This window comes from Rubrilithobacter danxiaensis (genome assembly GCF_047272945.1).
Taxonomy (GTDB): domain Bacteria; phylum Bacteroidota; class Bacteroidia; order Sphingobacteriales; family Sphingobacteriaceae; genus Rubrolithibacter; species Rubrolithibacter danxiaensis.
In genome coordinates, this window is sequence record NZ_JBKOPS010000012.1 from 57,672 (window position 1) to 105,467 (window position 47,796).

Here is a 47,796-nt window from a genome sequence, read left to right on the forward strand (position 1 = left end):
CAAAAAAATAGCTTTTCCCTGTTTGTGTATTGTAAATACTGGTAATATAACCAAAATCAAATCCTTTGGCTACAAGTTTTTTTCTTGAGATCTTTGTTTTTCCGGTCGGATTGAATTCTTCCAGAATTCTGCGGTTACGCTTTAAAATAGCATTTATATTTTTTACAACCGTGTTGTTTTCATTGTAAAGCCGGTTGTTATAATTACTGCGGCATTGGTCGTCGCAAAACTTTTTATCTGCTCTGCCACGAAGTTGCCCGCCGCAGTCAAGACACAATCTTTCTGTTTCCATCTATGCTTATTTTACTTAAAGTTAATATTTATCCGATTATAAACGCTTAAAACGATTGTATTCGATAGTAAATGCTTATACTCCGGCTATGCTGTTAAATCCACATCAACTTTGTATTGTCGATCAATAAACGATCTCTTTTATTAAACTTTAAAAAACAAAAAACATGAGTACGTTAAAAAACACAGTACGTTTGGTAGGATTTCTGGGAAATGAGCCCGAATTAAAAACAGTAGGAGACAACAAAAAACTTGTTCGCCTCTCTATCGCCACAAATGATTCTTATAAAAATGATAAAGGCGAAAAAGTAGAGGAAACACAATGGCATAATCTTGTACTATGGGATCGGAATGCAACAGTGGCAGAAAAGTTTTTACACAAAGGAAGTGAAGTTACTATAGAAGGCAAACTTACCAACCGCAGCTATACCGATAAAGCCGGCATTAAAAAATATTTAACCGAAATTATTGTCAATGAAATTTTACTGATGGGTAAAAAATAAAAATTCAATTTAGCAGGAAAGTCGTTAATGGCTTTCCTGCTTAAAAATAAAGCAAGATTCATACAACTTCAGAATAACTTTCTGCGTAAAAGCTGCTATAATTACAATGAAGCAGTTATTACGAATCACCTACGACGAATCTGATTATACCTATCAGATATTGAATGAAATGCCTATTAACAATACAACTACTGAAATTCATATTTCCATGAAGGGAGAGCAGTACAGCCTTATCAGGGATGATAACCGTAAATGGATTTCAAAAGAAACGGACAACAAGCTTGATCCGGGTTTAATACAAGCGATAGGCAGAACGGTAGCGTTAAGATACCGCTTATAGCTGTAAAAGGTTTCAGGAAGAAAATCAGAAAGATTACTACTGTTCCTTGTAATCTATGCTGTCAATTAAAGTCCCGAAAATCTTTCCGTGAATAGGTTTTAGGAACAGCATGATCTCCTTCTTTAAATTTGAAGTTTACCGCCTTAATATTCTTTAATTCAGTTAAGGAAAATGTAGCTTCTGCGAGGTAGGACTCAGCCCCTGCCGAACCGGCCTGCTGAGTAAGAAATACGGCATTTGGAATAGCAACAAATATTGTGTCCTTGTTCCGTCCGATTTTTTCAAGTTTAATATCAGGATATTTAAGATTTAAGGCATCAATAATATCCTGATCTGTCAGGTTGCTCATATCGCTGGAAGCAACATGTTTTAACTCCAGTTTCTCCGTTTCGGGATTATATTCGGCTTTCCACGGCAGCACAAGTAATTTCTCTTTTGAAGGCGTTGCCTCTGAAATTTCATTTTTTGAACCTGTTTCGGTACGTTGTTTATTATCATTCTGACAGGCATACGCCAGAAACGAAACAAGTACAATACAATAAATCCTCTTATACATACTTAAGGCGTTGATACAGAAACCGGAAGAATCTTTCCGTTAAAAAACTTGTGCCCGGTTAAAGCAAAATCAGCGATATATTTTCCCATCTCGAAAGCCAGTACCGGCGATTGATAGCCTGGAAAAGCTTTTTCGAGCATTTCTGTCTGAGCTGAGCCCAGCGCCAGGCAATTAACTTTTATCTTTCGTTCACCAAGTTCCAGGGCAAGGCTTTCAGTTAGGGCATGCAATGCTGCCTTGCTTGCTGAGTAAGCCGATAAACCAGGAAATTTAACACTTCCCTGAAAACCACCCATGCTTCCAATATTTACTATATGGGAATTTTCGGCCATCAAGGGCAATAAATGCTGAATCATCTTTACATGGCCCAGCAAATTGCTCTGCAACATTTCGGCAAAATCAATTTGTGAAGTTTCTTCAAATGGCTTATTAACCAGAGCACCCGCATTATTGATAAGGACATCTACCGTTCCAAATGTTTTTTGAACGTATGGCACTAAACTCCCTTCATAATCGTCGTGTACTATATCAAATTTCGCTGGATACATTTTACCTTCCGGATTAAGACTTTGTGCTATATCGTACAAGCGCCGCAAATTCTTTTCAGACCGGGCGAGGGCAATTACTTCATTTCTGTTATCCTGAACTAACTCCAGAGCAGCTTCAAATCCAACCCCGCTGCTTGCCCCTGTTATTATAATCTTCATTGTAATTTCGAATTAATTAATAAAAGTCCAACTGTCGCCAAAAATCAAACTAATTCGGTAATAAAAAAATAATTAAAATTTGATACCATTTGTTTCATCAACCTTTTTAAGGAACAGATTATAAAAACCTTAGTTTTGCAAGAATTATATATGAAACGAGTATTAGTTACCGGCGGAGCCGGATTTATCGGCAGCAATCTGATAAAGAAGCTGTTAGAATTAACATCTTATTCTGTAGTTTGTATTGACAATTTTGATGGTTTTTATTCGAAAAAACAGAAAGAGCTGAACATACGGCCTTTTCTTAACAATAAAAACTTCGAACTGATAGAAGGAGATATCCGCAATGCAAATGATCTGGGAAAAGCTGAAGATATTACCGCAATTATCCATCTTGCGGCAAAAGCAGGTGTAAGGCCAAGCATTCAGGATCCGATATTGTATCAGGATGTAAATGTGTGCGGAACACAAAACTTACTCGAGTTCGCCAGGGAAAAGCATGTTAAACAATTTATTTTTGCTTCTTCAAGCAGTGTATACGGAGTTAATGAAAATGTTCCGTGGAATGAAGAAGAGAAATTGCTGCCTATAAGCCCGTACGCATCTACTAAACTTTCGTGCGAAATGATGGGACATGTTTATAGCCATCTTTACGGAATACGATTTTTAGCCTTACGCTTTTTCACTGTTTACGGCCCTTCTCAACGACCCGATTTAGCAATTCATAAATTCTTCAAATCTATTATAAATAATCAGCCGATTCCTGTTTTCGGCGATGGTTCAACAAGCAGGGATTATACTTTTGTGGAAGATACCGTAAAGGGAATAATTTCAGCTCTGGATTATGACGGTTCAGCATTTGAAATTATAAACCTGGGGAACCATAAAACCGTCACACTGAATCACCTTATTAACGCAATTGAAGAAATTTGCGGTAAAAAAGCAGTTATAAATCGACTGCCAGAACAACCCGGTGATGTTCCAAGAACTTACGCAGATATTTCAAAAGCCCAACGGCTATTAAATTACCAACCGGATACTACACTGGAATATGGATTAAAAAACTTTTTTGACTGGTACCAACAGCACGCGTTACAGATTAACTGATAAGCTCGTCAGTCTTTTCTTTTGCTTCTTCAGGCGTCGGTAACGGTTCAAACTCTTTTGAGCGATAAACAAACCAAATACCCGGCAAAGCTGCAATGGTTGATAAAAGTGAAAAAGTAATGGTTATAAAAACTGCCAGATTCTGATTCATGTTAAATACACCGGAAGCATGCGTCATCACATACTCGCGTATTCCAAATCCACCCACGCTTACCGGAATAATGGTGGCGATAGACGAAACAAGGAAACTAAATAAATACGGAGAAAATTTACCGCCAAAATCCTGCGATAAAAGAATAAACACAACTGCGAGCAACTGCAGCGATTGTGCCATACCTGCCTTTATATGTGCTTTAATAAAGCTTTTAGAATAATCGGCAAAAAACTTTTTTAATATCAGGTAATAGATAAGTGTCCCTGCAGCTAAAGCCCCTATCGGGAGTATGGGCGAAATATCTAGCTTTGGAATAAGGATAATGAGCGCCACACAGATAAAGCCAATTGCCCACAAACCGCTTACACGATCCAGGAAAAGTGCCAGGAATATTTTTTTTGTTGGATGCTGGAATTTTTTTCGGAGCAAATATATTTTATACCCATCACCTCCTATCCCGCCCGGCAGAAACACGTTATAGAACATCCCCAGGAGGTATAATCTGAAATTGAAATTAAAATTGAGCTTCAGCCCTATACTACTCAAAAAACTTAAAAGCCGCCACGACGAAACAACCTGCGACAAGAAATAAGTTAGCAATGCCAGCAGTATAAACAGCGGGTTACTTTTCAGGAAAAGGTTTTTTACATCGGAGAAATTAATTTTTAAGGAAACCAGGTACAGTAGAAAAACAGTAAACCCAATTTTTAAAATCAGCTTAAGAATGTCCCAGAGTTTCTTTTTGTTCATTAAAAATGCGTCTTACCTGATATGTTTTTCGATTAGTGCCTTCAAAATAAGTACGTACACTTATTTCTGCCAGAATTCCAATAGTAATTAACTGTATTCCCCCTAATAAAAGTATTAAGCCCAGAATAAGCAGCGGCTTGCCCCAGATGTCATGGCCTAAAATTTTCAGAAACAGCAGATATGCGTTTATTATTATTCCGAAGCCGAGTGAGATAAATCCAAGTGTTCCGAATAAATGCATCGGTTTTTGAATGTATTTCCTGAAAAAGACCATCGTAATAAGGTCTGCCATTACTTTAAATGTACGGTTCAATCCATATTTCGATTTACCAAATCTTCTGGCATGATGTTTAACATCTACCTGTGTAATATTGGCCCCCTGCAGCTTTGCCAGAACCGGGATAAAGCGATGCAATTCACCATAAATTCCCAGATCTTCAGCAATTTCACGTTTAAAAATTTTCAGGGTACAACCATAGTCTTTGATATAAACCCCGGTCATTCTCCGGATCAGTGCATTGGCTATTTTTGACGGAATTTTTCTCAAAAACATTCCGTCCTGCCGGTTCTTCCTGTTTCCGGCCACCACATCCCAATCTTCATCTTTTAATTTCGCAAGCATAAAAGGAATGTCGGAAGGATCATTCTGAAGATCGCCATCCAGCAAGGCTATGTATTTTCCTACTGCATGATCAATTCCGGCTGTCATTGCTGTACTCTGGCCGTAATTTTTCCTAAGCTCGACCAGTACAATCCGTTCATCAGCATGTGTCCGAATTTCTTTCTGCGTGCCGTCATTAGAGCCATCATCAACAAAAACAACTTCATAATCAATTCCAGATAACGCTTCTCTTATTGCCGTAATTAAAGGGGCAATATTTTCCCGCTCGTTCAGCACCGTTATCACTACAGAAAGCTCTCTCATTTTACTTCAAAAAGTTTAAGGTTGCTCTTATATGTTTTAAGCAAAACAGCTTTTGGATTTTGCAAATTTTCGCCAAATGTAAGATAATAACCCGGCTTAATATCCTCTTCAACAACTTTTACCTGGCTCATTCTGGTTCGTTCTATGTAAAAAATCAGGCGGTCGTAAAAAGGAATAGCAAGCACATCGGGATGATATTTATAAAAATAAAAATCTTTGCCCTGGCTGTCACTTCCCATTTCTATTGATATATTTTTATAATAACGATTATCATTATGGTTTAGCCGATATGGAAGAACAAAGAAGCTGAAAGCAAGCCTGGCAACTAAAAGTATGGCTATAAAAGCTACTATTTTCTGCGATTCCAGCTTATAAACAAGCCAGGTAAAAAAGGCCAGCAAAATAAATATACCCGTTACTTTATACAAAAGTGCAGGTACAAAAGCGTCGAGCCCGGCAAAGGGTACGGCCAGCACCGATAGTGTAAAAAGAATACTTATTACTAAAAGAAGTACCTCAAATATTTTGTTTACCCTGTGCAGTTTATCACGAAAAGTAAAAAAAGCGTAGGACCAAAGCGTAAATAAAAGCGGATATAACATAAGCAAATACCTGGGGCGTGTTTGAGGAGAAAGCCAGTATACTACGATATTTACCAGGAAAACAAGAGTAATATATTTAAGAAAGGGAGTCCGTTTAACGGCATGAACAAACCCGGAATTAAAGCAAAAGAGAATGAGCAAACTTGCAGGAAAAAGGTGGCCCGCATGTTCAATCGGGAATAAAAGGATGTATTTTAATGTTGGCCAGAAACCTACACGGACGGCAGTACGCTGGCTGCTTTGATCCCATATAGTAGAAAAATAGCCGGTTAAATCGGGATTGTACCGAGAGTAGTTAAGAAAGTAGGCCCCAATTATTACTAAACAAAGCAAACCGCAAAGTATGTGCTGCCAGCTAAACAGTTTCTTAAAATTTTTGGTATAAACAAGCAAAGTAAGTATGGTAAAGCCCTGAAAAACAATAGAAGGAAGACCTTTTGCCAAAAAAGTAAAAGCTGTAATAAGGTAAGAAACCAGAAAAAGAAGGAACCATTGTTTCCGTTCATAGAAGTAAAAAATACTCATGAATGACAGAAACGTAAGCCAGGAATAAAAAATATCAATATGGCCGAGCATGGAATCATAGAACAGCATTCTTCCGTTAACCATAAATAAAATTCCGCTAAGCGCTGCTATTCGCGTGTCTTTTAGAAAATACTTTACACTATAAAAAATAGTTATTGCAAAAAGGAATAGCGGAACAAGTGCCGGAAGCCGGGTTACAAACTCGGAAAAGTTATTGGTAAGCAGATAAAAGGAAGCTAATATCCAGTTATACAAGGGGGGCTTGTTATAATAATATTCTCCGGCGATAGTAGGAACGGCATAGTTTTTTGAGAGAATCATTTCCAATGCTACGTTTGCCCTTGTAGGTTCATCTGCGAACAATGGCAATAAACCCAAATTGAAGAAAAAGGCGGGCACTGCAAACAGCAGCAGGATGAAAAAAACTTTTTCTGGATTAGCCTCCAGCCAGGCTTCTAATTTCTGCATCAAAATAAATGCAAAGATAAAAAGCTTTACTGATCTGCTTTAGCATCTTTTTTTGAATAAGCCAGTAATCCGAAACTCATTATTAAACACGTAGAAAGAATCACTAAAAACATCAAGCCTGTTTCTACTCCTAAAATCCTGAATTGCTGCGGTAAATGATAGTATAAGAGAATACTTATTAAACCGCGGGGGCTAACAATAACTTCGGGGAAAAAATTTGACTTTGCAAAAAGTTTAAGACCTGCTATCCGGATAATATAAATAGCGACAATTATACAAATACCATACTGAAGAATTGAAATGCTGCGTAATTCTTCAATATGCATGGTAAAACCAAAAATAACAAAGAAGAAAGTACGTACAATAAATGCACTTTCTGCAGATAACTGAAAAAGCTGCACAAGGTCTTTCGACAACTGAGGATAAATAAAATACTTTTTAAAAAGCGGAATTTTGATTTCATCGGCATTATTAAGGAACAAACCGAATGCAAGTACAATTATAAGAGAGGACAAATGATATTGCTGCCCGAGTGAGTAAATAAGCACAAGGATAGCCAGTATTAGGAAAAACTTAATATGATGATGAATTCTCCCCATAATATAAAGCAGCAAAGCACATGATATAACTGCTATAACAGCTATGGAACCGATCTCGGCGCTTAGACTAACAAAAGATGAAAGATTTATATTTTGATTGGTGATAACAAAATTAAATAAGATAATACCCAGAATATCAGAAAAGGAAGATTCATAAATTACAAATTCCTTTTTTTCTTTACTTATTGCCGATGCTGAAGGAATTGCAATAGACGAACTAACAATACTAAAAGGAATTGCATTGGCAAAGCACAAATAGAGATCAGCTTTTGTAAGAAAGTGTAAGATAAAAGCAATCACAAAAGTATTGGTTAGCAAGATGATAAAGGCTGAAAATATAGCCCTTTTTATAATCTGGTTTTTTTCTCTGTGATACTTCAATTCCAGTGCGCCCTCAAACACAATCAATATCAATCCCACGGCACCCAAAGGCGGAAGAATGGTAATGAAATTGAATGTTGGCAAAGCAAAATAAGTAACCAGTTCGCGTAAGCCAATACCGGAAAACAATAAAAGCAATACAGACGGAAGTTTAGTTTTGCTGGCAATCAGATCAAAGAGATACGAGAATATTACAAGCCCGCTTAAAAGCATCAATATCTGGTAGGTAGTCATAATTTGATTTATTTAAACGTTGCTTTAATTCCTGCGTAATAATTTCGTGGGGCAGAAGGGTTGTAATACCTTTTGCCAAAAGCATTCAAATCATTTCCAAGACTGTACTTAATATCAAAAATATTATCCACACCGGCAAATAATTGAAATGCTCTTCCTTTAACTATTTTATCCCAACTTCCTTTAAGCTGAAATAAATTATATTGTTTTGAGAATTCGGTATTGGCATCGTTAAGCGGAATACCGGCAGTGAAATTATGTTGAATAAATAAAGAAAGATCAGCAGGTAAACGAATATCAAGGCTGTTTACCCAGACATGCTTTGGAACACCGGTAAGCCAGTTTCCGGAATAATCATCGGAAGCATTCTGGTAGTTTGAAAATTTAAAATGACTGTAGGTATAACCTGAATTGAGTTGAACGCCACGAAAAATGCCGGAAGTTTTTAAGGGAATTATCCAGGACATCAACTGAGTTTCTATCCCTGTTTGTTTTGTTCCGCCCGCATTTACAAAATACTCTGCATCGTTTGCATTAAGCCTGCGAACAATAGCATTAGTAAGATCGTATCTAAAAATAACACCGTCAAAATAAAACCGGCTGTTACTGCTTTTGTACCGGAATCCGGTTTCGTAATTCCAGCCGCTTTCGGGCTCAAGGCTGGTATTTATATTATTATCTGAAGACCGCACTTCCGCAATAGTGGGTGGAGAATATCCCCTGCTTGCAGATGCACGCCAGGAAAAATTAGTATTTATCGGGTAGGATAATCCAATCCTTGGCATTAGCTGTGCTTTAAATTTATTTTCTTCTAATGGTTCATTTAACATTAATGATCGGTACTTATAACCATAATAGTTTACACTTGCAGCTACTTCCAGTACCATTTTGTGTATTGTAGCAGAAAAATGATTAAAAAAGAAATACTGATCTGCTTTAAGCTGATCAGATGACTGTGTATTTCCTTTACGCCCCTGCAAATTATCATAATTTGTAATATCCGAAGCAGTGCGGCCTCCTTCTAATCCTATTTGCCATTGCAAATTTACATTCGACTGGTTTCTATTTTTAAGTTCAAAGTAAGTACGCAGGCCAAGTGTGCTTTCATTTCGTACCTCGTAATTGGTTATAAAAGGGTTCGAAAAATCAGTATTCGAACCATACAAGGCAATTACATGTCGAAAGGTTGGACTAAAGCGAAATTCATTTACTATACCTGCCAGGGATGTTCTGTTAAAAATACTCGCTTTCTGTTCAATTGCTCCGGGTGTATTTCCTGCACGGGGACGTGCCAGACGAGGATTTTGCTCCATCTGGGATGCGGTTAAACCTCCCGGAGTTTGATAATTCAAATCAGAAAATAAAAGCAGGGCACGTAATTCTCCTTTATCAGCATATTGCCATCGCTGGTACGCTTGCACAAAATTCCGTTTTAATGCTGAATTTTCCCTATACCCGTTTGATTGCTGCGAGGCCTGGTTAATATCGAGGCTGTAATTTTTCCATGCTTTATGAAATAAAGTTTTTTCATAATTATATCCATAAGAACCCGCCTGTAGAGTTGCTGAAACAAGAGTGCTATCTATCTTCCTGTCACTGGTACTTATTAAAATTACCCCTCCGGAATTTGCACCAAATACACTTGCCTCCGGCCCTTTAAGAATTTCCATCCGGCTCACACTTCCTGCGTCCAGCGCATTCAAATAGGTGTTTCCGCCAGCATCTGTAAGGGGAATTTCATCTATATACATTTTCACATTCCGTATCCCGAAAGGTGAACGAAGTAAGCTTCCTCGGATAGACAAACGGTAACTTCCCGGCGACCGTTCTTCCATCCGCACCCCCGGAACCGTATTTACAGCTGACACAAGCGACGATTCTGGCTGGTTTTGCAGTTGCCCGCTATTTATTATGCTGACAGAGGCCGGCAATTGCAAAACAGGTTGCTGAGAAAAATAAGCCTGTACAACAATTTCCTGTAAAGTATCGGCTTTTCTCTGTGCTATTACTGTATTTGCTATCAGGATCAGTATTAAAAAACAACTTACTTTTTTACTCATGTACTATTTTTAATGGAATACAATGAATTTGCCAGAATTAACAAAAAAGAACAGTATTCCCATTCATTTTAAAAAAAACAAACTCTGAGAGAGCTCAAGCGTTGCTAAGATATAAACCTTTAACAGTATGGCAATAACATTTCGACAACTCAGAGAAGAAAACCGACACAACCTTCCGCAAAATAGTACCGATTCTATTAATGTCAATTTACCGGAACGTATGGTTTCTGTTTTTGGAGGCACCCTGTTAGGACTTAACGCCATTAAAAATATGTTCGGCAGCCCACTGTTTGCATTGACTGAGGCAACAGTAGCGGGACTTCTTTTATACAGGGGAGTTACCGGCAATTGTCCGGTTTACCGGCGTTTAGGAAGAGATACTAATAAAGTGGAAGCGGTAAACATACGCCAAACAATTGTTGTAAATAAACCTCGTAATGAAGTTTACCAGTTCTGGAGGAAGTTAGAGAACCTTCCTGTGTTCATGAATCATTTAGAAGATGTTTATCAGACTGATTCCAAACATTCTCACTGGGTAGCACGAATACCGGGAAACATGGGAAAAATCAGCTGGAATGCAGAAATTGTTAAAGAAAAGGAAGACAATTTTATAGGATGGCGCTCCGTAAAAGGATCGGCGATAAACAATGCCGGAAAAGTAGAATTTACTGATTCACCTTCCGGCGGAACAGAAATTCAGGCGGTGATAAGTTACCATGCACCTGCCGGCGGTTTCGGCACAAGTGTAGCAAAGCTTATCAATCCTGTTTTTGAAAAAATAATTAGAGAAGATATCCTTAATTTCAAACATTATATTGAAGTAGGAGAAATTCCGGTTACGGCGCAATTCATGAACAGAATGGACTAAAACAAATTCTTCCAATATTTTGCCGCCTCAAAAGGAGTTTTTAATTGATCTTGTTATATATAATAAATAGCCGCTTTCACGGCTATTTATGGTTAAGGTACTTTTATCAGGAATGCTGGCCTGCATGAACACCTTCAGCAAATTCTTCACACATTTTTCTGTTGAAAGCGGGAAGATCGCCGGGATTTCTGCTGGTAACAAGCCCCTGGTCTACCACCACTTCCTGATCTACCCAATTTGCTCCTGCATTTATCAGGTCGGGTTTAATGGAAGGATAAGATGTCATTTTACGTCCTTCCACCACCCCTGCTGTTATTAAACTTTGAGGGCCGTGGCAGATAGCTGCAACAGGTTTTCCGGCATCAAAAAAAGACTTTATAAAATTAATAGCATCGGTATTTAACCGAAGCTGATCGGGATTAATTACGCCGCCGGGCAAAACCAACGCATCGTATTCCTCGGCTTTGGCTTCAGATACCTGCTTATCCACCGGAAGTTCAATAGACCATTGATGATCTTTCATTGCCTTCACTTTTTCTTTCTGAGGCGATACAATATGAACGGTGGCTCCTGCCTCTTCCAGCGCTTGTTTAGGGCTTGTTAACTCTACTTCTTCAAAGCCACTTTCAGTTAAAACAGCAATGTTACAATTACTAAGATTAGCCATAATACATAAAATTTAAAGGTAAATACTTAATAGAGGTGTATTATAAACTACATCAGCTCAAATTATTTGTTTAGTTTTTTTAAAGCTTCTTGCGCTGATCTTGCTCAAAATAATATCTTTGAAGAGAAACATAAGTATATGGTATTAAAAAAGCGCATTGCAATTTTCGCATCAGGTTCCGGATCGAACGCTCAAAAAATCATGGAACATTTTAAAAATAACAACGATGCTGAAGTAGCCATTGTATTAACAAATAATCCCGAAGCTTATGTACTTCAACGTGCCGATAACTTTGAGATTCCTTCACACGTTTTCGATAAGTTTGAATTTTACAAAACCGATAACGTTATTAATCTTTTAAAAGGTCTGCAAATAGATATCATAGTATTAGCCGGTTTTTTATGGCTTGTGCCCGAAAGTCTTTTAAAGGCTTTTCCTAATAAAATAATCAACATTCATCCCGCTCTTTTACCTAAATACGGAGGTAAAGGCATGTATGGCGACAACGTTCATAAAGCGATTTTAGAGAATAAGGAAGAAGAATCAGGGATAACCATTCATTTTGTGAATGAACATTTTGACGAAGGAGAGATAATTCACCAATCGCGATTTAGAATAGAAAAAGACGACGACCTCGAAATGATAAAATTTAAAGGCCAGCAGCTTGAGCACCATCATTTCCCAAGGGTGATTGAGCAGCTTTTAAAGAAAATGAAAAGCCTGTAAACTGCTTTTATCAAATTATTATCCTGGCATCCAACAACATTGTTAATGTATTGTTATTGATAAATTCTTTCTTCAGAATAAACCAATATAATACCTGTTGCCATGAATGTGAACAAGGCCAGAGTGAAGAGCATGCGCTTTTCGGAGGATTTTATTTATCACCTCAGCTGTTCGTTAGGCAGGATAACCCATTTGATAAAGCTTTTAAAAGGCCAAAAGCAATACATACAAGCCAAAAGTTATTTTCCTGAACATCCATTAAAAAGCAAAAAACAGATCTTTTTTGAGCAACTAAGGCATGTTTTAAAATACGGAGAGATAAACAACTTATATTTTATAAGCGGTTTTGACAGGAAAGGTAATCCGTATGCAAAAGATACAATTTCACATAGTAAGTTAAAATATATTCGGGATAAGCAGAATTTTGTTCCCAATTCGTGTGCCAGTCCGTATAATTTCATTTGCATCTTACGTGATAAATTTACTTTTGGCGCTTTTTGTAAAGGAATTGGCATCGAAACTCCGGATAATATTGCTTTAACAGATGGAATACACATTCAGTTAGTTGAGGATAAGATTACGCTTCCTATAGAAAAAATCAGTGAATTAATTATCGATGCTTTTTGTAAAGCAATTTCGGGCGAACAGGGAACAGGTACTTTTGCCTTAGAAATAAAAGACGCTAAAATTTACAAAAACGGCAGCGCAATTTCTTTAGGAGAATTAAAAGACTTATTAACAGGCAATAAATGGATTATACAGAAAAGGCTGGAGGATCAGCACGAAGCTCTAGGTTGTTTCCACGAACAATCCGTTAATACTATCCGGTTAATAACTGTTCACTCCGGCTCTTCAACGGAAGTTATCGGGGCTGCACTAAGAATGGGAACGGGTGGAAGCAGAGTAGATAACTGGAATGCCGGGGGTATATTCGTACAAATAGAAACAGAAACGGGAAAATTAAAAAAACATGCCTTTTTCAAACCCAAATATGGAACAAAAGTTGAGAAACATCCCGATTCAGATATTGTATTTGAAGGATATAAATTGCCTTTTTTTAAAGAAGCGGTTGATAAAGCAATGTACTTTCACAGCTTGTTATCTGGCATCTACTCCATTGGTTGGGATATTGCGATTACAGCAAAAGGTCCTGTCTTTATAGAAGGGAATGATAACTGGGATGTCAGCTTTCTTGAGGTTATCAGCAACGGCACAAAAAAGTGTATTGAAGTGCTTGAAAAAAAATCTTAATAGCATCAGCATCTTTAACAAAATCTTGTGTATAGTTAAAAACCTAATCCCAAAGAAAGTCCTGTTCTTAATCCAAATCCGTTTATTCCTCCGCTGATGTCTATATCCTCATCTCCTGATTCAGCTTTATATTTTCCGGAATTAAAACTCGGGCCAAAGAAAAGATCAAGTGTAAAATTGCTTTTAAAAACCCACTGACGGCCAATAAGGGCACCTCCTCCAAATGAAGAATAGGATCCTTTATTATCATTCTCCTTTAATTTATAATTTTGATAGCGAAGAAAAGGAGCAAGATAAACACCACTTAAAGCGTTCGCTTTCGGGAAATATCTGTATTCCGGCGTAAGTGCCAGTCCTGTAAACTTTGTATCATCCAGTTTCAAACCTGTATAAGCTACACCTAATTGTAACGAGCCGTTGTCAGCAACCTTTCGCTCATAAAATACAGATCCGACACGCAGCAAAGCGCTTAAGGGATTTATCTTAAATGTATTATTAACTTCCTGTGCGACTAGAGAACTACCTGCAAAAAAGACAAGCAAAGTGATAAGTAAAGGCTTTTTCATAATAACTTTTTCAACAGATACGAAAAAATCGATCGTTCTGTAACAGGTTTTTTAAGCAAACTGTATAAAAATTTATCAGCCTCAATTGTCTGATGTAAAAAGCAACTCTGCAAATTCAAAAATCAGGAATAAAAACATTAAAATACTACGCTGATACGCTTAGTAATCATTCAAAAAAACTATCTTTGCCGCTTCAATTTACCCTATAAATGAGTCATCCTGTTAAAATTAAAAACGCCTTAATTTCAGTCTATTACAAAGACAATTTAGAACCATTGATACACCAGTTAAATAAAAACGGTGTTACTATTTATTCAACCGGTGGAACGGAAAAATTTATCCGGGAGCTGGGAGTTGACGTAGTTGCGGTAGAAGACCTGACAGGTTATCCTTCTATTCTGGGAGGACGGGTAAAAACATTGCATCCAAAGGTTTTTGGAGGTATCTTATCAAGAAGAAACCTGAATGAAGATAAAGCACAGATAGAACAATATGAAATCCCCGAAATCGATCTTGTAATTGTTGACCTTTATCCTTTTGAGGAAACTGTTAGTTCGGGTGCATCAGAAGAAGATATTATTGAAAAAATTGATATCGGTGGAATTTCACTGATCCGGGCTGCTGCCAAAAATTTCAATGATGTTGTCATTATTGCTTCAAAAAATGACTATACTACCCTTCAAAACATTCTCGAAGAGAATAACGGCGAAACCACATTAGAACAACGCCGCGAATTCGCAAAAAAAGCGTTCAATACCTCATCTCACTACGATACCGCAATTTTCAATTATTTTAATAACGATGAGTCGTTACAGGTATTTAAACAAAGTGAACAACAGGTAAAAACGCTGCGTTATGGAGAAAACCCACATCAGAAAGGCTTTTTCTATGGCGATTTAGACCGTATGTTCACAAAACTTAACGGAAAAGAACTTTCGTATAATAACCTGGTAGATGTGGATGCCGCGGTTGCATTAATTGATGAATTTACTGAACCAACTTTTGTAATACTGAAACACACCAATGCCTGCGGCGTAGCTACCCGCTCCAATCTTCTTGAAGCCTGGAAAGATGCTTTAGCCTGCGATCCGGTTTCAGCTTTCGGAGGTGTTATAATTTGTAACGGAGAAGTTGACGGGGAAACAGCAAAAGAAATTAATAAACTATTTTTTGAAGTACTCATTGCGCCATCTTTTTCAGAAGAGGCAACTAAGATTCTTACCGAAAAGAAAAATCGTATCCTTTTAATCCGAAACAACGTAGAACTGCCAAAAAAACAGTTCAAAACACTCCTTAACGGAGTAATTGAACAAGATAAGGATCTAACTATTGAAGGCGAAGATTTGATGAATCCGGTTACCAACCGCAAACCGACAGCCGAAGAATTGAAAGATTTATTTTTTGCCAATAAAATTGTAAAACATACTAAATCAAATACAATTGTACTGGCAAAAGGCGGACAGCTTTTAGCAAGCGGCGTAGGACAAACATCGCGGGTGGATGCGCTGAAACAAGCCCTTGAAAAAGCAAAATCTTTCGGTTTTGATGTACGCGGATCGGTAATGGCTTCGGATGCATTTTTCCCTTTTCCAGATTGTGTAGAAATTGCCGCAGATGCAGGAATTTCTGTAGTATTGCAACCCGGCGGATCAATTAAAGATCAGTTATCTGTAGATATGGCAAATGAAAAAAATATTAGCATGGTAATGACCGGTGTACGTCATTTCAAACATTAATAATTAAATCTCATACAATATTTTCTATATTTTAGAATTAATAGAAAGAGATCAAAATAATATTAAATTTTTAACATCGCTTTAATGGGCTTATTTAACTGGTTTACACAGGAAATCGCAATAGATTTAGGCACTGCAAACACGCTTATCATTCACAATGACAAGGTAGTGGTTGACGAGCCTTCAATTGTAGCTTTTGACCGCACTACAAACAAAGTAATTGCTATTGGCAGGCAGGCTATGCAAATGGAGGGAAAAACTCACGAGAATATTCGTACAGTTCGCCCTTTAAAAGATGGTGTAATTGCAGATTTTAATGCGGCTGAACATATGATTCGCGGGATGATTAAAATGATCAATAACGGAAAGGGATGGTTCTTCCCTTCTTTACGTATGGTTATTTGTATTCCATCGGGTATTACAGAAGTTGAAAAACGTGCTGTGCGTGACTCTGCCGAAATTGCCGGAGCAAAAGAGGTTTACCTGATACACGAACCAATGGCCGCAGCGGTAGGTATTGGAATTGATGTAGAAGAACCAATGGGAAATATGATTATTGATATTGGTGGTGGAACTACAGAAATTGCCGTTATTGCGCTTTCAGGTATTGTTTGCGATCAGTCAATTCGTGTTGCTGGAGATAATTTCGATAGTGATATTGTTCAGTACATCCGTCGCCAGCATAATATTATGATTGGGGAACGTACTGCGGAAAAAATTAAAATAGAAGTGGGAGCAGCCCTTCCTGAGTTATCCGATCCGCCGGCAGATTTTGCTGTACAGGGACGTGACCTGATGACAGGTGTACCTAAACAAATTACTGTATCCTATACCGAAATAGCTCATTGCCTTGATAAATCGATCTCGAAAATAGAAGAAGCCATCTTGAAAGCATTAGAGATAACTCCGCCTGAACTATCTGCTGATATTTACCAAACTGGTATTTATCTTACTGGTGGCGGCGCACTTTTAAGAGGCCTTGATAAGCGGGTTGCGTCAAAAACCAAACTTCCTGTGCATGTAGCCGAGGATCCGTTACGTGCTGTTGTACGCGGTACCGGAATAGCTTTGAAAAATATCGGAAACTTTAAATTCTTAATGCAATAATTTAAGTTGTAAGTGATGGGTTTTAAGTTGTGTGTTTTTTAAACAATACCCCCAGTGACTAAAATTTAAAACTAAAAGCAACACGACTTAGAACTTACAACTTAAAACCTACAACTAAAAGCAATGCGTAACCTATGGATTTTCATAAGCAAGTATAACGCATTTTTCCTTTTTGCTATTTCTTTTGTAGGATCGCTGGTTATTGCCATTAAGAACAACTCTTTTCAAAGAGCGACGGTCATTAATTCCTCTAATGAAGTTGTTGGAGAAATTTACAGCCGGGTTAATCATTTCAAAGAGTACCTGAACCTTGTAAACGTTAACGATAGTTTGGCTGCAGAAAATGCAAGGCTCAGAAACAGCCTGAAAAGCTCGAAATTTGATGACAGCGTTGCACAGAATATTGTAAACGATACCCTAACAAAACAACAGTACACTTATATTGTATCAAGAGTTGTAAATAATTCGATCCATCAGAAAAATAATTACTTAACAATAAACCGCGGAAAACGTCATGGTGTAGAAAAAGGAATGGGTGTAATAAGCCCTTCGGGAGTTGTTGGTATTGTTTTACAGACCTCTGATAATTTTTCTACGGTTCAGTCTATCTTACATACAGATACCAGGATAAGCGCAAGTATTGAAGGCAGTAACGCTTTCGGCTCGTTAATTTGGGGCGAAGAAGACTTTGATCCGCAAACAGCTACCTTAAAAGATATTCCTAACCACGTAATTGTAAAAAAAGGACAAAAAGTAGTTACCTCCGGGTTTTCGTTATTCCCCCATGATATCCTTATCGGAAAAGTTGTAGATACAGGTGTAAAAGGCGGCGATAGTTTTTTAGATATAAAGGTACATCTTAGTACTGATTTTTCAACACTTCAGTATGTTTATGTAGTAAAAAACACTTTATCTCAGGAGCAGCAGCAATTAGAAACAGAAAGCAAAAAAGATGAGTAGAGTAATTCTGAATAACCTTATACGCTTCCTGGCTCTTATTTTTGTCCAGGTTTTCCTGTTAAAAAACATCGGCTATTATAACTTGGCTACTCCATTTTTATACATATTGTTCATCCTCTTACTACCATTCGACATCCCAAACTGGCTTTTATTCCTTCTTTCATTTATTGCAGGTATTACCGTTGATGCTTTTTATGATACGCCCGGCATTAACGCTGCTGCCTGCTCTGTTCTGGCTCTGGTACGCATTATATTTATTAATCTAACTGTGCAGCGGCAGGGTTTTGAAAATGAGCCTGAGCCACGTTTAGGTATAATGGGTTTCAGATGGTTCTTCTTTTATGCAATCTTTTTGACCATATTTCACCATATAACCCTGTTCCTTCTTGAAACATTCAGCTTCAATGATTTGAGATATACGCTAATCAGGATATTATTTAGCTCCCTGTTAACGTTAGTATTAATTCTCGTATCCGAGTTCATCTTTTTCCGTAAGAAAGAGCGTACATGAATAGTTTTTTTGCAAGAAGATTTGTTATCCAGGCGGTTTTTATTTCTGTTGCCATCATATTGCTTTTGCGGTTATTCTATATCCAGGTAATTGATAAAAGTTATTTTTTATCCGCAAATAACAACGTATTAAGAAAAGTAATCGTTTACCCTGCCAGAGGAGTTATCCTTGACCGTAAGGGGAAAATACTGGTTCAAAATGAACCTGTATATGATATTATGGTTATTCCGCATGAAGTAAAGCCATTTGATACCTTAGAGTTTTGCAAATTGGTTGGAATAGATAAGCCTGGATTTGATAAACGGTTTAAAAAGGCCAGAAATTATTCCCCCTATCGTGCATCTGTCTTTGAAAAACAGCTTTCTGCACGCATGTACGCCACTTTTCAGGAAAAGCTGTTTGAATATCCCGGATTTTTTGTTCAAAAACGTTCTGTGAGACGCTATCCCGACAGTACAGCAGCGCAGTTTCTCGGTTATATCGGCGAAGTTACAGATAAAGAAATTGAAGAGTCAGATGGGTTTTATCAACCCGGAGATTATATTGGCAGAAGCGGAGTTGAACGCTCGTATGAAGAATTACTCCGGGGGCAACGCGGGGTTCAAAATTTAATGGTTGATGCTTTTAATCGCCCTAAGGGACACTTTGCCAATGGAAAATACGATACACTGGCAGTAGCCGGAGATAAATTAATCTCTTCGCTTGACAAAGAACTGCAAAAATTGGGCGAGAAACTGATGCAAAATAAAATAGGCAGTATTGTTGCCATTGAACCTGGCTCCGGTGAAATACTTGCCTTTGTAAGCAGTCCTACATACGATCCGAATGAAATGGTAGGAAGAGAACGTGGGAACAATTATATTAAATATCTTAAACATCCTTACAAACCCTTATTGATACGTCCTATTCAGGCATATTACTCACCAGGTTCTTCTTTTAAACCCGTTGACGCATTAATTGCCCTGCAGGAGGGTATTATTACCCCATCCACCAGCTATTATTGCCCGGGATATTATATGGCAGGCAGCCATCGTGTCAAATGTGAACACGTAGATGGACCGACTGCGTTATCAAAGGGGATAGCCATGTCCTGCAACACCTATTTTTGTTATATTCTGAATGATCTTTTGAGGCTGCAAGGCTCAAAAAAAATTAAGCTGGCCTATGAGAACTGGAAAGAACATGCAAACAAATTCGGTTTCGGAGTAAAACTTGGCATCGACCTTCCCAACGAGAAAAAAGGCATTTTTCCAAGCAGTGAGTATTACGACAAAGTATATAATTCCAGGTGGAACTCAAACACCATTATTTCACTCGCTATCGGGCAGGGGGAATTAAATGCTACCCCTTTACAAATGGCAAACGTTGAATGTATAATAGCCAATAAAGGCTATTATTACAAGCCACACTTAATTAAGGCTATTGGAGATAAAAAAGTTATCAAAAAAGAATTTATTGTAAAAAATCATGTGGGTGTAGAGCCTAAATATTTCGAACCGGTTATAGACGGAATGCAACAGGTTGTAGATAACGGAACAGCAACAGCATCTAAAATACCCGGAGTTGTATTTTGCGGAAAAACGGGGACGGTTCAAAACTCACATGGTAAAAACCACTCTGTATTTGTTGGATTTGCACCGAGAGAGAACCCAAAGATAGCTATCGCAGTAATAGTAGAAAACGGCGGTTACGGCGCATCCTGGGCGGCGCCAATCGCTAGTTTTATGGTAGAAAAATATCTAAAAGATTCCATAACACGTCGTCCCTCTGGCATTGATGTTAATCGGTATATAAATGCCAATCTGTTACCGGCTTTACCGGGGCTAAAAAAAGAGAGCCAAGAAAAAACACCAGAAAAAAAGCAAAAACAGGATACAGTTAAAAAGGCCGTTAGCTTGCAGAAAGCGTATAATGGAACGGGTAAACAAAAGGAAAATAAATCATGAATAATCAAAGGGGGCTTTTCTTTAACGTTGACTGGTTTACAATTCTGCTTTATTTAAGCTTATGTATTATTGGCTGGTTTAATATTCATGCAGCAGTTTACGATCCTGAACATTCCAGTATTATTGATCTTAGCACCAATTATGGCAAGCAGTTCATTTATATTATATCTGCGTTAATACTAGGTACGATTATCCTTTTACTGGATGCCAAGTTTTTTAACACCTTTTCGCCTGTATTTTACGGAGTTTCGCTGGCTTTACTTGTTTTGGTATTAGTTATCGGACGAAATGTAGGAGGAAATCAGGCATGGATTGCCATTGGAAGCTTCAGACTGCAACCTTCGGAATTTGCAAAGTTTTCTACCTGCCTTTTACTTGCCCGTTACCTCAGTTCATCAACAATTAAATTCAGCGACCTGAAAACTCAGTTTTTTACGGGGATTATCCTATTGATACCGATGTTCCTGATCATGCGTCAGCCTGATGCAGGCTCGGCCCTTACCTTCACTTCGCTTGTTTTTACGCTATACAGGGAAGGACTTTCTGGATATGTGCTGGTTATTGAGGGAGTGTCTATTGTACTGTTTGTACTAACGTTACTATACAATAAGTTTTACGTAATAGCGGGTGTCGTGGTATTTGCAGCCTTTCTAATTTATAACTTCCGGAAAAACACCAAATTTACCCAGAAAATTATTGCAGGCCTCGTTTTATCTGTAGCCTTTATCTTCAGCGTTGATTTTGCTTATAATAATATACTCAAAGAGCATCAGAGAAACCGTATTGATGTTATTTTAGGAAAGATCAATGATCCTCGGGGTGAAGGATATAACCTGAACCAGTCAAAAATCGCAATTGGATCCGGACAGCTATGGGGCAAAGGATATTTACAAGGCACACAAACCAAGTACAACTTTGTACCAGAACAAAGTACCGATTTTATTTTTTGTACCATTGGAGAAGAATGGGGATTTGCAGGCTGTTTCGTTGTTATAACATTGTATGTTACGCTCCTTTTACGAATTATTCACCTTGCCGAGCGGCAACGATCCTCATTTTCCAGGATTTACGGCTATGGCGTAGCCTCCATTATTTTCTTCCACTTTTTTATAAATATCGGTATGACGATTGGATTAATACCCGTAATTGGAATACCGCTTCCATTGGTAAGTTACGGAGGATCTTCTTTATGGAGCTTTACCATCCTGATATTTATCCTGCTAAAACTGGATTCAAACAGAATGGGTTTTATTTAACAAAGCGGCGGTTTAAAATTTCATAAAACTTGTTTACCGTAGTTTGTTTGGCTGCCCAATTATTCTTTTCTGAATAGTTTGTCTTCAAAAATTTATCAGCCGCTTCCAACGTATCAAAGCGGTTTAACAATTCTATAGCTTCGCTGTATGCAAGGCTATATCCGTTAAATAAATCTTTAATAAACAAAAGCTTATCATTAAGGCTGATAGAGGATTTCAAATCAGCTGATGCAGGCTGCCGGTTAAAATAAGAACTACCGGTTGAAGCTTTTCTCTGAGCAGAGATTAAATCGTTGATTGTTTTTACAGGAGATTGTTGTTCTGAAAGGGTTGAATGAGAGTCAGGATTAATATCCGATAAGGATGTTTTTGGTTGTTCGTTATGAATAACAGGCGGTAATTCAAACACCTTTTGTTCTTCAACAGGTGTTTCTTCCTTAGCGTCTTCCATGGTTTGCCGAACATTCTCTTTACTCTCAAACGGCGTTTCCTCTATATGTTCATTTTCCGGGGTTGTTACAGCAGGAATTGCTTCATCGGTTATTTTCTCATCCTCTTGCGACGTTTCAACCACATTTACAACTGGAACTTCATTCTCTGGCAATTCTTCAATATCAGTTTCTGCTTCCTCTTTCAAAAAAGGTGTATCGTATTCTATTTCTGACGAAACGTCTTCCGTTGAATTGCTATTCTCTTCTTCCGGCTGGTTAAAAAATTCTGGTTCCGGAAGTTTTTCTTCCACAATTTCAGCAGGAGCTGCAAAAGGAATATGTAAGCCTTTTGACGGAATTTCTTCTGTGCTGTTTATCTTCTTTAATATCTGTAAGTGGTCTGCAAGAAAATTGGAGTTAGCAACAAAGAGCTCGAGCTCCAGCTCATTCAGACTATCGGGATTTGCAGAAAGATATTGATATTGCTCAGTTAATTCAGAAAGAATTCCGCCTATCTTACGTAAAATTTCTTTTTTATTCATACTACTGTACTTTGTGAATTGCAGCCTGAAACAGGTTAGCAAAAATACTATTAAATAACGAAATACAGGATAGAAGCTTATTTGAACATCGCTTTTAAAAGAGAACCGGTACAGCGGAAATGATTTTTACCTGAACAAACTTATCTTGGCAGATTTCTCTATTCCCATAAAACTGAGTTTGCAAATGTAAACTCCATCCTCTAAATCAGAAATTGAAAGCGGTAATGTGTGCTTTCCACTTGTATATCTTTTATTATCCGCAAGTAGCTTGATTCGCTGGCCTAATAAATTGTATAAAGAAATCGTTACCGGACCTTCCTGGGGCAATGAAATTTCAAGGTTAGGGCTTTCTGCGGCAATATTAACAGGATTGGGGTAAGATCTGATAACAATATCTTTACCTGCCGGCACTTTTGGTTCGGATTGTTGAAGAATGGCATACTTTTTTTGTGCCGCCGCTGCACTATTCTGAATATCATTTAAATTATCGCCGCCAATTAGAGCAAATGCCACAACAATAGAATCATTAGCGGGAACATTAAAAGGTCCTTCACCCATTACAAACATTACATCATATCCGTTCGGTGAATCTTCTCCCAGCCCACCTGATTTAATGCCGCTGGAAAGTGTTTTATATTTTTCAGAAATTGTAAAAATATCATCCGATACCGGATCTCCTTCAATACTATATGACAGCGGATAATAAAGCGGTGCAGATGTTTCCGAGAGTAATTTAACTCCCGTGTAAGCACTGTTCTTTCTTTTTGAATAAGTATATCCCATCCTGCTAACGGGATCGTATTTAGTAATATTATTATCACTTTCGTCTATATCCCAATCTGTAAAAAGTCCTGTATATAAGTTGTTAATCACCGCACTGCTTTCATTAATAATCTTGTACTCTACAATTACGTATTTGTCGTCAGGCACGTCCGAAAAAGCAACTACCCGATGTTTTACCCTTATATTAAACGGATTAGGACTTTTGCTATCATCAAATACAGATATTCCCTCGAAAGCTGCGGCACTGTTAGAAAGCCTGCGTGCCGCCTGCTGCTTTACAAAATGTTCGCTGGGAATGTTAGAATTAAAACGCGTATTGTTTGACACCCGAGTGGATGAATTTCCAATCATGAGTGATGCTTCAAAAAGCAGCGATTGATCTTTATATTGAAATCCGATTCCATTGGTTGCATCCGGTAAACTGTAACCTATCCTGCCGTTGCTGGTCATGGTTGTAGCAACTTCGTTCACTTTAACATTCAGATAGTCATGTGCGAGAATGAGTGTAAATGTTTCAAAGTCCTGGTAAGTATTTCCGTTCGCCGCGTAATTAAGTCGAAATACAACTTCGCTATTATCAGGTATGCCTTCCTTTATTCTGACCTGAAAAGGACCGAGATGCGTTTTTATCTCATCTGTTGCCAAATCTCCCACCGGAACCTGCTCTTGAACGATTGTGACGTTAGGATCATCGGTAGTTAAATTTACGAGAAGATTTTTCGCTGACGAGAGCGTATTTTTAAGATCAAAATAGATGTCGAAGACGGAACCCTCAGGAAGGTTTTCTTTTCCTTTGTCATCCACAACCAGATTCAGGTAACGTATTGAGGGCGGAGATTCTGTTAAAGCCCTGTAAACATTTAACCGGCCCCTCCCCAAACGTCCGGCAAAATTAGGATTCTGTGCATCTATATTGTCAGCTGTAACACGTAAACGCTCCCCCACCTGCTGCATTGTTAGTTCGGGAAAATATGATTTCACCAATGCTGCTGCACTTGAAACCACCGGTGTCGACATAGAAGTTCCAGTTAGCTGTTTATAGGTATTGTTAAACGCCGTGCTGCGAATATTGGTACCGGGTGCAGAAATAGAAACAAAAGAGCCATAATTTGAGGAGCTGCTTTTCACATCGTCATCTCTAACATTAGCAACAGCGATAACCCCGGGATAACCGGCAGGGTAATCGGGTTGAGCAGAACTGCTGTTTCCGGCAGCAGCTACAATCAGGCATCCTTTACTTATTGCATACTTAACGATATCAGCACCGTAATTACCGCCACTTGGTCCGCCCCAGGAACAATTAATAATCTGTGCGCCGTGATCAACTGCATATTTTATACCATCGTACCCGTAGTAAATAGAAGAAGCATCATTGTCTGCTCCTGTCTTAACAATTAATAATTTAGCATTAAATGAGATACTTGCTACTCCCACATTATTGTCGGTAATGGCTGAGGCTATTCCGCTGACATGAACGCCATGATCTGTAGAATCGCTCTTCACTCCCGGATCATTATCAGGTTCTGGGTTATTCCCAGACTTGCCCACAAGGTCCCAGCCTCTGTAGTTATCAACAAAACCGTCGTTGTCGTCATCCAGCCCATTTATCGGATCGGCGGTATTAATAAAAATATTTGAAGAAAGATCCTCATGATCTAAATCTGAACCGGAATCTACAATGCCTATAACAACAGCTGAAGAATTACGGGCAAGATCCCAGGCTTGTGGCGCCTTAACTTGTTGTAAATACGATTGCGAGGTTTTATATAGCGGGTCGTTGGGATCATAATTTGTATGAGAGATATACCGGGGTTCAGCGTATTCTACTGTTTCATCCTGTAATATTTCGTTTATTACATCTTCAATTTTAGCTTTAGCTGCAAATTTTACTTCAAAAATTCTGTTTAAGCCTGCAATATCCTTACTTGCGTCACTACGGTAGGTAGAAATAGCAGCTCTATGAGGAAACTTTTGTGCTATGGATTGTAACTTACCGAGTTTAAGTTTAAGATCGGGAAATTTTTCCGCCTGAACACTCTTTGTTCTGTCGCCCTGTTCCTGAGAACCCTCTTTAACCTTTATTATTAAAGAATTTGGTAAATAATCTTTTTGTGTTACTCCTGCAGGCAGATGAAATTTTCTGACTGCCCCCATTGGTTTTTCCTGAGAAAAACCCGTTAAAGCCTGCACAATAAAAACTGTAAAGAGTAGAAATTTAACCATTCAGGATCGTGAGACTTCAAAATTCGAGCATTGAAAGTTAATAAGAAATAATCTCTTTAAAAAATCAGTTGCTACGATATTTAAGCAAAAACAAGTTTAAAAAATTATTGTTAAAACATATTATTATAAACTATATGGGCCAGATTTTAACTATTAACTTAAACAAGTCCCACTACCAGTTCCAGGTACTAAAATTACAACAAACGGGACAGGTAATAGAATCGCAAATTCTTTTACAGGGAAGTACAGTTACTCTTTGTAAAGAAACAAACAAGGGCTGGATACAAAAAGATGATTCAGATCCGATTGTTAATGATTTAGTTAAAGCAATTGGAAATTCTATTTCACTGAGATATCGGGTTTAAGCCTGCAACTGCAGCTTTATGCTGCAGTTTCTTTTTCATCCACAGCAGCAGTCTTCATCAGGATTTCATTATATTTTTCGAGCAGTGCGATGTATTTATTCTTCCAGAAAGAAGCGCTGTTGGTTTCTTCTTTTTGCTGCATTGATTCAAGAAACCTGCTTAATTGTGCATATTTAGAGGATGTCAATTGCTCGGGAAAATCAATAGAGAAATCATACCCAATAGCAAAGCCTATCTTGCAAATAATATCAATACTTAACTTTTCCTGAGCAAACCAGTTATACAAAGACCGGCGGTTAACATCAACCTGCCGTGCTAACTCTGCTATACTAATTCCACTTCTTCGTACAGCTCTTTCTACTATTGCTCCTGAATGTTTCATACTAAGCGTTATTTTATTGCCTTTTAATAACAGGAGAACTATAAGAATGTTTTATAGAATTTGCGTATATAAAAAGAATCTTTCTCCTTTATTAAAAAACTTACTAAAAATAAAGCACTTAGCTTTTTATAACAGAGTGCCCACCAAACTCATTCCTCAAAGCTGCAACTACTTTTCCTGCAAAAGTATCTTCCTGCAAAGATCTGTATCGCATAATTACCGACAAGGCAATAACAGGTGTAGGAATTTGTTTTTCAAGAGCGGTTTCCAGTGTCCACTTTCCTTCGCCGGATGATTGCATAATTCCTTTAATAGAATTTAGTCCGGGATCTTTTACAAGGGCACGTTCAGTAAGTTCCATCAGCCAGCTTCGTACAACAGATCCCTGATTCCATAAACCCGCCACAGCTGCCAGGTTTAAATCAAATTCGCTTTGATTAAGCACTTCAAATCCTTCAGCAATTGCCTGCATCATCCCATATTCAATTCCATTATGTACCATCTTTACATAATGTCCGGCTCCCGAAGCACCGCAGTATAGATAACCCCCGGGAAGAGAGATATCTTTAAATATCGTTTCGCAATAGTCAAAAGCCGATTTTTCACCCCCAATCATTGCGCAAATTCCATTTAAAGCTCCTTCTGTACCTCCGCTTGTGCCACAATCTAAATATTTTATTCCTGCCTGTGCAAGATCAGCAGCTCTTCTGACAGTATCGTTATAATTCGAATTACCACCATCAATAATAATATCATCAGTTGATAACAGCTTTTTGAGGTCATTTAACGTACTGTCAATGATCTTTCCGGCAGGAATCATCAGCCATATTACCTTCATATTATTTAGTGCCTGAACTAACTCTACCAGCGAATTTACTGCTGCAATACCTTGCTGACTTATAGAATTCAGTGCTTCCTGGTTTACATCATATGCGACTACATCGTGATTATTACGTTTTAGGTTCAATGCCAGGTTATAACCCATTTTTCCTAAGCCAATTAGTCCTATTTTCATATTTTTTACATTATCAGATAGAATTCTGTTCCTGAACAATCTTAGACTTTAAATCATTTAGCTGATGCATATGTTGTTTTAGCGTCGGATAAATCGATTTGAAAATTCTAAAATATGTATTATATATTTCTGTATTAGCCAATGAGGGATAAATAACTGCACTGGAAGTTTTATTCGCTATATTATCCATTGGAATAAATATCCCCATGCTTTCCATACCCAGATAAGCGGCACCAATAGCAGAAGCATCAGCTGAATGTGCAATACGAATTTGTTTTCCGGTAACATCAGCAAGCATTTGAGTCCAAATACCAGAATTTACAAATCCGCCGCTTACGTACAATTCCGTTACGTTTTCTGACGATTTTTCCAGGCTTTCTAAAACATCTTTCAGAGAAAAACAAATCCCTTCCAGAACTGCCCTGGAAAAATGCGCTCTGCCGTGCTTTGAAGTTATACCTAAAAAAGTACCGCTGCTTCTTACATCCCAGATAGGGGCTCTCTCGCCTATTATATATGGGAGAAAAATCAAGCCCTCGCTTCCGGCAGAAACAGTCGCTGCCTCCTGAAAAAAGCTTTCATAATCTGTTGCTGAAAGGGCCTCTTCGTTTAAAATATTTTTTATATACCATTGTACAGCATTCCCACCGTTGTTAATTGCGCCGCCGCAAATAAATTTATTTTTCTTTAAGAGGTAATTAAATGTCATAGCCGAATAATTAAAAATCGGCTTATCGCTCGCAATTCTGACTGCCCCGCTCGTGCCAATGGTAACAGCCCCTTTTCCCGGTTCTGTAGCGAAGGAACCGAGATTTGCCAGACAGCCATCGCTGGCTCCAATAATAAAAGGAATGCCAGGCGTAAGTTCGGGTATAAAGCGGGTCACAAAATTCGTACCTCCGGCACTATAATCAGTATCAACCGGAACTGAAAGCTGACTTTCTGTAATTCCTGCAATTTCTAAAGCAAGTTTATTCCAGCTTAATTTTTCAATATCGAATAAACCCGTAGCAGTTGCAATAGAATAATCAACACAAAATTCATTAAATAATTTATACCAGATATATTCTTTAATTGAGATGAATTTGTGTGTTTGTTCAAAAAGTGTAGGATTGTGTTCTCTGATCCAGATTATTTTACAGAGTGGAGACATGGGATGCAAGGGTGTGCCGCTTGCTCTATATAAAGGCTCTCCATGTGCAGATTCTTTCAGCCGATCGGCAATATCTACACTTCGTCCATCTGCCCAGGTCATCATTTTTGCCAGGGCTTCTCCTTTTTCATTTACAGGAATCACGCTGTGCATTGCACTGCTAAAGCATACAGCCCGGGGTGCTTTTCCAGTTTTTGACAACAGATCTCTTATACAACTGGTTAACGCACCCCATATAGTTTCCGGATCCTGCTCGCTATAACCAGGATAAGGGCATTCTATTGAATAATGAATTTGAGAATCAGCAACAGGTTTTCCGTTTAAATCTACCGCCACGGCCTTTGTACTGCCGGAGCCAATATCAATTCCCAGGAAATAGTCTTGCATAATCAACTCTTAATAGCGGCAAGATAGAAATATGTTCTTTACTATGCTAAATAAGAGTAAGAATGATTAATTACTTTCTCACAAGTCAGCCAGAAAGCAGTATCCTATAAACTTAGCTTTTCAATAACTGTATCGCCTACTTTTTTACCTTCTTTAGAGCCTTCGTCCAGGCTAAATCTATAATGTATTCCACCATAAAAGCGACTAATTGATGCCTCGTTAGCGGCTTGAATAAAAGATTTAAAACTTCTCTTCATACCAATATATTTCTCGTCACTCGTGTCTTCAAACTCGAAATTATCTCCGAACATCTTAGTTAAAACAGTAGCTGCTGCACGAGTAATAGTACTATGGCCACTTGGATATTCGGGAAATGGAGGAGTTTGAAGTAAAGGCTGCCATTTTGAGTCTATTTTTTCATTAATTACGGTTATAGGCCTCACCGTACTGTATTTATATTTTAAATCCCAGCAGCAGATAAACGCGTCGTACATTGCTATTGCCGCAGCTGCATATGCCTGCGATGTTTTTGCCGGATCAGCTTTTGTTTTTTTGCAGGCAATTGCGGTTATACCCATCCAGTGCCCGCCTGGAGTAATTTTTTTATCTGCATACATCATATGGCCATGATGCTCAATAACAAAAGGATTATCATCCCAGAAACGAGCAATATCTTTTTGCTCTTTGGTAAGATTAGAAGTAACCTTGTAGAGTTCGGATATCTCTTTAAAATAGTCGCTTTGGGGATGAAGGCTGTATTTAACCGGATCGGGAAGATTTGAGGCTAAAGTGGCAGAATCAAGTAACAGTCCATCCATAGATCCCCAGCACCATTCTACTGCATCTAAATAATCAGGTGCTGTTGGCCGCCATTTCCCATCTTCGTGACTTCCTAAATACTTTTGTTTTCCTCTTGAGCTTTTATAATTATCTCTGTCTGCCCTTTCTAAAATTACATTTCCAATTGCTTCACCAAAAGCTACTGATCGCTGGTAAGTAGAATCATCCAAATTGGACTTAAAGCTTGAATACAGATTATCTTCATAATCCTTCAGAGAATCCAAAGAGAATACCACCTTATGAACAACAGTAAAGAAAGCTTTTGATGCCGCTAAAGTATAATTATAACTTTTCCCCTTTTCCGGTACCGGTAATGCTTTAAAACCTTTAAGTTTTGGTGCAAAAGACTCGTAACCAGGGTTGGCAAAGCGCATTGCTTCATAAGAAGCCAAAGAAGAATACGCGTAAATTCTGCTTGCAACAGGAGGTGAAAATGTATCGTATATTATTATCTCAGTTAACTGATCCTGGTTTTGATGCAATACTTCTGCATCATCAATTAGAGGTTTCTTTTGTTTGCATGAGCTTACTGTAAATAAAGTCGCGGTAAACAAGAAAAAATAAATCGCCCTTTTCATCATTCCATCAAAGCGTTAAATAATTAATATTCAGGTTCTAAACTCAATATCAAATATAGGATTTTTCTATTGGTATACAATTATTATGAAAGTTTATAATTCAGTGTTATTCCGCCTTATCTTTCCCAAAAAAGGCTTTATAATTATGAACTGGCGATCCTTTTTCAGAATATACAGCAATAAAATGAGTGCGAACAAGTACAGGCGTATGATCTTTTTGTTCGGCACCCTGAACCGTTAAAGTTTTTGAAGGACTTAAGGGCATATGACAGTCAATACAGTTTGTGGCAATAGAAGCGCCAAGAACAGGTGCCATTTTACAAAAATTTCCTTTTTTCTCCGAATGACAATTCATGCATTTTTGCGAAAAGACAATGAGGCTATTTCTTTCATTCATATGCGTATTATGACATGACGAGCAATTCATCGTACTCATTTTAAAACATTTACTGGCACTAAGAAGCTGATACTGATTTCCATGCACGTCGGGGGTATAATTAGTATCCATGGATTTACCAGAGCTCAGATAATCAGAGAGTGTATCACCAGGTAGGAATGTGAAAGGAGCTTTAAGACTCTTCCCAATCCCCGAATGGCATAAGGCACAGGCATCCAGTTTTCTTTGTCTTGGGAACCTTGCCGAATTAACAATATACCTGCCCACTTTTTCCTCAGGATTTTTCACATGAAACTCTACGTGCGCGGCAGCCGGACCATGGCATTTTTCGCAACCCACACCATAAATAATCTGGTCTTTGTTGTATTCTTCGGTTGTGTTAGGAATTTCTTTAAAAATTGTACTATGACACTCTAAACAACGTCCTCTAACCATTCGATTAAAAACAGGCCTGTCAGAAGGATAACCAGGACTATTTATCCAGATATTAGATGGTGTATAATAGGATACCGGGAGCTGAAACAAGTGATTTCCCTCCCAATATAAATAGCTTTGTCCTTTAGTTCCTGAGCCTATTACTATGTCAAATGGATATCCGAATTGCAATTTGTTATCAAAATAGGCCGATTGAAAAATCTTTCCGCCCTTATTTTCCATAACAATTTTAAAATGTTCATTAATCTTAAAAACATTTTTACCTGAATCTAAGCTTCCTTTTATAAATTTTCTTTGTGCCGGACGGGATGTAAGGAAATGTGCAGTTTTACTAAAAGAATCATAGATATCCTTATGACATTGCCTGCAAGTTTCAGATCCTATATATTCTCGCCCATTTATTCCGGTAATAACACTTATATTTTTTTCAGAACTTTGATTTATACATTGTGTCAGTATTAAAATAACGCTACTTATTATAAGCAGCATTTTAATTTTTCTATTTACTATTCTCACATTTAAGAAATAAAATAAAAAACGGCACCCTTTAATTCCACACTATTTCTGATAGACAATCTTTGAATTTCCCTGAGAATTTTTCAGTGATACAGACTTCACACTTTCATTAACAATTATAAACCGTCCTGATTGAGATAGGAATGAGTTACCCCATCCAAACTCCTGCTTTCGGATTTTTCCATTTTGAAGTTTTACAACGGCGCTTATATCCGAGGGTTGCAGATTTATTGTTTGGGCCATTTTTTTCAATTTCAAAATTTTCATCGGACCTCTGTTCTGGCTTGCCGCCAGAAGCATATTTCCTTCTTTATCCCGTAATTTTACTAATGCTTTTCCATCGCCGGGTATAAATATTCCACTTTGCAAAATAGACAGCGGTTTAAAACTTCCTTTACCATCTCCTTTCAAAAACAATCCATTTAAGGCATCGTATCTTCCTACAGAAACTTCTGTCCCAAAATCATTTCCATTTAATACAACATCCAGGTTCCCGTCGCCATCAAAATCTTCCGCTACCATACCGCATAGAACGGATGTTTGAGCCTGTTGCGGCAAAGGCACTATACTAAATTTACCATTGCCCTCATTTTTAATGAAACTTGAAAGAAGATAATTAGCACTAACTCTTAAAGCTCCTTCCCTTTGCTCCTTTGTTAACACTTCGTCCATTGTTGCAACAGCAAAGCTCTTATAATTCTGGAATCTGGTACGCATGCTGATAATCTGCTTCACCATATCATCTCTGGTATGGGCAGGGAACTCCTTCATATTACCTTCCTGATCAGGGAGATAGAGGGAAGGAATAGCATCGTAGCTACCATTATTATCAAAATCTTTAGCAGTAATAAAAACAGGATATTTTTCGGAAGCTTTGTAAAAAGTATTTTTTCCCTGATTACCTGCGATATAATCAATATCTCCGTCGTTGTCAAAATCACCAGAAACAATTGTATTCCACCATCCTATCTTATTGCTGATTCCTGATTTTTCAGTAACGTTTTTAAAAATTCCTTTATCATTTTTTAAGAAAGTAAGGGGCATCCATTCTCCTGCAAGTAATAAATCCTGCCAGCCATCATTATCAAAATCTGTAAAAACAGCGTCACATACCAGTCCAATACTTTTTAAATCCTTTGCTGCAGTAAGTGTTACGTCCGTAAATTTAACCTTCCCGTTTTTCGAATCATTTCGAAAAATAAAGCTTGAGACGGGTTTGGGATAATTCCATGGTTCCACTCTTCCTGACACAAATAAATCCAAGTCTCCGTCTTTATCAAAATCACTCGCCCTGACACAAAGCTTGCTGGTAAAGTTTTGAGGTAAAGCAGAAACATCTTTTGTAAAACTTCCTTTTCCATCGTTTAGATATAGCTTATCCTGGTACTCAGGCGAATTCGGAGCGCTTTCGTAGCCTCCGCTTGCAACATATAAATCCAGATCTCCATCTTTATCTGCATCGAATAATAAAAGCCCGTAATCCTTCGAAATGTTACCTGCGAGATTTGTATTTCCGGAAACAACAGGAGCAGTGAGTGATTTTTGAATGAATGCACCGTTCTTCTGCTGCAAAAAGATCTGAGCAGGATATCTGGAATTTCCACCACTAATCACATCATCTAACCCATTGTTATCTACATCTCCAACAGCCAGAGCCGGAGTATATTCTGAGAATTTATGCGGGAGAAGCTTCTGATAGTTAAAGTCAACGAAATCCACGTCCTGATGGCTGTAGTCGATTCCCACAGCATTTGTAATTTCTTTAAAAATTGCATTCGTAGCAAATTTCGTTCTATCTGAGTAGGTGAAAGGAAATTTTGCATCAGATTCCTTTACCAATAAAGTTTGATTAGGCTTAATATTCGTTAATATTTGCTTTTTACCAGCTGGCCAGATTATAACAGCTGAGTCTATAGCAGTAATTTCCCCTAAGCCAAAGTGGGCAATTTCCTGAACTGTGGAAAGGTATCCCCTGTATGGAGTATTTTCAAAGCTTTGAAGCTTACCTTTATCATAATAAATTTTAGCCGAGGCTCCCAGTCCGTTTGTGTTGGAGCTATTTCCTTGAAATTTAATTTGAATATAATTATTCCCTTTCTCATTTATCTTGTCTGAATTGTTCTTATATACAAATGCTTCATCGTTAATATTATTTATTACCATATCCAAATCGCCATCATTATCTAAATCAGCATATACTGCACCATTAGAAAAAGTCGGTTCTTTCAAACCCCACATATTCGTTTCATTTGCGAACTCAAGATTTCCTTTATTCTTAAATGCATAGTTGTGAAGCTTTACAACCGGTATTTGGTGCAATAGTTGCTCTTTGCTTGCTACGGAAAAAGATTCATCACGAAAAGCGATAAAATCATGATCAGTGACATCACGTGGATAACCGTTTGTAATAATAATATCCCTTAACCCATCGTTATCAAAATCGGCAACGAGTGGGGTCCAACTCCAGTCCGTTTCCGCAATACCCGCTAAGAAACTCACATCACTGAACACTGGAGCACCTACAGAATCATTTTGCCCTACTCGTGGGCCCTGGTTTATCTGCAATGTATTTCTAACATATTGGTACTGGTATCCGAAATAATCAAAATTCTGATAGGTTTGATAGCTGTTTGCGCTCATCATCATTTTCTTCCGGTAATTATCCTCCGGGTTCATATCCGCTTCAATAACGTCAGGAAGGCCGTCATTATTAATATCAATAATATCCTGCCCCATTGCATTTGCAGCAGTGTGTTTAAAGAACTTTCTGCTCTGGTCAGTAAAAGTTCCATTCTGATTATTGATATATAAGATATTATTAGATACAAAATCATTAGAAACATAAATATCTTTCCAGCCATCCTGGTTGATATCACTGATAGTAGCCCCATGACCGTAACCTTCAATTGTAATTCCTGCTTCTTTTGAAACGTCTGTAAAATATGGATGATTTAATGAGTCGTTTTTATCATTTCTATATAATTTACCTGTACTTTGAAAAGAACCGTCATTAATAATAGGCCTGAAACGATTTGGATTTTCAGATCGTAAAATTTCATTTACAACCAAATACATATCCAGGTCACCGTCATTATCATAGTCAAAAAATTGGGCCATCGTTGAATGGGAAGAATCATTTAACCCATATTCAGCCGCCTGCTCTTTGAACTGAGGTGTTCCCTGTTTGTCATTTCCCTGATTGACATATAGTAAATTCTCTCGCTTTTTGGGATCTTTCGAAAGCGTTGCACAAACATAGATGTCCAATTTTCCGTCGCTATTAATATCAACTACTGCAACTCCGCGACTCCATTTTCCGTTACCATCTACATTTGCCTTTTCAGTCACATCCTCAAATCTCAAATTTCCTTTATTAAGATATAACTTATTAGGCACCATATTACCCGTAAAGTACAGGTCTTGCAAACCATCCATATTAAAGTCCCCTACCCCAACACCGCCGCCGTTGTATATATTTACAATGCTTAAGGGATTTATAGAATCGGTTTCCACTATTTTATTATTAAAGGTAATTCCTGAACTGGAAGAGTTTACCCTTTCAAACAATTGGTTTTTTCCACAAGAAGCAAGAGTGAAAGTAATACCAAGAATAAAAAAAGATTTATACGAAAAAACATGCATAATAGTAATCGGGACTTAAACTCAAAAAAAAGAGGTAGAGATTAATCTCTACCTCAAATATACAAGTATATTTTATTTATAAAATTCTATAAGCCAGTATTTTGATTTTGCTTCAAAGTACCGTTGCTAATGTCAATCTGGCCTTGAGGAATAGGAAATACCTCATCTTGCCCTTGAGTGAATTTAGCTCCATCCAGAATTTGGTATTTTTTACCTTTCAGGCTATAACTTTTATTTTCGTGACTGATGTACTTATTAAGTACACCTGCCATGTAACCATTATTTGCATTAGTTGTCCAGTCGATTGAATACCGCTGAAGATCAAAGAAACGGTGGCCTTCCATAGCTAACTCTAGCCTTCTTTCGAAACGAACTGCTTCAACAGCATACGCTTTTCCTTTGGCAACAAAATTAGTATACATGCCAATTTTATAGTTAGCAGCTGGAGTAGTAGTGAATCCGTCCAGAGGTTTAGCATCATCCTTATAAGTATGAACCCAAGTTGCAGGATTTGCTGCTCTCGTTCTAACCATGTTTACGTAAGTCTGCGCCTGTCCAAGATTACCCGCATCAGCTTCACATTCTGCAGCCATTAACAGCACATCAGCAAACCGCAAGTAGTTGTAGTTATTACCTGTTGACTCATTTACAGCCCAACCATCAAAAGAATCTGCCTGAGTATCTTTTTCAGCGCCCCAGAATAAATTCTTAACCGGCAAATAAGGGCCTGCAGCAGCTTGTGCGCGAATCCAAGCTTTACCTGGCATTACACCCCAGTCTAAATATGGAATTCCTCTTCTACCTACTGTCCAGTCTAAACGAGGATCAACAGGCTCGGTAGTCGGAGTAAATGGATCACCTGCCTCAATTTCATAATCGTTCTTTAAATCTGTAACGTTGTAAGCATCATTTTCAAACATCGGAAGTCCACTTGCATCAACTTTAAATGCGTTAGCTAAACTAAACGATGGCTGATAAAAACCGCAGCAGGTAGTATACCCACCACCAGGGAAGTTTAAAGCATCACCTGCATTACCGTTGCGTCCATTGTCTCCTTTGGGAACTGCCATCTGAACTGCAAATACAGTTTCTGAATTATTCTGTGCAGAAGCTCTGAAATTGTCAGAAAAATTTGTAACTAGAGCATATTTAACTCCTCCAGAGTTAACGCCATTAGCAATAACATCCTTCAATATAATATTAGCATCCGCATATTTATGCTGGAACATCATTACTTTAGCTAATAATGCTTTCGCTGCCCATGAGTTAACACGTCCAAACTGAGATTTAGTAGGAGTAAGGTTTTCAGCGGCAAATTTTAAATCAGCTTCAATTGCAGGATAAACGCTTACATCATTAGGGACATAATAATTCCCATTTTCGTAAGTTACGTTTTCTGAAACGAATGGAACCATAGGACCGTAAACTTTTGCAATTTCAAAATGGTATACTGCCCTTAAAAAACGTGCTTCAGCCGCATTTTGCAAAGTATCAGCCGGAGTAAGTGATCCGTCAGTTACCTTTCTCATTAACCTTAACACGTTATTTGCACGTTGTGCACCATCGTAATTAGCAGCCCATTTAGCGGAAATATAAGGATTTGTTGCAGGAATAGTATAATTCTCAACAAACTCCGCATCCTGCTGATCCCCGTACTCAGATCCTTTGTGTGCGTCATCAGAAGCTACGCCACCCCAAACCCAGTTACTTATTGCTTTAGGCCAGTGATCCCCTGCCGGGCCACCAATTCCATCTAACAGGGAATAGGCTCCTATCAGCATCCCGTCCACTCCTGCCTTATTTGCAAGAGTCGATTCACTCAATGCACCAGCCGGACTCCTCTCAAGGAAATCCTTTTTACACGCATACGCAGTTACAACTAATGCTGCACATGCCGGTATAAATAATTTTAAATTAAATCTTTTCATAAAAAATTTGTCAAAACTTTTTTCAAACAATTATAAAGTCAGGTTAACGCCGAATAAGAAACTTTTTTGATTATTCGGATAATTACCATAATCAACACCAAAACCTGCAGATTGCTGATCACCACCCAAATTACCAGAAGAAGGAACCAATTCAGGATCCATACCGCTGTATTTTGTGATGGTAAATAGGTTTGCTCCCTGCACATAAACTCTTAATCTGCTTATTCCTAACCGGCTAAGAGCAGTAGCCGGAATTGTATACCCTATTTGTAAAGAACGCATTTTAAGGAAGGAGGCATCTTCCACATAATATGAGTTCATGGCACCGGAATTACTAATAGTACTTGCAGATTCAGCTACCGGAGTTGTTGCATTTGGATTGCTGGCAACCCATTGCCCTCTTGGAGCAGAACGATCAACTGGTTCCCAAGCTGTTAACAAAGCTTTACTTTTACCGCCCACAAAACTACCAAGAAAATCAGTCCAATACTTAGTATAGTTAAGCGCCTGATTACCTTGAGATCCAAAAAGAACTGTCGATAAGTCAAAGTTTTTATAACTTGCCCCGATATTGATGCCGTAAGTAAAATCAGGATTTGGGTTTCCTATAAACGTACGATCTTTGTCAGTCACTGCACCGTCTCCATCAACATCCTTATACTTGAAACGGCCTGGAGCAGATCCACCCTGTGTAGGAGAATTTAATACGTCTAAAGAATCTCTGAATAATCCCTGTACCTGGTAGCCGTAAAAAGAAGCAACTGGATGACCTACCTGGTTACGAATCAGGTTACCGATACGAGATCCTGACGTTTCAAAAAAGTTTCCGGGAACGCTGATAATTTTATTATCATAGGTGGTAAAGTTAACACCTACATTGTATTTGAAATCTTTGGACTGGGAGCTATTATATCCTACTGACACATCAAGACCAGTGTTCTGGATATCCCCAAGGTTTACATAAGGAGCTGTTGCGCCACCAACAGTATAAGGCAGCGACTCGCGGAATAATAATCCGTTAATCTTTTTCTTATACCATTCTGCTGATAAAGTTACGTGGTTATTCAGGATTGTGGCATCAAAACCAGCATTTGTAACAATATCTTCTTCCCATCCCGTAGCCGGATTTCCTAGATCAGAAGAAAGAAATCCTTGTTGAATTCCATTACCACCACCGATAGGATAGTATGCAGTCTGGTTATTTCCTCCAAAAATATTATAGGCATTGCGATTAGGGGTATTAGCATACGAACCCATTTTACCCCAGCTTCCCCGGAGTTTCAGGTCGTTCAACCACGCAATATTTTTCATAAAAGCCTCCTGGCTGATTCTCCATCCTAAAGATACAGCAGGGAACACACCATAACGTTTCTCACTACCAAAACGAGAAGAACCATCACGGCGAATAGTTGCTCCTATTAAATATTTATCTTGAAAAGAATAATCTACACGACCGAACAAGGAAAACAACCGGTCATTATTATTTACATGGCTATAATTTGTTTCATTAGCCGAGCCGTTGTCAAGATTTATGAAATTTGGATCTGTAGAGAATAGGCTATTTATACTTCCTCCAAGATCCCGGCCATAAGAGTTTACAGCTTCAGTTCCTGCCAATATTTTAATATTATGAGTACCTATTACTTTAGAGTAATTTAACGTATTAGTCCAGGTCCAGTCATTGTAATAAGAAGCATTTTCACTAAAACTGTTAGGGTTACTAAAACCTTCACGGTTCCAATAATTAGGGAAACCAAAGTTGTAATAATAGTTATTTCCAATACTACCACCGAAAGATGTGCGAGCAGTAAGACCTTTAATTAGATCTACTTCAGCAAAAATATTTCCCTGCATCTGCCAAAAATTCTGTTTGTTATTTCTTTGAGCATCCTGCATTGCAACAGGATTCTGTCCGTTCCCCATCTCACCGGTTCCTAAACGAGTACCGGCATAGTTACCCTGAATGTCGTATACGGGAATAAATGACTGCATACGATACGCAAACGAAATGGCATTACCTTCATTTTGGTTACCACCCGGGATACCAGGAGAATTCTTATAATACAAATATGCATTTTCACCTACACGGATGCTTTTACCAATATTAAAGGTTGTGTTTATACGAGTACCATATCTTTTATTATAGGTATTCATTAAAGTACCCTGCTCATTTAAATAATTTAAAGAAAACAAATAGGTCGCGTTTTCGGTACCCCCACTCGCTGTTAAGGAATGATTCATTACCGGTGCTGATGAGAAAATCTCATGGAACCAGTCTGTTCCTGCTTGGTTAGACCTCGCTATTTGATAATTATTAGCAGGATTCACGGGATCAAAACGATATTTAGCAGGATCAACTGCAGGAGATCCCGCCGCTGCGTATCCTCCTTTATTAGCTGCATTGTCCACCCATATATACTCAGGGACTTTTCCTCCCGCATAAATAGCGTGATTTGGGTCAACCCTGTTAAAGACAGTAGCCATCTCAGAAGGATTCATTAAATTAAATACGTTGCCTGAAGGCGGTGTAACCTGCCCATAATAAGCATCGTAAGTAATTTTAGGAGCGCCTGATTTTCCTTTCTTAGTAGTTACTACGATTACTCCGTTAGCCCCACGAACCCCGTAAATTGATGCCGCACCCGCATCTTTCAATACCTGTACTGATGCGATATCATTTGGGTTTATATCGTTCAAACCCGCCTGAACTCCATCAACAATAACCAAAGGTTTGGTATTACCAAATGAAGAAACACCACGAATAAAGATATTAGCTTCTTGTCCTGGCTGACCAGCTGCTAAAACCACTACCCCTGATGCTTGTCCTTGAAGTAATTGAGAAGTCGAACCAGATGGAACCGAAGTCATTTGGTTTACATCAACTACAGCAACTGAACCGGTAATATCTTTCTTTCTTTGAGATTGATAACCTGTTACAACCACCTGGTCTAAAGCTTTTGCTTCTGACGCCAGTTTTACATTTAATGAAGATTGTCCGTTAACTGCTACAGATTTTGTTGTATAACCTATATAGGTAAATACAAGAGTTCCGTTAGATGGTGCGTTGATTGAAAATGCCCCATTAACATCGGTGGTAGTTCCGGCTGTAGTTCCCGAAACTTTGATACTTACGCCTACAAGAGGCTCTCCTGCCGCATCGGTTACCACACCTTTAACAGGAATGTTCTGCGCAATGGCTGCAGAAATTGACACTAGGGTTAGAAGAAGCATGAACACATACCTCATCCTACTGAGTAGAGAATAATGCATAGATTAATTTAGTTAGTTATTATTTGGTTATTTGAAAGCACATCAGGATGCCTATCAAAAACTAAAGATATAGGCATTTTTATTTCCCTCCAAACTTTTTTAAAAAAATATAAGTTAAGACACGATTTTAATATTCAATACAGTTAATAATTTTTGTTTTAAAAGCAGGTTTATATCCTATAAATAGTACTATCTCTTAAATGAAACTATCCGCTTCCCGATATGCTTTTATTAAAGCGTATTCACCCTCTTTCCCTTTTATTGAATTTCCATGCTCCATGCCCATTATCCCTTTATATCCTTTATTATATAAATGCTTAAAAACATTCTTATAATTTACTTCGCCGCTGCCAGGTTCATTCCTGCCAGGATTATCCCCAATCTGGATATAAGCAATCTCATCCCAATTTTTATCAATGTTTGGAATAATATTCCCTTCGTTTCGCTGCATATGATAGATGTCGAAAAGAATTTTACATGAAGGACTGTTTACGGCTTTGCAAATAGAAAAAGTCTGATCGGAATTTCGAAGAAAAAGATCCGGAGTATCACTTAATGGCTCCAATACCATAACCAAACCGTGAGGCTCAAAAATTTCAGCACCTCTGCGTAAAGCGTCTATTACATTGGCAGTCTGGATTCCTATTGGCAAGTTTCGTTCAAAAAAACCCGGCACAACCGTTGCCCACTTTGCATTTACTCTTTTTGCCGTTTCCACCGATTTTTTACAGGTTTCAATAAACTTGTCTTTAAATTCCTGTTTACCGGTAGTAAGAGAGATTTTCCAGTTATCTCCTCCATCTACAACAAACACCCCCATCTGCATTCCCAGTTTGCTTAGCAAATTTCCAATTTTCTCCTGCTGGTTAAGGGGCCGTGCAAGCATTCCGTTATCTTCAATTGCTCTAAAGCCCTGATCGTGCATATAACGGATTTGATCAAGAAAATCTTTGCCCCCATTGTTCGCAAACATTCCTTCGTGCGGGGCATAACTAAGATTAAAAGTTTTTCCGCCAGCAGGTGTATTGTATTTTAAAGTTGAAGAGAACGCGGTAGTTCCTGCAGCTATAGAAGCGCTTGCAAGTAGTCCGGCTTTTAAAAATTCATTCCTTTTCATTTAATCTGACTTTAGTTCTTGGTTAAGTTTATATAGGTTGAGGATTGTTTTAACATTTATCGGAAGGAAGTTTAAAAAATTTCACGATAAGATGTTTCCCTAAGGGAGATTGTACTTTCTAAAAGCTCAATGATTTCTTAAAAAATTAAGGGAAAGGTCTACTGATTCCTGTAAACTTTTCGTTAAAGGATATAATTGAAAACATAAGAGTAGGCTTATAATTTGTTTTTATAACAATTATAAAACTACGAACATTTGGAAAAAATCAAACAAAAAGTTAAAAACAGCTGTCGCTGATATCAGAACGATAAATAAGAAGATTATAAAAGGGAAGAGGAATCAGCCTATAAAGTTAATAAGCAAAGCAGCCTATAAAAATTTCAGCAGCAAATCAACAATATAATAAACCGCTATAAATACAATTAAGGCTAAAAAAACATTAACAGTTAGCTTAACATTACTATTGTGACTTTTTAAACTTCGCCCCTGCCTGTAATTATAATTATTCTGCTGGTTCTTCAGGCGTAAATACTCAAGATTAGTACTACTTAATCTTTCCTCCAGATCCTGAATCTGCTGAAGCCTTTCTTCAAGTTCCTGTTGTAAACGTTCTTCTTCGTTTACTGATGTTTTGTGTTTCTCAAATTTCCCCAGCATTCTCCCTCTCTTTCGGTAAAATGTATGTAATTAAAGATATAACGAATCTTTAATTACATAGTTACAAAAATAATTTAGTTTACGTGTATTGGCTCCAGGCTATAAAACAAAAAAGCTCCAGATTTCTCTGAAGCTTTGCGGTGGTACCAGCTGGAATCGAACCAGCGACACAAGGATTTTCAGTCCTTTGCTCTACCAACTGAGCTATGGTACCGCCTTCCGATTGGTATCGGAATTGGGTCTGCAAATGTAGCTTCTTTTTTCATTTATGAAACGAGCTGTGCGTCACTTATGCGTCAGTTCATGTATACAGAACCTAAAATTATTTCTACTGAAAATTTAAAAACCAGATCCTATATTTTATTTTACTACAACGGAGAAAGATTCCGGGAGTACAATGGTAAAAAGCTAGGGATGTCCATTACGCCCAATCGTGCTGCAAGCTTAAAAGAGAGAGACAGACTATTAAAAAAGCTTCTATTTGAGTTTCATAAGGCTTTAGAAAAGGGTTGGAATCCAACCCAAGAGAGCGAGCTACGAAAATCACCCAAATCTACAATTGAAGTACTTGGAGAAATAATCAACGAAAGACAGAAAAGCTCCTTAAGCGCTACTTACAAAAGAGATCTTTGTAGTGTTTACAAACAACTGTTAGAGTTCTTACTGCCTGAAGAAAAAAACGGCCTGATTTCCAGTATCACAGTCGCACGCTTAACAGATTTTTTAACTCAGTTCGATACTAGTGGAACACACTATATGAATAAGAGAAGAGCTTTAAGCGCGCTTTTAACGACAGCTGTCAATAAAGGTTACCTTACTTCAAACCCAATAGAAAAGACCGCTAAAAAGAAATCAAAAGCAACTCTTCACAAAATATATACACCTGAGCAAACTAAAAAAATACTAAGCTTTTTGAAGGAAAGCTACCCCAACCTTCACTTATGTTGCTTGTTAACGTATGGATGTCTGCTTCGACCTCATGAAGAGTCCAGATTACTTAAGAGAGGACATTTTAATGATCAAGTTACTCAAATTCAACTTTCAGGGTTCGAAAACAAAAGCGGCAGGATAAGAACGGTATACATTTCTGATTATGTGAGAGAAGAACTAATTGAACGAGGTATTCACCTATTAGAACCTAATCAAAATATTATAAGCAGAACCGATAAGCCTTTCAACGTCAGCTACTTCAGCTTACAATGGTCAAGAGCTAAGAAAAAGATGCTTAAGCAAAAGGGGCTATTAGAGCCGGAGCAAACAATTTACTCATTCAGACACTCAGCCGCAATTAATATCTATAAGAGAACTAAAGATTTGCATATTCTTCAACAGCTATTAGGTCATTCGAATATGATCGTTACCTTAAAATATCTGCGGGGATTAGGACAAGTAAATTTGGAGCATTTGAAGGAATCGTACCCTGAATTATAATAACGAAGACACCAGCGGAGTAACTATTTATTCCGCTGTTTCTATCTTTGTACCTTTTAAATGATATGGATTACTTTGTGCTTCACCCTAACTTTGAAATTCTTCGTTCTTACCTCGGTACGAATACAGACCAGCAGTATGATGCAATGGTACGAGAATTTGAAGCATGGGGAAATGTAGTCCAATCTCCAAGCTTTAGTACAATAGAAAAAGTCGAACAACTTAAAGAGGGGTTCAGAGAACTGCTCTCCAAATTTAACTTGTCGTGTCATTACGAGAACCTTCTGTACTTGACATTACATTATTACGAGGTTATACATGCTGATTATACTTCTGCTTTAAAGCATCATGCTAATAAAGAGTTCATGTTGGAGGAAGGTTATAGTGAGTGGGTTGAATATGGAGAAATACAGAGGGCAAAAGAGCTAGCTGGACTTCTCCTATTCTTAAAAAGATCTAAAGCCGATGACCTTCATATAGCTTTCCAAGCGCCAAAGGATTCAGTTAGGGTAAAAGATTCAATCCTTTCTTCATGGATTTGCGACACATTATTGGATGCTATAGAGAATAGTAAATCAAACTTAGACTCACTAGGTGAAAAAGCATTACATATGCTTACTTCTCCTAATGGTGGTATTGATTTAGCAAGGATACAAGAAGCAGCAGATGCTAAAATTAAAAATCCTAAGAAAGTGGTTTCTAAGCTAATTGCTAAGTTCTGCTTATCACTGCTTCCTTATTTAAATAATGAAACTCATTTAAAAGCAGTAGGAGTGAAATACGGAGATCAACAACTTAAATTTCTATATGACCTACTCGTACTGTTAAAGTTGCTTTATGTGAAGCTATTCGAAGAGCAATTATTCAAAGCCAATGATTATCATCCTAAAGATTATATCAGGTCTCTTCTTCCATAATCCCTTGTGAACCAAGGGAAAGAAAACTGAGTTGAAAGTTCTAATATTTCCTCTTATAAATCATTTTTCGATCATAGCCACCTTTGATGTGTCGAAAGCAAAGGCTTCGACATTAACAAATGAAGTTATTTAATAAGTTACATGGAGGATCCGAGGGATCAGGCCATGATGGAAGTCTGATTACAGCAAAAGTCTTTTTAGGAAAAGAGGATGGAACTAATTACTTTACAGCTAAAGGTTTTGTGGAGTATGCAAAGAGTTTGAGAGAACACGAGGTTGAACAGTTAGAACAGTTCTTCGAGTTTGTAAAAAATGGGCATCGTATCGTAGGAACCTTGATCACAAGGAAAGATAAGGCAGGACGTCCTTATCAACATCCTCCTTTTCATATGGCTAAATCAAGCCAAGGTGTAAAGGTAATCACCGAGGGAGGAATGGCTGTTTTCATTAAAGATTATCAAGAAGGTAGGATTACCATAAACTTTACCTTGGAAGAACTCATAGAGGAAGCGTTAAACTAAATTGCTCTAGGGTGAGGCTTCTTTACCTCACCCTTTTCATTTCAGCTAATCAATTATCATTCAAATGTTCAAAAGCACTACTACTTACAAGGTAAGTCGAAGCACTTATATCAATAAAATCTTTCCTGATGGACTGCCAGTAAATGCTTTTATAGATAAAGGAAGGTGCGCTATCGGAGGCACAACACAAGAAATACAAGATAAATCACGGTGTACAATCTTGATAGTACCTAACACTAGTATACTTTTAAATAAACTACTTTCATCAAAAGGCGATGAGAGACCGGACTATATCGTCTATGGAGATATAAAATTACCAGAAGTTCAAAAGATGATGCAAGACAAAAGATCAGGTATAAAGATCATGTCAACACCTGAAGGTATTTGGAAGATTATAAAGGCTGCTGAACGAGAAAGAAGACTTGAAGAGGTATATAAACAGTGGTTCTTACTTCTGGATGAATCTCACACTTTTATCAGTGAAGCATACCGAAAGAACATTCTTCTGCCTTTCAAATACTTCTGGAGCTTCGACAACAAGTCCATTATATCTGCTACTCCGTACTACTTCTCTGATCCAGGATTTCATGATTTGGATTACCACCAAATTACATTTACTGAAAAGCTTGGTAAGGTTACGGTAGTAAATGCTTCAAGTGTAGTTGGAACACTAAATTACCTTTTGAAGAATGTTCATGAGTTTCCAGGAAATGTGCACATCTTCTATAATTCAGTAACGGAGATTAGAAACGCTGTTCTCAATGCAGAACTTACAGAATGCAGTATTTATTGTGCTGACGATAAAGATAGTAGCAACATGGACAAGCTTGGAGAACTGAAGAAGTTCTTTGTCCCTGAACCCCATGAGAGCAATTATAAAAAGATAAACTTCTACACCTGCAAATATTTTGAAGGCTGGGACTTGTACGATGTAAATGCTACAGTTGTATTAGTAACGGATTGCTTTAAATTGTACACGAAAGTAGGAGTTGCCAGCAAGGGAAAGCAAGCTATGGGACGTCTCCGTAATCCAGCCTATCAGATAATTCATATTACTAATCATGAGCATAAGAATCAAATGGTTCTTTGGGAAGAATATAAAGAGGAATATCTAAAAGATGCTAAACGAATTATCAAAGATTACAACGACGCGATTCTGAACTCTCGGTTCAACAAGTTCACGAAGGATGAAAGGCTTAAATTCTTTGCTGATATAGATAAAAACACCAAACTTGCAACGCTCAACTTGAACCTTTTAGACCAACAGATTAATGAATCAGCTAGTAACGAAGTTTATAAAAACATCAAGTTCATCATTGAAGACTGGAACAAAGCTTACTTCGATGTGGAAATGCAATATTCTGATCATAAATTAGAAACGAAGACAGAACGCAATCGGAAATCAGCAGCTACTAAGTTAAAAGAAGATTACTTTGAGCTTGAATCGTTATTAACTACAACAACATTAACATTCCATTTCGGTAAGAGTGCAGAACAGCAAATTGCGGAAAGAAATCCCATAGCTTATAAAGCATTTAAGCTTTTAAATAAGCAGTTAGTTGAAAATCTCAAATACAACCCAAAGAAGTTAGAACGCGAGATTATACTTAGAGAAAATGAAGATGCAGAAGTCAAATTAATGAAGCTTTTAAAAAGGACTTTTACATTTAAGAAAGGAAATGATTTCTATTTCAATTCATTTATTACATCAAAACTTCAGGAACTCTATAAAAAGGTCGGATTGAAAGATGCTAAAACCGGACAAGTAAAAAGAGCTTCTCCTTCAGATCTTGGAGAAGAAGGAAGGTTCATCATAAAAATAGCAAAGAGAACTAACCCTCAGGGTAAACGTGAAAACGGAGTGATCATAATAGGTCACCGACTTGGCTTAAAGACAACTGAATGATTTATTCATCAATCAATCAATCTGTCAACTGTCCACTAAATCACTAAAAATTGTAATTTATATAGGGAGATTACAAAAAATATCATTTTGATGGACACAAGAGAATTTCTTATATCTAAAATAACAAATGCAAGCCATCCTAATAACCGGTTTTTCATGCTCATTATTCACATTAATAAATTATTTATCAAGATGAGTCTTTAAAGGAAGAGATTTAACTTAGTACTCAGGACCCGTCAATGCGCGTTATATACTTGTTCCAAATTTTGGAAAATATTCTGCTTGCTCCATCAAACATACCTAGACCATTCAACACAAAAAATTTTACGAGATGTTCAGGATGAATCATAACAAAAATAGCAGACAGAACAGGTAATAGTCCTGCTAGAATTATTTTTGGATTATTGAAATAGTGAAATAAAAACCCTTTCCATAACGCTTTGACGGGTCTTTGTTCACCTAATTTGTAATAGCCAAGACTTGATCTGACAATTGCTAGGTTTTAAAAAGTGTCAGATGTTCTCTTCGAATATATAAAAGATTCTTCGAACTCAACAGACCCAT

The 47,796-nt window shown here is 37.8% G+C and carries 39 protein-coding genes and 1 tRNA gene (1 of these 40 cut by a window edge); 17 read left to right on the top strand and 23 right to left on the bottom strand.

Translation table 11 applies throughout. The features are described from left to right. Positions 1-292 carry the 5' portion of a hypothetical protein gene (locus ACLCDL_RS14760; protein WP_423149158.1) on the bottom strand. 68 nt of this gene lie to the left of the window's left edge, so 292 of the gene's 360 nt are visible here — the first part of the coding sequence; its start codon is at positions 290-292; the stop codon falls past the left edge of the window. Between the two features lie 166 nt (positions 293-458). Here ACLCDL_RS14760 and ACLCDL_RS14765 point away from each other — a divergent pair, with 166 nt between their 5' ends. Continuing rightward, positions 459-794 carry a single-stranded DNA-binding protein gene (locus ACLCDL_RS14765; protein WP_423149159.1) on the top strand — a complete coding sequence of 112 codons (336 nt, stop codon included), beginning with the start codon at positions 459-461 and terminating at the stop codon, positions 792-794. A 106-nt stretch (positions 795-900) separates the two neighbouring features. Next, on the top strand, positions 901-1,134 hold the full coding sequence (locus ACLCDL_RS14770; protein WP_423149161.1) for a hypothetical protein: 234 nt from the start codon (positions 901-903) through the stop codon (positions 1,132-1,134). A 61-nt stretch (positions 1,135-1,195) separates the two neighbouring features. On the opposite strand, the gene ACLCDL_RS14775 is transcribed toward ACLCDL_RS14770, so the two are convergent. Both ACLCDL_RS14775 and ACLCDL_RS14780 read right to left on the bottom strand, forming a co-directional pair. Then, entirely contained in the window at positions 1,196-1,690 is a 495-nt protein-coding gene (locus ACLCDL_RS14775) for a hypothetical protein (protein ID WP_423149162.1), read from the bottom strand. Positions 1,691-1,692: 2 nt separating this feature from the next. Further along, on the bottom strand, positions 1,693-2,397 hold the full coding sequence (locus ACLCDL_RS14780; protein WP_423149163.1) for an SDR family oxidoreductase: 705 nt from the start codon (positions 2,395-2,397) through the stop codon (positions 1,693-1,695). A 150-nt stretch (positions 2,398-2,547) separates the two neighbouring features. On the opposite strand from ACLCDL_RS14780, the gene ACLCDL_RS14785 reads away from it, so the two are divergent. Continuing rightward, complete coding sequence (locus ACLCDL_RS14785) at positions 2,548-3,504, top strand: GDP-mannose 4,6-dehydratase (protein WP_423149164.1); 957 nt, start codon at positions 2,548-2,550, stop codon at positions 3,502-3,504. Here ACLCDL_RS14785 and ACLCDL_RS14790 read toward each other — a convergent pair. Genes ACLCDL_RS14790 through ACLCDL_RS14810 form a run of 5 tightly spaced genes read right to left on the bottom strand, consistent with a single transcriptional unit; the run spans position 3,497 to position 10,202 of the window. After that, entirely contained in the window at positions 3,497-4,408 is a 912-nt protein-coding gene (locus ACLCDL_RS14790) for a lysylphosphatidylglycerol synthase transmembrane domain-containing protein (protein ID WP_423149165.1), read from the bottom strand. The genes ACLCDL_RS14785 and ACLCDL_RS14790 overlap by 8 nt on opposite strands. After that, positions 4,377-5,333 carry a glycosyltransferase family 2 protein gene (locus tag ACLCDL_RS14795; RefSeq protein ID WP_423149166.1) on the bottom strand — a complete coding sequence of 319 codons (957 nt, stop codon included), beginning with the start codon at positions 5,331-5,333 and terminating at the stop codon, positions 4,377-4,379. Before ACLCDL_RS14795 ends, ACLCDL_RS14790 begins: the two co-directional genes overlap by 32 nt. Further along, the gene (locus tag ACLCDL_RS14800; RefSeq protein WP_423149167.1) at positions 5,330-6,928 is read right to left on the bottom strand and encodes an ArnT family glycosyltransferase; all 1,599 of its coding nucleotides are present in this window, start codon (positions 6,926-6,928) and stop codon (positions 5,330-5,332) included. Before ACLCDL_RS14800 ends, ACLCDL_RS14795 begins: the two co-directional genes overlap by 4 nt. A 26-nt stretch (positions 6,929-6,954) precedes the next feature. Next, entirely contained in the window at positions 6,955-8,142 is a 1,188-nt protein-coding gene (locus tag ACLCDL_RS14805; protein WP_423149169.1) for a cation:proton antiporter, read from the bottom strand. A gap of 8 nt (positions 8,143-8,150) precedes the next feature. Then, positions 8,151-10,202, bottom strand: coding sequence for a TonB-dependent receptor (locus ACLCDL_RS14810; protein ID WP_423149171.1), 2,052 nt, complete (start codon positions 10,200-10,202; stop codon positions 8,151-8,153). Positions 10,203-10,329: 127 nt separating this feature from the next. Between ACLCDL_RS14810 and ACLCDL_RS14815 the strand changes: the two genes are divergently transcribed. Beyond that, positions 10,330-11,070, top strand: coding sequence for a YgaP-like transmembrane domain (locus tag ACLCDL_RS14815; protein ID WP_423149172.1), 741 nt, complete (start codon positions 10,330-10,332; stop codon positions 11,068-11,070). A 106-nt stretch (positions 11,071-11,176) separates the two neighbouring features. On the opposite strand, the gene ACLCDL_RS14820 is transcribed toward ACLCDL_RS14815, so the two are convergent. Continuing rightward, positions 11,177-11,737: a type 1 glutamine amidotransferase domain-containing protein gene (locus ACLCDL_RS14820; RefSeq protein WP_423149173.1), complete on the bottom strand. Its 561-nt coding sequence runs from the start codon at positions 11,735-11,737 to the stop codon at positions 11,177-11,179. 138 nt (positions 11,738-11,875) lie between these two features. On the opposite strand from ACLCDL_RS14820, the gene purN reads away from it, so the two are divergent. Then, the gene (purN, locus tag ACLCDL_RS14825; RefSeq protein WP_423149174.1) at positions 11,876-12,463 is read left to right on the top strand and encodes a phosphoribosylglycinamide formyltransferase; all 588 of its coding nucleotides are present in this window, start codon (positions 11,876-11,878) and stop codon (positions 12,461-12,463) included. 102 nt (positions 12,464-12,565) lie between these two features. Further along, positions 12,566-13,714, top strand: a complete 1,149-nt coding sequence (locus ACLCDL_RS14830; protein WP_423149175.1) for a sugar-transfer associated ATP-grasp domain-containing protein — start codon at positions 12,566-12,568, stop codon at positions 13,712-13,714. A 35-nt stretch (positions 13,715-13,749) separates the two neighbouring features. Here the strand turns inward: ACLCDL_RS14830 and ACLCDL_RS14835 are convergent, their stop codons facing one another. Continuing rightward, on the bottom strand, positions 13,750-14,280 hold the full coding sequence (locus ACLCDL_RS14835) for a DUF3575 domain-containing protein (protein WP_423149176.1): 531 nt from the start codon (positions 14,278-14,280) through the stop codon (positions 13,750-13,752). 209 nt (positions 14,281-14,489) lie between these two features. On the opposite strand from ACLCDL_RS14835, the gene purH reads away from it, so the two are divergent. The 6 genes from purH to rodA all read left to right on the top strand — a co-directional run bounded on the left by purH (position 14,490) and on the right by rodA (position 21,796). Then, entirely contained in the window at positions 14,490-16,016 is a 1,527-nt protein-coding gene (gene purH / locus ACLCDL_RS14840) for a bifunctional phosphoribosylaminoimidazolecarboxamide formyltransferase/IMP cyclohydrolase (protein WP_423149178.1), read from the top strand. A gap of 84 nt (positions 16,017-16,100) precedes the next feature. Beyond that, a complete protein-coding gene (locus ACLCDL_RS14845; protein ID WP_423149179.1) occupies positions 16,101-17,123 on the top strand; it encodes a rod shape-determining protein in 1,023 nt (340 codons plus the stop codon). A 123-nt stretch (positions 17,124-17,246) separates the two neighbouring features. Further along, entirely contained in the window at positions 17,247-18,083 is an 837-nt protein-coding gene (gene mreC, locus ACLCDL_RS14850; RefSeq protein ID WP_423149180.1) for a rod shape-determining protein MreC, read from the top strand. Then, entirely contained in the window at positions 18,076-18,594 is a 519-nt protein-coding gene (locus ACLCDL_RS14855; RefSeq protein ID WP_423149181.1) for a rod shape-determining protein MreD, read from the top strand. The genes mreC and ACLCDL_RS14855 overlap by 8 nt, the downstream gene beginning before the upstream one ends. Then, a complete protein-coding gene (gene mrdA, locus ACLCDL_RS14860; RefSeq protein WP_423149182.1) occupies positions 18,591-20,540 on the top strand; it encodes a penicillin-binding protein 2 in 1,950 nt (649 codons plus the stop codon). The genes ACLCDL_RS14855 and mrdA overlap by 4 nt, the downstream gene beginning before the upstream one ends. Beyond that, a complete protein-coding gene (rodA, locus tag ACLCDL_RS14865; RefSeq protein WP_423149184.1) occupies positions 20,537-21,796 on the top strand; it encodes a rod shape-determining protein RodA in 1,260 nt (419 codons plus the stop codon). The genes mrdA and rodA overlap by 4 nt, the downstream gene beginning before the upstream one ends. Here rodA and ACLCDL_RS14870 read toward each other — a convergent pair. Beyond that, on the bottom strand, positions 21,789-22,769 hold the full coding sequence (locus tag ACLCDL_RS14870; protein ID WP_423149185.1) for a hypothetical protein: 981 nt from the start codon (positions 22,767-22,769) through the stop codon (positions 21,789-21,791). The genes rodA and ACLCDL_RS14870 overlap by 8 nt on opposite strands. 126 nt (positions 22,770-22,895) lie before the next feature. Next, positions 22,896-25,775: a S8 family serine peptidase gene (locus tag ACLCDL_RS14875; RefSeq protein ID WP_423149187.1), complete on the bottom strand. Its 2,880-nt coding sequence runs from the start codon at positions 25,773-25,775 to the stop codon at positions 22,896-22,898. A 134-nt stretch (positions 25,776-25,909) separates the two neighbouring features. On the opposite strand from ACLCDL_RS14875, the gene ACLCDL_RS14880 reads away from it, so the two are divergent. Beyond that, positions 25,910-26,140 carry a hypothetical protein gene (locus tag ACLCDL_RS14880; protein WP_423149189.1) on the top strand — a complete coding sequence of 77 codons (231 nt, stop codon included), beginning with the start codon at positions 25,910-25,912 and terminating at the stop codon, positions 26,138-26,140. A 16-nt stretch (positions 26,141-26,156) separates the two neighbouring features. Here ACLCDL_RS14880 and ACLCDL_RS14885 read toward each other — a convergent pair whose 3' ends face one another. From ACLCDL_RS14885 to ACLCDL_RS14935, 11 genes are all read right to left on the bottom strand, one after another. Continuing rightward, a complete protein-coding gene (locus ACLCDL_RS14885; protein ID WP_423149191.1) occupies positions 26,157-26,522 on the bottom strand; it encodes a hypothetical protein in 366 nt (121 codons plus the stop codon). A 118-nt stretch (positions 26,523-26,640) separates the two neighbouring features. Then, on the bottom strand, positions 26,641-27,537 hold the full coding sequence (gene gnd, locus ACLCDL_RS14890; protein ID WP_423149193.1) for a phosphogluconate dehydrogenase (NAD(+)-dependent, decarboxylating): 897 nt from the start codon (positions 27,535-27,537) through the stop codon (positions 26,641-26,643). A 13-nt stretch (positions 27,538-27,550) separates the two neighbouring features. Then, positions 27,551-29,077, bottom strand: coding sequence for a gluconokinase (locus ACLCDL_RS14895; RefSeq protein WP_423149194.1), 1,527 nt, complete (start codon positions 29,075-29,077; stop codon positions 27,551-27,553). 104 nt (positions 29,078-29,181) lie between these two features. After that, a complete protein-coding gene (locus ACLCDL_RS14900; protein ID WP_423149196.1) occupies positions 29,182-30,498 on the bottom strand; it encodes a vanadium-dependent haloperoxidase in 1,317 nt (438 codons plus the stop codon). A gap of 103 nt (positions 30,499-30,601) precedes the next feature. After that, positions 30,602-31,549, bottom strand: a complete 948-nt coding sequence (locus tag ACLCDL_RS14905; RefSeq protein WP_423149197.1) for a cytochrome c3 family protein — start codon at positions 31,547-31,549, stop codon at positions 30,602-30,604. A gap of 336 nt (positions 31,550-31,885) precedes the next feature. Next, positions 31,886-35,485, bottom strand: a complete 3,600-nt coding sequence (locus tag ACLCDL_RS14910) for a VCBS repeat-containing protein (protein ID WP_423149198.1) — start codon at positions 35,483-35,485, stop codon at positions 31,886-31,888. An 86-nt stretch (positions 35,486-35,571) separates the two neighbouring features. Next, entirely contained in the window at positions 35,572-37,413 is a 1,842-nt protein-coding gene (locus ACLCDL_RS14915; RefSeq protein ID WP_423149199.1) for a RagB/SusD family nutrient uptake outer membrane protein, read from the bottom strand. A gap of 30 nt (positions 37,414-37,443) precedes the next feature. Further along, positions 37,444-40,626: a SusC/RagA family TonB-linked outer membrane protein gene (locus ACLCDL_RS14920; RefSeq protein WP_423149200.1), complete on the bottom strand. Its 3,183-nt coding sequence runs from the start codon at positions 40,624-40,626 to the stop codon at positions 37,444-37,446. Positions 40,627-40,879: 253 nt separating this feature from the next. Further along, positions 40,880-41,800 (bottom strand): hydroxypyruvate isomerase family protein, encoded by a 921-nt coding sequence (locus ACLCDL_RS14925; RefSeq protein ID WP_423149201.1) that lies wholly within the window; start codon positions 41,798-41,800, stop codon positions 40,880-40,882. A 369-nt stretch (positions 41,801-42,169) separates the two neighbouring features. Then, a complete protein-coding gene (locus ACLCDL_RS14930) occupies positions 42,170-42,457 on the bottom strand; it encodes a hypothetical protein (RefSeq protein ID WP_423149202.1) in 288 nt (95 codons plus the stop codon). A 141-nt stretch (positions 42,458-42,598) separates the two neighbouring features. Then, positions 42,599-42,671: transfer RNA gene (locus ACLCDL_RS14935), tRNA-Phe, on the bottom strand. A gap of 89 nt (positions 42,672-42,760) precedes the next feature. Between ACLCDL_RS14935 and ACLCDL_RS14940 the strand changes: the two genes are divergently transcribed. From ACLCDL_RS14940 to ACLCDL_RS14955, 4 genes are all read left to right on the top strand, one after another. Beyond that, positions 42,761-43,888 (top strand): tyrosine-type recombinase/integrase, encoded by a 1,128-nt coding sequence (locus ACLCDL_RS14940; protein WP_423149203.1) that lies wholly within the window; start codon positions 42,761-42,763, stop codon positions 43,886-43,888. A 65-nt stretch (positions 43,889-43,953) separates the two neighbouring features. Beyond that, a complete protein-coding gene (locus ACLCDL_RS14945) occupies positions 43,954-44,805 on the top strand; it encodes a hypothetical protein (RefSeq protein WP_423149204.1) in 852 nt (283 codons plus the stop codon). A gap of 119 nt (positions 44,806-44,924) precedes the next feature. Then, positions 44,925-45,326, top strand: coding sequence for a hypothetical protein (locus ACLCDL_RS14950; protein WP_423149205.1), 402 nt, complete (start codon positions 44,925-44,927; stop codon positions 45,324-45,326). A 64-nt stretch (positions 45,327-45,390) separates the two neighbouring features. Next, positions 45,391-47,232 (top strand): hypothetical protein, encoded by a 1,842-nt coding sequence (locus tag ACLCDL_RS14955; protein WP_423149206.1) that lies wholly within the window; start codon positions 45,391-45,393, stop codon positions 47,230-47,232. Positions 47,233-47,796 lie beyond the last annotated feature (564 nt).

Coding starts and splice junctions, on each gene's coding strand:
- ACLCDL_RS14765 (WP_423149159.1), top strand. CDS start 459: ATGAGTACGTTAAAAAACACAGTACGTTTGGTAGGATTTCTGGGAAAT.
- ACLCDL_RS14770 (WP_423149161.1), top strand. CDS start 901: ATGAAGCAGTTATTACGAATCACCTACGACGAATCTGATTATACCTAT.
- ACLCDL_RS14775 (WP_423149162.1), bottom strand. CDS start 1,690: ATGTATAAGAGGATTTATTGTATTGTACTTGTTTCGTTTCTGGCGTAT.
- ACLCDL_RS14780 (WP_423149163.1), bottom strand. CDS start 2,397: ATGAAGATTATAATAACAGGGGCAAGCAGCGGGGTTGGATTTGAAGCT.
- ACLCDL_RS14785 (WP_423149164.1), top strand. CDS start 2,548: ATGAAACGAGTATTAGTTACCGGCGGAGCCGGATTTATCGGCAGCAAT.
- ACLCDL_RS14790 (WP_423149165.1), bottom strand. CDS start 4,408: ATGAACAAAAAGAAACTCTGGGACATTCTTAAGCTGATTTTAAAAATT.
- ACLCDL_RS14795 (WP_423149166.1), bottom strand. CDS start 5,333: ATGAGAGAGCTTTCTGTAGTGATAACGGTGCTGAACGAGCGGGAAAAT.
- ACLCDL_RS14800 (WP_423149167.1), bottom strand. CDS start 6,928: ATGCAGAAATTAGAAGCCTGGCTGGAGGCTAATCCAGAAAAAGTTTTT.
- ACLCDL_RS14805 (WP_423149169.1), bottom strand. CDS start 8,142: ATGACTACCTACCAGATATTGATGCTTTTAAGCGGGCTTGTAATATTC.
- ACLCDL_RS14810 (WP_423149171.1), bottom strand. CDS start 10,202: ATGAGTAAAAAAGTAAGTTGTTTTTTAATACTGATCCTGATAGCAAAT.
- ACLCDL_RS14815 (WP_423149172.1), top strand. CDS start 10,330: ATGGCAATAACATTTCGACAACTCAGAGAAGAAAACCGACACAACCTT.
- ACLCDL_RS14820 (WP_423149173.1), bottom strand. CDS start 11,737: ATGGCTAATCTTAGTAATTGTAACATTGCTGTTTTAACTGAAAGTGGC.
- purN (WP_423149174.1), top strand. CDS start 11,876: ATGGTATTAAAAAAGCGCATTGCAATTTTCGCATCAGGTTCCGGATCG.
- ACLCDL_RS14830 (WP_423149175.1), top strand. CDS start 12,566: ATGAATGTGAACAAGGCCAGAGTGAAGAGCATGCGCTTTTCGGAGGAT.
- ACLCDL_RS14835 (WP_423149176.1), bottom strand. CDS start 14,280: ATGAAAAAGCCTTTACTTATCACTTTGCTTGTCTTTTTTGCAGGTAGT.
- purH (WP_423149178.1), top strand. CDS start 14,490: ATGAGTCATCCTGTTAAAATTAAAAACGCCTTAATTTCAGTCTATTAC.
- ACLCDL_RS14845 (WP_423149179.1), top strand. CDS start 16,101: ATGGGCTTATTTAACTGGTTTACACAGGAAATCGCAATAGATTTAGGC.
- mreC (WP_423149180.1), top strand. CDS start 17,247: ATGCGTAACCTATGGATTTTCATAAGCAAGTATAACGCATTTTTCCTT.
- ACLCDL_RS14855 (WP_423149181.1), top strand. CDS start 18,076: ATGAGTAGAGTAATTCTGAATAACCTTATACGCTTCCTGGCTCTTATT.
- mrdA (WP_423149182.1), top strand. CDS start 18,591: ATGAATAGTTTTTTTGCAAGAAGATTTGTTATCCAGGCGGTTTTTATT.
- rodA (WP_423149184.1), top strand. CDS start 20,537: ATGAATAATCAAAGGGGGCTTTTCTTTAACGTTGACTGGTTTACAATT.
- ACLCDL_RS14870 (WP_423149185.1), bottom strand. CDS start 22,769: ATGAATAAAAAAGAAATTTTACGTAAGATAGGCGGAATTCTTTCTGAA.
- ACLCDL_RS14875 (WP_423149187.1), bottom strand. CDS start 25,775: ATGGTTAAATTTCTACTCTTTACAGTTTTTATTGTGCAGGCTTTAACG.
- ACLCDL_RS14880 (WP_423149189.1), top strand. CDS start 25,910: ATGGGCCAGATTTTAACTATTAACTTAAACAAGTCCCACTACCAGTTC.
- ACLCDL_RS14885 (WP_423149191.1), bottom strand. CDS start 26,522: ATGAAACATTCAGGAGCAATAGTAGAAAGAGCTGTACGAAGAAGTGGA.
- gnd (WP_423149193.1), bottom strand. CDS start 27,537: ATGAAAATAGGACTAATTGGCTTAGGAAAAATGGGTTATAACCTGGCA.
- ACLCDL_RS14895 (WP_423149194.1), bottom strand. CDS start 29,077: ATGCAAGACTATTTCCTGGGAATTGATATTGGCTCCGGCAGTACAAAG.
- ACLCDL_RS14900 (WP_423149196.1), bottom strand. CDS start 30,498: ATGATGAAAAGGGCGATTTATTTTTTCTTGTTTACCGCGACTTTATTT.
- ACLCDL_RS14905 (WP_423149197.1), bottom strand. CDS start 31,549: ATGGAAAATAAGGGCGGAAAGATTTTTCAATCGGCCTATTTTGATAAC.
- ACLCDL_RS14910 (WP_423149198.1), bottom strand. CDS start 35,485: ATGCATGTTTTTTCGTATAAATCTTTTTTTATTCTTGGTATTACTTTC.
- ACLCDL_RS14915 (WP_423149199.1), bottom strand. CDS start 37,413: ATGAAAAGATTTAATTTAAAATTATTTATACCGGCATGTGCAGCATTA.
- ACLCDL_RS14925 (WP_423149201.1), bottom strand. CDS start 41,800: ATGAAAAGGAATGAATTTTTAAAAGCCGGACTACTTGCAAGCGCTTCT.
- ACLCDL_RS14930 (WP_423149202.1), bottom strand. CDS start 42,457: ATGCTGGGGAAATTTGAGAAACACAAAACATCAGTAAACGAAGAAGAA.
- ACLCDL_RS14940 (WP_423149203.1), top strand. CDS start 42,761: ATGTATACAGAACCTAAAATTATTTCTACTGAAAATTTAAAAACCAGA.
- ACLCDL_RS14945 (WP_423149204.1), top strand. CDS start 43,954: ATGGATTACTTTGTGCTTCACCCTAACTTTGAAATTCTTCGTTCTTAC.
- ACLCDL_RS14950 (WP_423149205.1), top strand. CDS start 44,925: ATGAAGTTATTTAATAAGTTACATGGAGGATCCGAGGGATCAGGCCAT.
- ACLCDL_RS14955 (WP_423149206.1), top strand. CDS start 45,391: ATGTTCAAAAGCACTACTACTTACAAGGTAAGTCGAAGCACTTATATC.